Source organism: Bacteroidales bacterium (assembly GCA_026418905.1).
In the GTDB taxonomy this organism is placed as follows: Bacteria; Bacteroidota; Bacteroidia; order Bacteroidales; family DTU049; genus JAOAAK01.
This window is the reverse complement of record JAOAAK010000041.1, coordinates 1-57,671: the sequence shown is the minus strand read 5'-3', so window position 1 is coordinate 57,671 and position 57,671 is coordinate 1. Positions and strand designations below refer to the sequence as shown.

Here is a 57,671-nt window from a genome sequence, read left to right as displayed (position 1 = left end):
TTTTTTCATCAGAAAACAGAAAACTTATAACACAGCCCATAAATCTGAATAATCCTATTACTGTTCAGGTTTTGGGTATCTGTTCAGCTCTTGCCGTTACGGTTAAAATGAAACCTGCCCTTGTTATGGCCATAGCTGTGATAATCGTAGTTGCTTTTTCAAATTTAATTGTATCTCTAATACGAAAAACCATTCCTCCACGTATTCGAATCATTGTTCAGCTGATTGTTATTGCATTTCTAGTCATTCTAGTCGATCAAGTATTGAAAGCTTTTGTTTACGATGTAAGTAAGCAACTTTCCGTTTTTGTAGGCCTTATCATTACCAACTGCATTGTGATGGGAAGATTAGAAGCTTTTGCCATGGCCAACAAGCCATGGAAATCGTTTTTAGATGGATTGGGCAATGGTGCTGGATATGGAATCATTTTGGTAATTGTAAGTTTCTTTAGAGAGTTATTAGGATCAGGCAGCATATTTGGTTATTCTGTCATTCCCCCTGTTTTTTACGAAATTGGTTACGAAAACAACGGTTTGATGATTCTGCCACCCATGGCTCTAATTACCATTGGAATCATCATCTGGATACAAAGAAGTAAGTTCCGTCAATTAATTGATAAAAGTTAAATGCTATGGAACATCTCGCCAACATATTTGTGAGAAGCATTTTTATTGACAACATGATTTTTGCCTATTTTTTAGGCATGTGCTCATACTTGGCTGTTTCTAAAACTGTAAAAACCAGTGCAGGACTTGGAATTGCAGTGATATTTGTTTTAGTCATTACTGTACCACTTAATTTTCTTCTAAATAAATTTTTTCTTCTTCCTGGTGCTTTATCATGGATTAATCCTGGACTAAAAGAGATAGATTTAAGTTTTCTAAGTTTTATCATGTTTATTGCTACCATTGCTGCCATGGTACAACTAGTAGAAATGGTGATTGAAAAATTTTTCCCTGGTCTTTACAATGCGCTTGGAATCTTTCTACCACTTATTGCTGTAAATTGTGCTATTTTGGGGGCATCATTGTTTATGCAAGAAAGAGAACTCAAAACGTTAGGCGAAGCCATTTCTTTTGGCTTGGGATCTGGTATCGGCTGGTTTCTAGCGATTGTTGCTTTAGCTGCAATTCGCGAAAAAATGCAATACTCTAATGTTCCAGCACCTCTCAGAGGACTCGGTATTGCCTTCATAACAACCGGATTGATGGGAATTGCTTTCATGAGTTTTTTTGGAATAAAAATCTAATAGCTGTATGGAAATTCTCTTATCCGTATTCGGACAAACCATTATTGCTAGCATCCTGGTTTTTCTGTCTGTTATCATGCTTCTGGTTACACTATTGCTTTATGCTAAAAAGAAACTTACACCTCAAGGCAATGTTGTCATTTCCATTAATGAAGACCGTAAAGTAGAAGTACAGCCTGGAAATAGCTTATTATCAACTCTAAGTGAAAAAAACATTTTTCTACCTTCTGCATGCGGAGGTGGTGGAACATGCGGTACCTGCCGAGTTCAAGTGATAAGTGGGGGTGGAGAAATTCTACCTACCGAAGTTGGCTTTTTCAATAGAAAACAAATTTTGGATCACTGGCGACTTGCTTGCCAAGTCAAAGTACGACAGGATCTTTCCATCCAAGTTCCAGAGGAAATCTTTGGTATCAAAAAATGGGAATGTGAAGTTGTTTCTAATCGTAATGTCGCTACATTCATCAAGGAATTTGTACTTAAATTGCCAGAAGGTGAACGACTGAATTTCAAAAGTGGAGGATATATTCAAATTGAAGTTCCGCCACACATCACAATTGATTATAAAAAAGATATTGAAGTTGAAGAAGAATATCGAGATGAATGGGATCGGTACGGATTATGGGATCTGAAGGTAAAGATTACAGAACCCGTAGTAAGAGCCTATTCCATGGCAAATCATCCTGCCGAGAACGATATTATCATGCTTAATGTACGTATTGCAACACCTCCATGGGATAAAAAAACCAACTCTTTTATGAAGGTTCCTCCAGGCCTATGCTCAAGCTACATTTTTTCAAGAAAACCAGGAGATAAGGTTATTGTTTCTGGACCATATGGTGAATTTCATATCAAAGAAACTCAACATGAAATGATGTTTATCGGTGGTGGAGCCGGCATGGCACCTATGCGATCCCATATTTTTGATTTGTTTCTTACTCGACGAACAAACCGTAAGGCTACTTTTTGGTATGGTGGACGATCCAAACGTGAATTGTTCTATCTTGAAGATTTTCAGCGTATCGAAAAAGAATTTCCCAATTTTAAATTTTATGTCGCTTTATCCGAACCCAAACCCGAAGACAATTGGGATGGCCTTACTGGTTTTATTCATCAAGTAGCCTATGATAATTACTTGAAGTTTCACCCAGAGCCCGAAGAAATAGAATACTATCTTTGCGGGCCTCCAGCTATGTTACAAGCTGTACTTCGAATGTTGGACGATTTAGGTGTTCCACAGGAAAACATAGCCTTTGATGATTTCGGTAGTTAATTAAAAAGTTTTTAAAAAAATTTTGTAAAACAAAAAATATTTGTACTTTTGCAAGCCAATTTAAGGGGTATTTTTTAAAAATCTAAGCATGGATACGCTCAAGTATAAAACAAAATTTGTCAATAAGCACACTGTCCAGAAAAGATGGCTAGTAGTGGACGCTGAAAATCAACCACTGGGTCGTTTGGCTTCAATGGTTGCCTTCTTATTACGAGGTAAACATAAACCATCATATTCTCCTCATGTAGATTGTGGAGATAATGTTATTGTCATCAACGCAGAAAAAGTCAAAATAACGGGGTCAAAACTTCTACAAAAGGAACTTGTTTACTATACAGGTTACCCTGGGGGACAAAGATTTAATAAAATTAACCATTTATTAAAAACAAAACCTACTTTCGTAGTGGAACATGCTGTCAGGGGAATGCTCCCAAAAAACAGATTGGGAAGAAGAATATTCAAGAACCTCCATGTTTACATTGGCCCGGAACATAAACATCAAGCCCAACAGCCCATCGTAATCAATCTTAATGAAATTAAATAATGACTATGTCAGAAGAAATCGTAACCACAGGAAGAAGAAAAACAGCAGTAGCACGAGTTCGCTTGAAAGAAGCCAAACCTGGGGAGGGTAAAATTATCGTCAACGGCAAAGACTACAAGGAATATTTTCCGGTACTGATCTATCAGCATGAAATCGAAAAACCTTTAAAGCTTACTGATTCGATTGATAAGTTTTACATTCGGGCTACTTTAGATGGTGGTGGTGTTAAAGGACAAGCAGAAGCACTACGTCTTGGTATTGCTCGCGCACTTGTTAGTTTCAATGAAGAATGGCACGAAGTATTGAAAAAAGAAGAACTTCTCAAACGCGATCCACGTATGGTAGAACGCAAAAAGCCCGGAAGACCCAAGGCTAGAAAGGAAAATCAGTTCTCCAAGCGATAATAAGTTTAAACTTAATTCAATAATAATGAGTAAAGTTACTTTAGAACAATTAATAGAAGCAGGTTGTCATTTTGGTCATTTAAGGCGCAAGTGGAATCCCAAAATGGCTCCTTATATTTTTATGGAGCAAAATGGTGTTCACATCATTGACTTGAGAAAAACACTTGCTAAAATTGAGGAAAGTGGCGAAATTTTAAAAGCTCTCGCTCGTGCTGGGAAAAAAATACTTTTTGTTGGCACCAAAAAACAAGCCAAAGATATCATTGCAGAAGCTGCTAAGTCTGTGAGAATGCCATATGTTGTCGAAAGATGGCCTGGTGGATTGCTAACTAACTTTGTAACCATCAGAAAAACCATCAAAAGAATGCAAGCTATTGACAAAATGTTAAATGATCCTGCCTTTTTTAACATTTCTAAACGAGAACGACTTCAAATAACCAGAGAAAGAGCAAAATTAGAACGTGATTTTGGCTCTATTGCCGACATGACAAGGTTACCTTCTGCCGTTTTCATCGTAGATATTTTAAAAGAACATATTGCTGTTAAAGAAGCTCGAATTTTAGGACTAACTACTTTCGCAATTGTAGACACCAATTCTGATCCCACGATTGTCGACTACCCAATTCCCGCAAACGATGATGCAGGAAAATCCATCGAAATTATATTAAAAGCAGTTACTGAATATATTAAAGAAGGTCTACAAGAGCAAGCACTTACTTCCGAAGCAGACAAAGAAGAGCATGATAGCATGATGGATGAATCAACACCATTACAAATAGATAGAATGGACGAAGAAGAAGGGACCGCAACTTCGCGCAAAAGAAAACGCATAACAGCCAAGCCAGGTAAAGGAAATATACGAAAAATTAACATTGAACCAGCCGAATAAAAAAATTAATATGAACATTTCAGCTCAAGACGTTTACAAATTAAGGGAAAGAACCGGTGCAGGGGTCATGGATTGCAAGAATGCCCTCATCGAAGCCGAAGGAGATTTCGAGAAAGCTATCGAAATTCTTCGAAAAAAAGGACAAAAAATAGCTGCCAAACGTGCAGATAGAAGTGCAAATGAAGGTTACGTCGTTGCCGGAACAACAAGTGATCGGCAATTCGGAGCAATCCTCATGCTTAATTGCGAAACTGATTTCGTATCTCGTAATGAAGAATTTATAAAAGCTGCTCTAACCATTCTATCAATTTCCATTGAAAAAAAGCCAAAAAACATTGAAGAAGTTCTCTCCCTTTCTTATAAAGACAGTACAATCAGTGATTTAATTAATGATTTGCTTGGTAAAATTGGAGAAAAGATTGAATTGTCTCAATATGCTTGCATCGAAGCTCCTTTTGTTGGCTTCTACAATCATCACAATAATCGCGTTGGCGTTATTGTTGGTTTTAACAAAACCACTAATGATATTGAAGAAATCAGTGAAAACGTAGCTATGCAAATAGCTTCCATGCGACCTATTGCGGTTGATATACCTGATGTACCAGAAAATATCAAAAACAAAGAACTTGAGATAGCCCGTGAAGCTACGAGAAATGAAGGAAAGCCTGAAAACATGATAGAAAATATAGCTCTCGGCAAACTCAACAAATTTCTGAAGGAAAACACTTTACTTAACCAGGAATACATTATGGATAGTTCTTTGACCGTAGGGAAATATCTTTCTCAGAAAGATCCTGAATTAAAAGTAACTGGATTTGTCCGTTTAGCCCTGGGCGAATAAATTTACTCATGATTCGTGAAAAAGCGTCCTCTCAATCAAGTAAAGAGGGCGTTTTTTTATTTCCCTAAATACAAAACCTACGTAATTTCCAATGATACCCAATAAAATGAACTGAAATGCCGACACAAGGCTTAGCAGAACAACTATAGTAGTATATCCTGAGACAGGTTTATCAATAAAATACATCACAAGGGAATAAATTCCAACAATAGTAGCAAACAACGCCATAAGAAACCCCAACAAAATGCCAATTCTAAGAGGTTTCTCAGAAAACATGGAGAGCATTTCTAAAGATAGTAAGCCCAAACTTGTAAATGAATATTTACTTTTACCAGCTTTTCGCCAACCTGGTTCATAATCGAGTACGGCTTTTTTAAAACCTAACGATTGCAGTATGCCACGTAAAAGTCTGGTCCTCTCAACATATTGGCGAACAATTATATCTCTGATTCTTTTTTTTATAACAAAAAAATCGGAAATATATGGATCAAATCCATGTGGCAAAACAACTTTCAACAAGCAATAATATACTCGTGTAGCCAAAAGCCTTAATAAAGGATAAGTTTTTAAAGATGATTTCCTCATCAAAACTAACTCATAGCCTTCTTTAATTTTCTGAAACATATGAGGTATCATCGAAGGAGGATGCTGCAAGTCTCCATCCATGCAAAAAATATATTCGCCACGAGCAGCATTCAAACCAGCTACCATAGCTGCTTCATGTCCGAAATTTGCAGTTAAAAATATCACGTTAACCTTATCGCATTGCTGATGTAGTTCTTCTAATAATTGAGCTGTGCCATCAGTACTTCCATCGTCAACATAAATCAATTCGAAAGGCTCTTTAATTTTATTCAACACCTCGTACAAAACATCATGAAAACTAATAAGAACCTCGACTTCATTGTATAATGGAACTACTATACTTAACATATTGCTTTTCTCAAAATTATTATGTTTGAAAAAAAATTAAAATTATGAAAAAATACCGTTTCTTGATTCTTATTTTAAATTTGATATTTTTCATGGCCTGCCAGAAAGAAAAAGAAAGAAAACCTTGGATCAGTGATAAGATGCAACAAAATGTTATAAGTCAGTTGATGATGAAATATGGTGAGTCTGAAAAAGAAAGAATTCAGAAAGGTGTTCAACAAGTAGCTCGTTTTTGGACATCATCAGATGGAAATGAAAAAGATTTTGAACAGTTTTGTTTGGACAATTTTACCACAGGGAAAAATTTGGATACTCTCTTCGCCAGACTAAATTTCTACTTCGAAAATATATTTGGATACTACAATGCTCTGACCATTGAAAACAACAGATATCTCCACGAACCTCGAGGAGAACTTACCACTATTGATCAAATGTTTGCAGGTTATGACGTTACATCACATTTTAATGAGGATATGTTTAAAACCAAAATTGCTTTTGTAGTACTTCTTAACTTCTCCCATTATTCTTTAGAAGAAAAAAACAAGTTAGGTTTAGAATGGGATGCACGCAAGTGGGCGTTTGCACGGATGGCTGATTTATTTATCAGTCGTGTACCTGCTGAATTGCAACTTCAAGCATCTCAGGCAATCACTGAAGCTGAAAACTACATCTCGTCCTATAACATTTATATGGGAAAAATCCAGAACTCAAAGGGTAAGTTCTTATTTCCCAAAGACAAAATGCTCTTGTCCCACTGGGGACTTCGAGACGAAATTAAAGCTCTTTACGCTGACCAAGTTAATGGTTTAGAAAAACAAGAAATCATTTATCAGGTCATGCTTCATATTATTCGTCAAACCATACCAGAAAAAGTTATTAACGATTCAACCCATATCTGGCAACCTGAAAAAAATGTCATCATTGAAAACAACGAAGTTATTCAGCCTTCACCTGAGCCTAATAAAAGATACGAATGTCTCCTTCGAATATTTCATACTCAAAAGGCTTTAGATCCCTACTATACTTACTATCCTTCTGCCATTACGAGAAAATTTGACCATGAAATGGAAATGAATTGCGATGAGGTGGAAAAACTATTCGTGCAATTTATTTCACATCCGCTGATGAAAAAAATGGCTCAAATCATTGAAAAAAAACTGAATAGAAAACTTCGACCATTCGACATATGGTTCAATCAGTTTGTTGATAAAACCTCTCTTCCCGAAGACGAACTCGATAAGCTCACTCAAAAGCTTTATCCAAACAATTTGACATTCCAGAAAGACATACCTCGCATGTTGAAACAATTGGGTTTTCCTGATAAAGATGCTCAATTTATTGGCAATAAAATTGTTGTCGAACCAGCTCGTGGAAGCGGTCATGCATGGGGAGCCCAAATGAGGTCTGACGTTAGTCATCTACGAACTCGTATACCCTCAACGGGTATGCTATACAAAGGTTATAACATTGCTATCCATGAGTTAGGCCATAACGTCGAGCAAACCATTTCGCTTCATTATGTTCCTCATTACATCTTAGCTGGTGTACCTAATACAGCTTTTACCGAAGCTTTAGCATTTATGTTTCAACGACGAGATTTAATTCTCCTTGGCAAACCTATTTCTGCTTCCAGCGAAGCCGAAGTATTGCAACTAGCCTGGTCGCTTTATGAAATTATGGGGGTTAGCCTAGTAGATATACGTACTTGGAAATGGTTATACGAAAATCCCGAAGCTACAGCTGAAGAACTCAAAAATGCTGTTGTTAAAATCGCTATAGATGTGTGGAATCAATATTACGCACCAGTTTTTAACATTAAAGATCAACCTATATTAGCAATTTACAGCCACATGATTGCTGATCCTCTCTACCTTTCCGCCTATCCCATTGGACATATCATTGAATTCCAGCTAGAAAATGCTTTTAAAGGAAAGCCTTTTGCTAAAGAAATTATACGAGTCTTCTCACAAGGTAGGCTTACGCCCCAAGTATGGATGCTTCAAGCTACCGGTAAAAAAATATCCATCGATCCCCTTCTCGAGGCCATAGAAGAAGCTATTGAGCATTATCAATAAGCTATAAATCTAAAAGACTTCGAATGATGTAGCTGCTCATGAAAAGACCAAAAACCATGGGCATGTAGGAAATGGTTCCCACTATGGATTGTGGAGTTTGTGTGATGTCCTTAGATAATATACTCTGATTTCGAATAGGTTCTTTCGAATAAACAACTGGTATGCCTCTATAAATCCCTAGCTTATGCAATCTTTTCCGAAGATAATAACCAAGTCGGTCGTTAGAAGTTTCGGAAATATCACCTATTCGAACAGACATGGGATCTATTCTACCTCCGCTTCCTAAACTTGATATGACTTTGTATTTTCGCTGACATGTATGATACAATAAAAAAGTTTTAGGCGCAAGTGTATCGATGCAGTCAACCACAAAATCATAATGTTGATCAAGAATTTGAGGTATTTTTTCGTCTTTTAAAAACCACGTGTATGTCTGGACTTTGCATGAGGGGTTGATTTCTAGAATTCTTTGTTGCCAAGCTTTGACCTTCAGTACACCTATGTTTTTGGTGGTAGCAATGATTTGTCTATTTATATTGGACGAGTGAATAACATCGGCATCTACCAAAGTAAAATGCCCAATACCCGCTCGACAAAGTGATTCCACTACCATTCCACCTACCCCACCCAAACCTGCCACTAGCACGTGAACGTCATGCAATTTTTCCACACTTTCCCTACCCAACAATAAAAACGTACGTTCACACCAATCTTCCCAAAGCTCTTTCTGCATTATGATAAACTTTTTCAATAACAAAATCCAGAGAATAACCTGTAATTTTAGCATAAGTAAGATATACATCCTGGATCTTTTTCGAAGAATCGTCTGTTTCCATCAATACCCTATCGATGGGAATTTGCTTCCAGCCTAAGTTCTTAGCTCCTCTAAAACCAAAAGATACAAACATGTTAAATTTTTCGAATTGTTTAAAAAGTTCATAGTTTCCACCGAATCCATGCCAGATGTATATCAAATGGGGAAATTGTTTGATGCTGTTCATAAGCTCTACATAGGCTCTAACAACATGTAATATGACAGGCTTTTTGTGATATTGAGCATAAACAAGATGTTGATGAAAAACTTTCTGCTGATCTTCTATAGAAAAAGATGAACGAACCTTATCTAGTCCGCATTCACCAATGGCTACACACAAAGGATGAATAAACCATTTTTCATCTAAGTGTTCATTTAAATACCACGGATGAATGCCGATGCTAAAAAAATCAGAAGGTTCCACCGATGGTGTTTGATAATAGCTTATTATCCTAACTAGATCGTCTTCAGTATCTGTTTTTAAATGCGTATGAATATCTACAAATTTCATTTTCGCAAAATTAAATCATTCATTTTATCTGTCGATTTGGTAGAGTTTTATACTTTTGAAAAAAAATGATTTCTTTTTTTGTTCCAGGTCGTGGAAAATTTGACATCGAACATGTTGTCATGGATTACAACGGAACGTTAGCCAAAGATGGAAGAATGTATCCTGGCCTCAAAGAATTGTTATACCAATTATCAAAACTTGTATCGTTACATGTCATTACAGCTGATACTTTTGGATTAGCAGCATCAGAACTTCAAAATTGTCCGGTTAAGTTAGTCTTGTTATCAGATGAAGTGAATCAACAAGAACAAAAACTAAAATATATTCACGAACTTGGTGCAGATCATTGTGTGGCTATTGGAAATGGTGCCAATGATGTTCTTATGCTAAAAGAAGCCGAATTAAGTCTAGCTCTCGTTCAAGAAGAAGGGGTTTTCGTAGAAGCTATTCAAGTTGCTGATGTTATTTTCCGTAGCATCACGGAAGCTCTGAATGCATTGATAGAGCCACGACGTTTAATTGCTACTTTAAGAAAATAATTTTTAAAAAAAAATTATATTTGCAAATAAGTTGTAGGTATATGAAAAGAATTGTCCTCATATCAGTAATTATATTATTAGGAATTATATCATTCTTCATCTTTTCATGCAATAAAGAAGGAGAAACCAAAGCTGTGATTTACGTTAAGTATTTATCAGATACTACGAAAGTAGCTCCTTTCGCTCATGTTAGGCTCATAAAATACGACATCAACGTCGAAGGTGTCGCTGATGAAAAAGGAAAATTTGAACACGTTTTCGACCACGAAGCAATTCTTGATGTCCAGGCTTGGCTCGATTCGACCCAAACTTCAAATGGTATGCTTTACGGAGAAACTTCTATTCGCCTTGAAAAAGGTAAAACCGTTACCAAAAGCGTTTTTATTCACTAATTCATTTTTTCATCGACTCAACATAACAATCTCTGCAAAGAGGTTGATATATATCTTTTTCACCAAGCAAAATAGTTTTGTCGTTGGAAACTAAACGATAAGAATAATGGGCTGTGTTTCCGCAACCAACGCAAATGGCATGTAATTTAGTTACATACTCTGCAATCGCTAAGAGATAAGGCATCGGTCCAAATGGTTTTCCAAGATAATCCATGTCAAGACCTGCCACTATTACACGCGACCCTCGATTGGCTAGGTAATTACAGACTTCTATTAGGTAATCATCGAAGAATTGAGCTTCATCGATTCCTACTACATCATAACCATCCCCAAGAATCATGATATTACCAGCACTTTCCACTGGTGTGCTTGGAATGGATTGTTCATCATGCGAAACTATATTTGTCTCGTCGTATCGTGTATCAATAGCTGGTTTAAAAATAGCTACCGTTTGACGAGCAATTTTGGCTCGCTTGAGTCGTCGTATGAGTTCTTCCGTTTTCCCTGAAAACATCGAACCACAAATAACTTCAATCCATCCCTTCTTCTGATTAATAACCTTTTTCTCTAGCATAGGAAAAAGCTTTGGAAAAAATACTACTTTTGTACAAAAATACATAGTTCTATTATGCAGGATAAAATTATTCATGAAAACATGGTAGGTATACTGGAAAATATTACAGAAATTATCTCCCATCTCTCGCGCTCATCATTTCCATATCGACAGCTTGATATCGATTACCTTATGGAGCAAATCCGACATCTTTATGATGAGGTTCACCAATTAAACAAGTATAATCAACAATGGCTCAATCAGCAACTTTCGAATTTAGCCAATGACGAATCAGTTCAAAAGAATCAAATTAAGCAATCATTTACTTCGGACCAATCTATAAGCACAACAACACATGAACCCATTGCTCCTGAAATACAATCTAAGAATGTCGAATCGACTTCATTTTCAGCTACTCCAACTACAACGGTTATCCCTCAAAACGATATGGTTTTACCCCCTCAATCTATTTCAGAAGAAGGTACGAAAACTAAGGAATCTTCGCAAGAAGCACAGATCCTTGCTGAAAAATACCTTGGCAGATATAAAGCCATCAACGAACATTTAGCCAAACAAAGACAAACCACTGAAAGCAAAATTGACAGACCTATTAAAAACTTAAAAACCGAAATAAGTCTCAATGATAAATTTATGTTTATCCAATCCATTTTTAAAAACAACGTGGGAGAATACGAACGTTTCATAACTCATCTTGAAGATGCTCCTAATTTTGAACACGCCATGGAGTATGCCAAAAATTTTCTCGAGCAAAAAGTACCTAACCTGGAAGAAAGTGTAAGTTCACTTTTATTTAAATACATACAAAGAAGGTTCAAATGATGAGATTGATATTTGCTCTTTCTTTTTTGCTTTTTAGATTCATTTATTATTCACAGGATGTGACATACGCACAATGGGTAGTCAAAAAGCTTTGTTCTGACCCTATGCGTGGTCGCGGCTATACAAATGCAGAAATAGACAGTGCAGCTTATTTTATAGCTGGAGAATTCAAACGTTTTGACATACGTCCGTTGCACAAAGATTATTTTCAAAATGTAACTTACGAAGTTAACTTTTTTCCTAAGGCAAAACTTATTCTCAATAAACAAGACACCCTTATTCCAGCTCATGAATTTAATGTTTCAGCCCTTAGCTCAAATCAGAAAGGTACATTTAAAACATGGGTCTACAATCCCAAAGATACTATTTTCAAGCTACCACGAAGAGCTCGAAATCGTTTTGTCATTATACCAGCTTACCAATTAAACGACGAGAAAAAAAAGAAATTAAGAACTTCGTGGGGAAATCTTCTTCAACATTGCGAAGGCATTCTTGTCATGGACACTAATTATTTCATTGCTCATATTGTCCAGTATGAACCAAGTTTTGCTCACCCTCTCCTCCAGCTTTCCCCTACCATTGTAAAAAAATGGATAAACAATGAAAAAAAATTAAAATATGTTACCATTGATTTAGTCTCATCCAGGATAAATTACACAGCCAAAAACATTATGGGTTACGTTCAAGGCCGAGAGTTTGCCGATTCTTTAATCCTAATAGTTGCCCATTATGATCATCTTGGTAAACTTGACACAGCAGCCTATCCGGGAGCTAACGATAATGCAAGCGGTGTTGCCATGATGCTTGATATAGCAAGAACCATCAAAGAAAACATGTTTAGACCCAGATATTCTATGGGTTTTGTAGCCTTTGCTGGAGAAGAAGCCGGCCTAAAAGGAAGTATTAAATTTGTCCAGGATCCCCCAATACCACTTAGTCAAATTAAATTTGTCATCAACCTCGATATGGTTGGCACAGGTAGTCAGGGAATTGGCGTAGTAAACGGCACAACATTTTCAAACTATGCTAAAATCCTCACAGAATTGAACGAAAAATATCAATATGTTCCTAATATTCAGTTACGTGGTGAATCTTTTAACAGCGACCATGCTCCTTTTGCGAAAAAGGGGATACCCTCTTTTTTCATCTATACCATGGGAGGTGAACACCCTTTTTATCATCAAGTTCAAGACAAACCACCTTTGCCTTTCACTAAATACGAACAAGTTTTTAAGTTATTGATTGATTTTATTTATTCCCTTTAAGATGGCCAAGCTGAGTGTTGTACCTGTACCTATTGGTAATCTCAAGGATATCACTCTGAGAGCTATAGAAACTTTGCAAAATGCAAACCTTGTTGTTTGCGAAGATACACGACAAACAAGCAAACTTCTTAAACTTTTGCATCTTTCTCCTCCACCTATGATTTCCTATCATAAAGAAAATGAACATCGCCGCTTAGATCATCTCATTTCTATTATTAAAGAGAAAGAACATGTAGCTTTAGTGTCTGATGCTGGAACTCCTGGAATTAGTGATCCGGGATATCTCATCATCAAAGCCTGTATAGAAGAAAAAATTAATGTCGAAGTACTTCCTGGGCCGGTGGCCTTTATACCTGTTTTAGTAGGCAGTGGATTGCCCATCCAAAGATTTTACTTTGAGGGCTTTTTACCTCATAAAAAGGGGAGAAAACAAAGATTGTTATTCTTATCTCAATTGAAAAATACTACTATTGTATTTTACGAATCCCCGCATCGACTATTAAAATTATTGGAAGAAATTGCTCATATTTTCTGTGGCTCCACCCCCATTTGTGTAGGTAGAGAAGTCACCAAAAAGTATGAAGAATTTTTCAGAGGATCTGTTATGGATGCACTCAATTACTTTAAAGCTAAACAAATTCGTGGTGAAATTACCGTTGTGCTATATAATGAGTAAATATTATGAAAAAACAATGGCATTTTGACGTTGAAAACCTCCAATATTATCAAAAGCAAGGAAAGAACAAATGGTTTCTTCCACTTCTTATTGTTTTCATCGCTAGTTTGGGGTTTGGTTTTATATTTTTTATTGCAATCATTTCATTTTATGAAACTCCCAAACAAAGAAGTCTACTGAATCAGCTGGAAATATATGAAAATACACTTAATAGAACCAAAGAAAAATACCATCATTACGTTACCAAGCTCAAGCTTTTACAACAATACGATTCAATGGTTACAAAAGAAATTTTTGAAGAAAGCATATACGATACCATTTTATTAGCTTCGTGGACCTCATTTGCTGATTCTATGCAAAATGTGCAAAGCATGATTTCATTTACCCAAAACCGATTATCAAAAGTTGAAAACAGGCTATATATTGAATATGTTGCGAAATTGCTTGCAATATACATCCAAAAACATTACGATAAAATAGAAAAATTGCCTCTTCGAATACCTCTTCCCGAGGGAAAATATACACTTGTCAGTGGATATGGAAAACGTATACATCCTATTTTCAAAATGGTTCGCCAACATAACGGGGTAGATTTTGCAGCTAGAGCAGGTACACCTGTACTTGCCACAGCCGGCGGAATTGTTGTTCCACCACCTCAGAACATGATAGGATACGGAAATGTTGTTTGTATTGACCATGAAAATGGCTTCAAAACGATTTATGCTCAGCTCTTAGAAAGCAAAGTAAAGTTATACCAGAAAATTAAGCCCAATGAAGTAATTGGATTGGTTGGTAGTTCTGGAATATCATATGGACCTCATCTTCATTATGAAATATGGTATCATGATAAGCCCATTGATCCCATGGATGTGATGATGGCAATTCCTCCTGTCCATTACTTCCAAATGTTTACAAAAGCCAAACAATTAAATCAAAGTTTATCATGAATGAAAGAACATCTCGCTTAAATCTTCTCACTGCCACAAATTTTGTCATAGCTAACATGATTGGTACAGGTGTATTCACTTCTCTGGGGTTTCAACTAAATGTATTTAGCAATCCAGTAACCATCCTTTTGCTTTGGCTAATTGGAGGGATCCTTGCCCTTTTCGGAGCTTTTGCCTATGCGGAGCTAGGGACTTTATTTCCACGCAGTGGTGGTGAATACAATTTTCTTCGTCAAATATACCATCCTTCACTTGGCTTTTTAGCTGGATGGACTTCCATAACTATAGGTTTTGCTGCCCCTGTTGGACTTGCGTGTATTGCTTTTGGAAAATATCTGTACCAGATCTTCCCTTATCTTACTCCAACATGGTATGCATTGATTATTCTTGCGATCATTACATTGGCTCATTCGCGTACCATTAATTTAAGTAGTGGTTTTCAAAATGGCTTTACATTATTTAAAATCTTTTTCATTGTATTTTTCATTCTAGCAGGATTATTGTTCTCTCCTTCCAATCAGGATTCTACCAATCCGATTACTTTAGACAATCTATTCAATGATATTTTTTCTGCCGGCTTCTTTGTTAGCCTTATATACGTATCTTATGCTTATAGTGGATGGAATGCTTCAGCTTATTTTGTAAACGATCTGAAAAATCCTCGTTCTCAGCTTCCACGCTCGCTCGTGCTAGGAACTGGTTTTGTCATGCTGCTCTATTTGCTATTGAACTATACTTTCATGCAAGTAGCACCTTTAGAAAAATTGAAAGGCGAGGTAGAAATAGGTTTCATTGCAGCTGAATACATTTTCAATCCAAATATCAGCAAATTAATGGCTCTTATTATTTCTCTTTTACTTATTTCCTCTATAAGCTCCATGGTTTTTACTGGGCCACGCGTCTTACAAGTCATGGGTGAAGATATATTTCTTTTCAAAAAACTTGCTTATAAAACCCAAAAGGGAATACCACTATATGCATTGCTTTTTCAATCTCTTATCAGTGCCATCCTTATTCTTCTGACCAATTTTGAAAATCTTCTTACTTTTACGGGATTTACTTTAAATATATTTACTTTTCTATCCGTAATGGGGATTTTTATTGTCCGATATAAGAAGCTAAAATTTCCATCGGCCGTAAGAACAATCGGTCATCCTTTGACTACTTTATTTTTTATGTTGTTTAACGCTGCCATGGCTGTTTTTTTGATTGTTGAGCGACCTACTGAATCTTTAGCAGGACTGGGGCTTCTTCTTGTTGGTGGATTGATATACATCATTGATCAAAAAATATCAAAATCATGAAAAATATTTTCATTGTCATTTTTGCTATTTTAATGTCTGCCTGTGGTTCCGAAACAAAAGTAGACAACAATAACAAGGACACATCAAAAACACTGACGAGTTCTCCTCAAAGAGATACACTTGTATGGCAGTCTACTTATTATGATGACATATCGCGATTTATAGCTGGCTTGCCTGTGAGCGATACAAGCCAATTTTTTCAGCTAACTCAGACTCATGAGTGGAAATCTTATGCACAGCAAACTGACTCAGCATGGAAACAATTTGAAAAAGAAAAAATAAAAGTTATCCGAAGCTGGGTTTCTACTCATTTGGATACACTCCTTATAAAAACAGATACAGTTTTCTATCCATTCAGCGGACCTGATTTCTCCTACATGTATGCTTTTTTCCCAGATGCCCGCTGTTACATTATGGTCGCACTTGAACCCATTGGCAAAATACCTGACATTCAAAAAATCGGTCGTCAACTTAATTCTTTTTTTTCAACACTCCATCAAGCTATATACGATAACTTAAACCTGAGCTTCTTCATTACAAAGAAAATGAAATATCAAGTAAATAATGAACAAATTCAGGGCACTCTTCCTCTTCTTCTTTTCTTTATGGCACGACATCATCTTCGAATCTTACAGATTAAATCATTTGAATTGAACGAAAATGGACAAATAGTATATCATAACGACACCAGTTTTCATCCTCGACACAAATTTTCACACGGAGTGGAAATTACATTTTACAATGAAAAAATCTATCGGATTCAAAAACTTAGTTATTTGAGTTACAGTATACGCAATGATGGTTTTCAAGCATTTCCTAACGGTGAAAAATTCTTGTCTCGCTTAAAAAATGTTTCTACTTTCATTAAATCCAGTTCATATTGCCCACATGAAGATAAATATAGCAAAATCAGAAATATCATCTTGTCTGCTAGTAAAAATATCGTACAAGATGATAGCGGTGTTCCTTTGAAATTTTTGAAGAATGATCTTTGGAATTTGAGCTTTTTTGGAAAGTACACCCAGACCATTCCTGTTTTTGCTGCGTATCACCAACCTGAACTTGTCACCATTACTGCTCAAAATGAGGAACTTCGATTTCGTTTTGGTTATAACCCAAAATCTCTTATTTTTGTTGCAATAAAAAAATAACATGATTTTGAAAAAGTTTTCTATTCTTTTGTTTCTTATTCCTTCTATAATATTTTCTCAAGTTGATTCTCTCGCAGATGACTTTTCAGATGTTCTAGATACAATTGAATATCAAGGTGAGAAAATTGTTTTATATAAAAACAATAGCTGGACTTTTTTATCCTCCATCGATCAGTTAAAAAGAGATGAACTTTTTTGTGACACTTCTATGATATTTAAAGAATGCTGGAACACTAATATGACTTTTACTTATGGCTCTTCAGGTACTATTAATGATAGTATCGTTATACCTTTGATAGATTCTGTCAGAAAATTTGTTTTGCCTCATTATGGTTCAATCAATTCAGGTTTTGGGTGGCGTGGACGTCGTGAGCACAAAGCTATTGATATTAATTTGGATGTTGGTACGCCAGTGAGGGCCGCTTTCGATGGGAAAGTCAGATATGCCCAATACAACAAGGGTGGTTATGGAAAACTAATCATCATTAGGCATTTTAATGGTCTTGAGACTTATTATGCTCACCTTTCAAAAATTTATGTCAAACCCAATCAAATTGTAAAAGCTGGTCAAATCATAGGAGCTGGTGGCAATACGGGTGCTAGCTGGACGGGTGCTCATCTCCATTTTGAGGTGCGCTGGAAAGACCATGCTTTTGATCCACTCAAAATCATAGATTTCGAAAACCAAAAGCTTAAGAGTGATACCCTAGTATTGAAACCTTCAGACTTTAAAGTTGTACAAGATCACAAAGCTTACGCAAGAAATCTTGTCAACGGCGACAAACCCATGCCCAGATACGGAGGTGTGACTACGCCAACTCAAACCAATCCTAATAAAGCTTCACCATCTAACGACAAACTATACCAGTCAGTAAAACCAGGTACATACCATATGGTTCAAAAAGGTGAATCTCTCTGGTCTATAGCTAATAAATATGGTACAACAGTAGAAAATTTATGCAAACTCAACAATATCCAGCCTAATTCAGTCATTCAAATTGGTCAGAAAATTAGAATTAAATAATTTTTTACTAGTATTTTTCATCTATTTTTTTCCTTGCCTGAAAGAAGGAAAAAGTCAGTATGTCTACAAACCTGATGATACATCGTATCTTGCAAATCTCATTTTTGTTCAGTATTGTGATTCCTTTCCAGAAATATATGAGGAACCTGAGAAATTTCAATTGCAAATCATTTTCGTCAGGATTAATCGAGATTCACTTCAAAAACCACATTTTTCCAGGCATACTTTAGGCGTAAATCGTTACCACTATTTTTATCCTGCTAGTCTTATCAAGTTGCCTGTCATACTCTTATCTCTTGAAAAGTTACAGACGCTTAAAAAATACGGTGTAAACAAATATACTTGCCTGAAAATAGGTAAGGTTAGCTCATGTCAGACAAAACTTACAGATGATTCCACATCATTAGATGGATGCCCAACCATAGCTGATTTTATTCGAAAAATACTTCTTGTTTCCGATAATATATCATATAATCGTTTGTATGAATTCCTTGGACAACAATACATTCACCAACAACTTCGAAAAAAAGGATACAAAGACGTTTATATTCTAAAACGTTTTTCTTCTGCCTGCTCTGTCGAAGAAAATCGCTTGACTAATCCATTTTGGTTTTATAACAAACACAACCAAATTCTATATTATCAACCTCCTCAGACCAATACTCAAATATTGTACGTTCCGTACAACATTCAAACCCAAATTGGTAAAGGTTACCTAAAAGGCAAAGTTCTTGAAGAGAAACCTTTCGATTTTCGTTATTCATCTTTCCTGCCTTTAGAAGATGCTCTAGAAATGATTCAATCCATTTTTTTCCCCGAGTCACTACCACCTCGTAAAAGATGGAACATATCAGAAGAAGACAGAGCTTTTTTAATCCGATATCTTGCCATGTATCCTCGTCAATCTAAATACAAAATATACAAAAATTACGAGAAATACGAAGACAGTTATAAAAAATATTTTTGCATTGGCGATTCTAAAGATACCATCCAAGATAATGGATTAAAAATTTTTAACATAGTCGGACTCAGTTATGGTTTTGTGATGGATGTAGCATACATCGTTCATCTTGAAAAAAAGATTGAATTTTTGGTGGCTGCTGTTATTTATACCAATGCAAACGATATTCTTAATGATGATCAATACGAATACCATCAGATTGCATTTCCTTTCTTTGGAAAATTAGGTCGAATACTACTTCAAGAAGAAGAAAAACGAATCAAAAACGTTCTCCCTAATTTTTCGGAACTTGAGAAAATATTGCAAGACACTGTACAATCACATAATTAGTTTTTAAATATTTTAGATGAAGAGGCTTTTTTTTAAGACAGAAATGTTTTTTAAAAGGTGTTTATCTTAAATATTCTTGCTACCTTTGTAGAGAGAAGTTAATTGAAACATCATGAGTGAAAAGACATTATTTGACGCCACACAGAATTTAGCACTGCTATCTGAAACAGACAAATCTAATGGTTATACAGCTCAAAACATTCAAGTGCTTGAAGGGCTAGAAGCTGTGCGGAAGAGACCTGCCATGTATATTGGCGATATAGGACAAAAAGGCTTACATCACCTCGTATATGAAGTTGTCGACAATTCCATCGATGAAGCATTGGCAGGTTATTGTACTGAAATTGAAGTAATTATTCATGAAGACAATGCCATAACTGTCAAAGATAATGGTCGAGGAATACCTGTAGACTGGCACGAAAAGGAGCAAAAATCAGCACTTGAAGTGGTAATGACTGTTCTTCACGCTGGAGGCAAGTTCGATAAAGGTTCTTACAAAGTTTCAGGTGGTTTACACGGCGTTGGAGTATCGTGCGTAAATGCTCTTTCCTCGAAACTCATCGCTACAGTTCATCGAGATGGGAAAATCTACCAACAAATCTACGAACGCGGTAAACCAATTACCGAAGTAAATGTGATTGGTGAAACTGATCAAACTGGTACCATCATTTTTTTTAAGCCTGATCATCATATTTTCCACACAACCACTTATAGCTATGAAATTTTGGCAGGACGATTGCGGGAGCTTTCATATTTGAACAAAGGTATTCGCCTCATACTTACCGATCTACGAAAAGATGAAGATGGTAACATTACTCGTGAAGAATTTTACTCTGAAAGAGGATTGTTAGACTTTATCGAATATCTGGACATCAATCGTGAACCCCTCATAGAAAAACCCATATATTTTGAAGGTGAAAAAAATGGAATTATTTACGAAATAGCATTACAATACAACACATCTTTTTCCGAGAACGTACATACTTTTGTTAATAATATCAATACCATTGAGGGAGGTACTCACCTGGCAGGTTTTCGAAGAGGTCTCACACGAACTCTTAAAGCTTATGCTGAACGTAACGGCATGTTAGCAAAACTTAAATTTGATATTAACGGTGATGATTTTCGTGAAGGCTTAACAGCAATCATATCAGTAAAAGTTCCGGAACCACAATTTGAAGGACAAACTAAAACCAAACTGGGGAACAATGAAGTTATGGGAATTATCGACACAGTCGTGTCAGAACATTTAAATTATTACCTCGAAGAAAACCCTAAAGATGCAAAAAATATAGTCAATAAAGTCATCTTGGCTGCTACTGCTCGTCATGCTGCCCGCAAAGCTCGAGAATTGGTTCAACGTAAAGGTGCACTTTCCAATACTGGACTTCCGGGAAAATTGGCTGACTGTGTTGAAAAAGATCCTCGCCTGTGCGAAATTTTTCTCGTTGAGGGTGATAGTGCAGGTGGAACCGCTAAACAAGGTCGTAACAGACAATTTCAAGCCGTTCTTCCACTCCGTGGGAAAATTCTTAACGTAGAAAAAGCAATGGCTCATAAAATATTCGACTCTGAAGAAATTAAAAATATTTTCACAGCACTCGGAGTAACGATAGGAACAGAAGAAGACTCTAAAGAACTTAATCTATCGAAATTACGTTATCACAAGGTCATCATCATGACAGATGCTGATGTGGACGGAAGTCACATCACAACTCTTCTATTGACCTTTTTCTTTCGTTACATGAAACCACTCATAGAAAACGAACATCTTTACATTGCAACACCTCCACTTTATCTGATTAAGAAAGGAAATTTTTCACAATACGCATGGAGCGATGAAGAAAGAGACCAAATTCTAACCAAACTAAAAAACGAAGGCGGGGACAAAGGAATCACAGTCCAACGTTACAAAGGTCTTGGAGAAATGAATGCTGAACAACTATGGGAAACCACCATGAATCCAGAAACACGAATTCTCCGTTTAGTCACGATTGAAAATGCTGCCGAAGCTGATCGAATATTTTCTATGCTCATGGGCGATGATGTGCCTCCTCGACGCGAGTTCATAGAAAAACATGCTAAATATGCGAGAATAGATGCTTAATATTTGCCAATTTCTTTTTCGATAAAAGTTCTCATAGCCATCAAAGCTTTTTTTCGATGGCTAATATTGTTTTTCTCTTCCATAGTCATTTCAGCAAAAGTTCTATCGTAACCTTCGGGTACAAAAACACTGTCGTAGCCAAATCCACCCTTTCCTCTTCTTTCCCGAATAATCTGCCCGTATACCTCACCTTTAAAAAAATATGAATTGCCTCTCCAAATGAAACAAATGACCGTTACGAAACGAGCTTTTCTGTTTTCAATTCCTTCCAGTCGTCGTAGTAATTTAGAAATGTTCTTGTCTGAATTACCTTCTTCACCTGCATAACAAGAAGACCATACTCCAGGTTCGTTGTTTAAAGCCATTACTTCTAGACCACTATCATCAGCAAAGCAATCTAATCCCACAAGTTGATAGATAGTCTGAGCTTTGATCATAGCATTTTGATCAAAAGTATCTCCGGTTTCCTCTATGGGTACTTCGAGACCTATGTCTTTTAAAGACAATACTTCAATTTGACAGTCTTTAAGAATTTCCCAAGCTTCCTCCAATTTATGGAAATTATTGGTTACAAAAATTAGTTTCATGTGTCTGGATATATCATTTCACCTGAAAATAAAACAAATTTTCGATTTTCATCATACATGACAGCAAATTGCCCTGGTGCCACACCTTGTTGAGGTTCTTCGGTTTCTATCAGAATGTAGTGACCTTTTTTGATCACCTTTGCCTTCGAAAAATTTGGAGTATGTCTAATTTTCACAAATCCATGAATGTAATTGTGTTCATTAATTTCAACGGGGAATAAAGGATGAATGTCCCGAACATAGATAATTCTTTTCATGATGCTTTCTGGTTGATACCCTCTCGAAATGTATACCACATTTTGATAGGCATCCTTTTTTACGACAAACCATGGTCCTCCCGGCAGACCAAGTCCTTTTCGCTGACCAATGGTATAAAACCAATGACCCTGATGTTGACCTATTTTTTTGCCTGTTTCGTACTCTACAAATTCTCCTTCCCAAGTTCCAAGGAAACTTTTAATTAATTCAGTATATTGATTTCGGGCTATGAAACAAATTCCACTACTTCCTTTACGATTGGCATTTGGAAATCCAAGATCTTTTGCTAATGCTCGAACTTCTTCTTTCGTAATGTGAGCAAGAGGAAAATGTAGATGTTGTAATTGTTCCAAAGAAAGAGAGGAAAGAAAATATGTTTGATCTTTTATTTTATCTTTTGCAGTGTGAAGATATCCGACCCCTTGCCATCTCTGAATGTGAGCGTAATGACCAGTAGCAACAAGAGAGTAATTCTTACCATATTTTTCAACAAAAATTCCAAATTTGATGAGCTGATTGCACAATACGTCCGGATTAGGAGTTTTTCCCATTTTAAGACTTTCTAAATGATAGTGCATAATCATTTCCCAATATTCATCATGTAAGGAAACTATTTCGAAAGGGAGTTGGAACTTTTTTGCTATCCACCTACACATTTCAACATCTTCTTCCATCTTACAGTCGAACTCCTTAATTCCTTTATCAGGACCGATAGCTATATAGAATAAATGAGGCTTATATCCACGTTGTACCATCAAATAACAGGCAACGCTACTATCAACACCTCCAGAAACTAACAAAGCAACATCCATCGAATAAATATAAGTGCAAATTTAAAATAGTTTCATGCTTTAATAGAGAATCAAGCATCGATCCTGATCAATCGTTAATCGACCATTGAGCGCATGAGTTACCATCATTTTAAGAAACTCTGCTTCAAAAGGATATTGTTTTAAAATAGACAAAGGAAAAGCACAGTTGGAAAAAGAAATTTCACATTGACTTTCATGAAGTTTAACATTGATCTGAAATTCTTTATCGTTATGGTATTTTTCTGCCATGTTATAGAGGCAATTAATGGCTAAACCCAAGGGGATAGCTTTGTCGATATTTATCTGAAAATTCGTTTGATTATTATCTTTTACCAAATGAAAGTTGGTCATTTGGCTAGTAAGTGCCAAAAGATCAATAAATTGATGAATGGGAATATTCAACTGAAAATCTTTGAAATAAAACTCAGTGTAAGCAATAGCCATGATAAATATTTTCTTTTTGAGCAAATCGAAATAATCTTGTGGCATCGAAGTAGATTTGAAATAACGGTCGTAATGATTCAACAAAGAAAGAATAATTTGAAAAATATTTTTTAACCTATGATGTAATTCAAGGATTAATCTTTCTTTTTCTTGCAATGTTTTTTCAAGCAAGATAGATTGATGCATTCGTTCTGTAACATCTCGCCCAAGAATAAATATTTCTTGCTGATTATCTTTATCTGGCAATGGTGTAAGGGATAATTCAACCCATCGTTTTTCATTTCGAAGATTAGTCATTTCAAGAGTTAACACGAGATTCTGATGGGAATGAATAAGTAGTTTTTTCATACGCTCAACATCCCCGAAAGAGAAAAAAGCATGAATAGATTGCTTGTTTACTTGCGAAAGCGATAAACCACTCCATTGAACAAATACCTCATTAGCTGAAACAATTTCCCATTTTTCGTTCAAAAGCAAAACGAAATCTTTGGTTTTATTAAAGAGTTCGTTAAATCGCGTTTGCAAAGTAGCTTGTTCTTTCTTGATATGCTGATAATCCGTAAGGTCTTCCACAAGAAGTAACACAGTAGGCACATCAAAACCTGTAAAATAAAAAGGTTTAATTTGTACGCGTGCGTAAAGTTCTTTACCCCAATAACTTCGATAATTGATCTCCGCTGTCATCGTTTGCCCTGTCTGATGAACACGCTCAATGGCTTTCTTGAGTTCAGTTGTTCTTTCGGGAGTTACTTTAAATATATTCAACTGTTTACTCATTTCCTTAGAAGGAGATCCTAACATTTTAACAAGTGTTTCGTTGATTTCAATTACCTGACCGTCCAAGCCAAGCAAACAAAGCCCAACAGGTACTTCCTCAAAAATAGTTCTAAATTTTTGCTGGGCTTCATGAAGTTCGCGTTTATTTAACTCTTCAGATGTTACATTTCTCAAAGATCCAACAATGATCTTTTTTCCATCACTATTTTGAATGACCTTAGAATTCACAGAAACATAAAAAATTTCTCCTTCATTACTTTTCAGTTCTAAAAGATAATTTTGTACAGAACCTTGTACGGATAGAAGTTGTAAATATTTTTCACGTTCCAGGGGATCATTATAGAATTCTAGCATATTCTTACCTATCAATTCTTCTCGAGGTTTTCCTATCACTTTGCCAACCGAAGGACTTAGTTCGATGATATTTCCATCCCAATCAACCTCAAAATAAACATCCTGCATGTAGTAAAAAATTCTCTGATACCTTTCTTCAATGGCTGCAATGGATTTTTTGATATTTTCAGATTCATCGGATGGAAGAAAATACATTAAGTAAGATGATACCTGATGAGGAGTTTTAAAATGTGGTTTTATGTAACCATAAACCATATTTCTAAGATGAGTATTTTTAAGATTTTTTAGATGATATGTAGAAAAGAAAAAATGTTTTCCATTTTTTAAATTTTCTACGTCCAATAAAGTTAAACCCAATATGTCAAGCGTTTTTGAATCAAATAAATCAACTTGACCCAAAAAAATTTCGATTGCAACCTGATTTCCAACTATCCATTTACCATTTTCATCGAACAATACGATACATTGCTTATTTTGATTTAACAATAATTCAAGATCGTGATAAACATGAGTCAAGTACAAGTATCTTTGAAAAAAAAGAAATAAAGCATTAAGGAATTTCAAAAAAGAATTCAACCTGTGTATCTCCAGTGCATTTAGAATTCTGGGAACGAATATGACCAACGTGCCAAGAATATTTTTTTCATCCACAAAGCCAAACCCATACATATAAGACAGAGAAATTTCCTTAAGCAAATGGTCTATTTCTGGACGATATAAATTCAAAAGAACTTGCCTCAAATCGTGAAGAAAAATCAATTCGTTTTTTTTGATTTGTTCTTTTACATCACTATTTAATAAAAAGCTTAAGTCTATAAAATCGGAAAATATTTGCTTGCTTAACAGCTCTACCAGCTCCTGAGTACCAGATAAAGCTAATAAACGAAGGCGATCGTCCAATATACACTCTGAAAATGATACTAGACACTTATCAACAGGCAGACTGTCATGAACCTGTTCCGTTAACCAGTGAACAAAACCTTGATACGAGTTAATATAATATAAGGACTTCCAATCTACACGAGACCCAGGGTAGTTGAAAAGAAGGGGAACAATTTGCTCATTAAAATATTTTTCTCTCTCACTTTCATCTGTCTCAGACAACCAGCTTTGAAAAATCTCACGTACTTTTTTCATGCCAAATTTTAAAAACGTAAAAATAAATCATTTAGAATTTTATTATTATTTTGCAAATGAATCTCTAAACAAATGAAAAAATTTTCATTGCTTTTTGTTGCATTCACATTTTTACTGCTTAGTCAGAGAATTAGTTTAAATGATGCTTACTCTATCGGATTTTACTTTGGAAAGGAAAAATTACAGAGACAAGTGATATTTGATTCCTTACATATTAAGACTTACGTTTTTGAAAATGATACGGTTTTATATATTCTTTATTTAGAACCTGAAGGCTTTGTGGTGGTTCCTGCATGGATTGTTTCTGTTCCTGTCCTTGCCTATAGTAACAAGGGAAAGCTTGTTTCTCAAGAACCTCATCAGGCTTTTTCTCTATGGTTGAATAGTTACGCCAGGCAAGTTAAACATGCTATCCAAAACAAAATTACACCCAGTGAAAAAAGCATCAAACTTTATCAAGACTACCTCAAAGGCCATATACCCAAATTGAAATCACAAGTAGGACCTTTACTTCATACTACATGGGATCAAGGTACATATTACAACATGTATTGTCCTATTGACCCAGCTGGTCCCGATAACAGATGCGTAACAGGATGTGTAGCTACAGCGATTGGTCAGCTTTTTAACTATTTTCGGTGGCCCGTGCGAGGTACAGGGGCTTACACAAGCGAAGACACTACTTATGGAGTACTTTTTGTAGATTTTTCTCAACATACCTACCAATACAATGAAATGCCTACTTTTTTATCGCGCGAGAACAAAGAGGTTGCCAAATTACTTTACCATATTGGTGTATCGGTTGATATGCATTATGGGCCACATGGGAGTGGCATGACCAATCACAAAGCCGCTTATATCATGCGTGAATTCTTTTCATATAATTCTCAAACACAATACTTATTTAGGGATACTTTTCAAGGAAATTGGATTAATGTAATTCTTGATCATTTAAACCAAAAGTTACCTCTTTATTATGCTGGTTGGAGTGATACTACCTATACCTCTGGACATGCATTTGTTGTTGATGGTTACCAGGATAGTACTTATTTTCATATTAACTGGGGCTGGGGTGGATTGTTTGATGGCTACTTCTACCTTGATCAACTCACCCCAGGTGGAGCTAATTTTAATCTCTCACAGGAAGTTATTGTAAACATGATTCCTGTTGGTAATTATCCACCCTATTGCCAAGGAATAGATACGTTAAAATCTGTGACCGGTACCATTGACGATGGGTCAGGTCCTTTGTATCCCTATAAATCTCATACCCATTGTAGTTGGCTTATACTTCCTGAAGATAGTGTCACAGGTTTTCACCTGGATTTTATAGAATTTAATGTAGATTCTGGTGGGGTTCTGAAAATCTTTGCTGGCGATAATCCATCTGCCCCGCTTGTTGGAGCATTCACAGGACATTTCAACTCTTTTCATCTTCACGTACCCAATACATCTCGTTTGCTATTAACTTTTACTTCTTCAAATGATAGTAGTGATGGTTTTTTAATTGAGTACCGTGCAACAACTCTATCCTATTGCAGTGGTATTGTTACTTTGAATCAACCCACGGACACTTTTTCTGACGGTAGTGGCTCATATCCTTATCAGGGAAACACACTGTGCAGATGGAAAATTCAAACTTACCAGCCCACATGGCTTAAGTTCTTGACTTTCGAAGTAGATCCAACTGATTATGTACGAATTTTCGATAATTCCTCCGGACACCTTGTCGACCTTTCTGGCTTCAGTTTGCCTGATCCCATATTTTCGCTTAGTGGAGACCTTTCTGTTATTTTTAAAACTTCACCCACTTATAGGGCAAATGGTTTTGTAGCTTATTACCACCCTTCAGCTGCTTATATTAAAGATCTTCCCCAGGAGTTATTTGCTTATCCTAATCCTGTTCAAGATAAACTTTTTTTGACGGGAATTGAGGAAAAAACTCATGTTCGGATTTTTTCAATAGATAGCAAACTAGTCTCGGAACATTTGATTTCAAAAGAAAATCCTGTTATTTATGTTCATGATTTAAGGGAAGGAGTATATATTGTGAATTTAAGATTTCGTAATGAAAACCAGAATTTTTTTATCATAAAAAAGTAATAAAATGGAACTGGATCTCAACAACATTATTATGGTTGGTGAAAGAGTCCTTGTTAAATTAAAAAAGGAAGAAGAACAGACCATTGGCGGACTTTACCTACCACCAGGATATCAATTAAAAGAACCTATCTTGAGTGGATGGATCATTAAAGTTGGACCTGGCTATCCTATTCCAATTCCTCGTGAGAATGATGAGCCATGGAAAAATCAGCAAAATGAACCTCAATACATTCCTCTGCAAGCAAAAGTAGGGGATTTTGTATTATTTTTACAAAAAAATGCCATCGAAGTTATTATTAACAATGAAAAATATTATATCGTTCCCCACAACAGCATTTTACTTATACATCGCGTTGAATTTTAAACTCATTTATGATGGTAATTGATGATCTTGATTTAATTAAAATGTCTCAACAAGTGAGAAGGGACATTCTCAGGATGATATACCATGCCAAATCTGGACATCCAGGAGGTGCATTAGGATGTGCTGATTTCATGGTAACACTTTATTTTAGCAAAATATTAAAACATTCCCCAGAAACATTCACTCTTGACGGAATTGGAGAAGATGTTTTTATTCTTTCCAACGGACATTTAAGTGCTCTATGGTATAGTGTATTAGCACGTTGTGGTTACTTTCCATTAGAAGAACTATCTACTTTCAGAAAAATAAATTCTCGCCTCCAAGGCCATCCTACAAATGCTGAAGGGCTTCCTGGTATTCGAATTTCCACTGGTTCTCTCGGACAGGGATTATCCGTTGCTATTGGTTTTGCACTTGGCAAAAAGCTTCACAATGACCCATATCATGTTTTTTGCTTAATGGGTGATGGCGAGATACAAGAAGGTCAAATCTGGGAAGCAGCCATGTTCGCCGGAGCCAAAAATGTTGATAATTTAATAGCCATTGTCGATTGGAACAACAAGCAAATAGATGGTCCAGTTTCTGAAGTCTTAAACCTTGGAAATCTTCATCAAAAGTGGCAAGCATTTGGTTTCGAGGTTCTCGAAATGGATGGCCATAACCACCAAGAAATTTATAATACCCTTCTCCAAGCAAAAAGATTAAGTTATAAAGGCAAACCTATCGTGATTCTCATGCACACCATTATGGGAAAAGGCGTTTCATTTATGGAAAATAACCACAAATGGCATGGAAGTCCTCCCAATGAGGAACAATTTAATCAAGCTATTCGGGAAATTCCGGAAACTTATGGAGATTTTTAAAAAATTTTTTCTAATATTTTCTATTGTCATACTTACCTCATCAGAAATTAAATCCCAGGGCATTCCACCCAAAATTAAACCAAAGCTTACACGAATACTTTTTTTATTTGATGCTAGTCAATCCATGTATGGCAAATGGCAAAGCGACATTAAAATTAATGTTGCTAAAAACATTATGTTCGAACTTCTTGATAGCCTCAGAAATGCCAAAAATGTTGAGTTTGCTTTACGTGTGTATGGCCATACCAAAACATTTCCACCACAGGACTGCGACGATAGTCGACTTGAGATACCTTTTGCCCCAAACAACATTGATAAAATCAAAAACCGAATCCGATCACTAGTACCCAGCGGGACAACACCTATAGCACTTTCACTTCAACTTGCTGCCAATGACTTTCCTCCGTGCGAAGATTGCCGTAATATTATTATTCTTATCACCGATGGAATCGAAGAATGTAGAGGCGATCCATGTGCTGTTTCTAAAGAACTACAAGAAAAAGGTATTATTCTAAAACCTTTCATCATTGGAATCGGTCAGAATTTTTCTGAAGCTTTCAATTGTGTGGGTATGTATTTTGATGGCTCAACCGAAGAAGAATTCAGAAGAGTTATACATGTTGTTATTTCTCAAGCTTTGAATCCTACAACATGCCAGATAAATTTGCTAGACGTATACCAGCAACCTTCAGAAACCAATGTACCCATTACTTTATTTGATAAAGTTAGCAATCTTCCTCGCTATCACTTTATCCATACATTAAACGCAAGAGGAGTACCCGATACACTTTATATTGACCCTATTCCTAAATACTATATTAAAGTTCACACCTTACCCCCTGTCTTCATAGATTCACTTGTCTTGAGACCTGGCTATCACACCACCGTGGGTACTTTTGCAGGTCAGGGAACTCTTGTTGTAAAAACTAAAGGCAAATTAAGCCAAGGTAATACTCCTATTCCCATCATGGTTTATCAGTCTGGAAGTTGCCAGCTTCTCAATACCCAGTGGTTTAAGCAGCCGGTCAAATACCTTGTAGGGAAATACGATATTCGTATCAATACTATTCCTCCTATAGAACTAAAAGATGTTGAAATCAATCAAAATACGACTACAACCATTGAAATTGAAGAACCGGGATACGTCATTTTTCAGTTTCCCTCTGATGGCTACGGATTTCTACTCTGGCGGAAAAGTAGAAATGAAATAGAACGCGTTCATGTTTTCCCTGAGAATTCAATCCAAGAAATTCTTTATCTCATGCCAGGGGAATACATTGCAGTTTTTAGAGCAAAGTATCAAACTAAAGCTCAAGCTAGTATAGAAAAAAAATTTAAAATTGAATCGGGGCAAACCCTAAGAATCAATATGTCCATGTATTAAATTCTTTTCATATGAAGTACTACAAAAGTCGTCAGATGAAAGACACGCGATCAGGTTTTGGAGATGCATTGCTTGAACTTGGCAAGAATAATTCACGCGTGGTTGCCTTATGTGCAGATCTTACAAGTTCACTGAAAATGGATATTTTTGCCAGAGAATTCCCCCATCGTTTCTTCCAGGTTGGAATTGCGGAAGCCAACATGATGGGAATAGCAGCAGGCCTTGCATCTTCTGGATTTATTCCTTTTGTTGGAACTTTTGCTGTTTTTGCTACAGGTAGAGTTTACGATCAGATAAGACAAAGTATTGCTTACAGTCAAAAAAATGTTAAGATTTGCGCTTCACATGCTGGCCTTACTGTGGGCGAAGATGGAGCCACACATCAAATGATGGAAGATCTCGCCTTGATGCGATCTCTACCCAATATGACTGTGATCAATCCTTGTGATTACAGTCAAACTTATAAGGCAACTCTTGCTATAGCTGAATGGGAGGGCCCTGTATATTTGCGATTTGGTCGCCCATCTGTGCCAGATTTCACTTGGGATCTTCCATTTGAACTGGGCAAAGCATTAGTGCTTCAAGAAGGTCTAGACGTTTCTATTTTCGCCACAGGTCATATGGTATGGGAAGCATTAGAGGCTGCTAGAATTCTTTTTGAGCAATATAACATTTCTGCAGAAGTTATTAACATACATACGTTGAAACCTCTCGATGAAAACCAAATAATTTATTCTTTGCAAAAAACAGGTTGTGCAGTCACTGCAGAAGAACATCTTAAGGCCGGAGGTCTTGGTGAATTAATAGCCGGTATTGCCACCCTTTATCATCCAGTCCCCATAGAGATGGTATGCATGCAAGATCAATTCGGGGAAAGTGGAACGCCAACAGAACTGATGAATAAATATCAACTTAATTATCAAAGTATTATCCAGAAAACACTGCAAGTTATCAAACGTAAATAACCCTCCCATGGCCCATCCTACAGACAGTGAAATTCTAGCCCTACTCAAAAGTGATGCTACACGTGAACGTGGATTTACTTATCTAGTCAATAAATACAAAGAAAATATTTATTGGGTAGTTCGTCGAATCGTTTTCGACCATGATGATGCTAATGACATTGTCCAAAATACTTTTATCAAAATATGGAAATACATCCCCTTCTTCAAAGAGGATTCTCGAATTTTTACTTGGATGTATCGCATAGCCATTAATGAAGCTCTGAGTTTCTTAAAAAACAAAAAAGCCCATCTCAAGATTTCCCTTGAAGAAATGATCGAACAAACTGGTGATAGTTTTAAAGCAGACTCATACTTTTCAGGTTCAAAAATTCAACAAAAACTCTGGCATGAAATTCAAAAGCTACCAGAAAAACAAAAAATCGTTTTTATTCTCAAATACTTTAATAATCTTAGCTACGATCAAATTTCACAAATTCTGAAAACTAACATCTCAACTCTTAAAGTAACCTATCATATTGTGGTCAAAAAAATTTTGGAAAATTTAGCTAAAAATGATTAAACTTTTTTAATGTTCAATAGTCAAATTTATCGGTATGAGAAAAAATAAGTTATCTGATTTATTGATTAATAAGGATGAAGAAAAATTGAGGCAACTAACAGGCGATGAAAATCCATTTAAAGTTCCTGATAATTATTTTAATCAATTAGGTGTTGAAATTATTTCCAAAGTAAAAAACATTCCACTCATAACACCATGGTCACAAATTATAAAAATCGGTCTCATTACTTTGGGTGGAATAGCAATAGTAACCTCTGTATGGTATTTTATACATCTTTTTTCAGTTCAAAACTCCCCAAGCCAACAATCTTTAATTGATTCTACAGCCATTACTTCGAAAACATATCCGGTCGTAGCCATCAACGATGCAAACACCAATCCTGTTTTACTCATTGGCATGAACGAAGAAACCACAAAAAAAGCTCATGTTGTCATCAATCCTCAAGCAAAGCCCGATAAAATTTACCAAACAATTCAAAAACTTCCCTTGGAAGAAGAAACAAAAGAATATATCATCAAACAATATGAAGGACAAATATCGTCCTCCACTTCTTATTCAACTGTGAAATCTCCAACTTATATTTATGTAACCGATGCAGAAGATGCCACACCCATCAACGAAACCACCTCCACCGAAAATGATTATGTTCAAGACTATTCCATCTTTGAGATGGTTCCTCAAGATACCTGCATTGAATCACCCGTGAGATTAAATGCTTATAGTCCTGGTGCTACTTCTTATAAATGGAGTACGGGTGAAACAAATTCTACCATTCTCATCAAAGAAAGTGGAACTTATCGAGTCACTGTGTCTCTCAGTAATGGAAATGCCCAAATCAAAAGTATTCGTGTAAAATTCATTCCAAAACCCAAGCTAAGTAGTTCAAATCTAATTAACGGTTGTCTTAGCGAAGGTGTACAGCTTTCTGCGCAACAGAACTCAGACGATTATACGTACGAATGGCCTCAATTTCAAAGCAAAGAATCTTCTGTAGTTACAAAAGTTCCCGGTTGGTATTATGTTTATGTTAAAGGATGCAAAACTTACATCGACAGCTTTTATGTTAAGCTTCGTCATTGTGATGTCTATATACCCAAAGCTTTTACTCCTAATGGAGATGGAATCAATGATTACTTTATCATAGGCAACCTAGAAAAATATCCTGGCACCGAATTGCGCGTGTATAACCGTTATAACGGCCTAGTCTATTCTAGCAAAGACTACAGGAATGATTGGAATGGCGAAAATTGTGAGGATGGAAGCTATCTTTACATTTTGCGTTTCCCTGATGGAATAATTGAAGAAGGAGTGGTTACTATTCATCGGAAGTAAGCCTGCGGTACAATAATACCCTCACCCTCCAATCTCACGAAGCACCAGCTGTAAGCTGGTGTTTTTTTATGAAAGTTAACATCCTGGCGAATGCATAAATTGTTTTACTTTAATAGTGAGTAACATAACATCTTCTTATCATATAAGACTCATTGATCAATTAACTTAAAAATCATCGATCATGTTTCCTGCTAAGTCAAACAGGGTTTACTACCAATCTCACAGTAAAAATTATACAAATAGAATAAATGTTTAACAGGTAATACGCTCAAAAAAATAACAATAATCTCTTATCCAAAAATTGAAGTCGGAAGTAGAGAGAAAGAATTTTTTTCAAATTCCTAATCTTTAACAGTTGCCTCATCATGCTCAATTAGTAGAAATTCAAAGTACTTTACATACTTTGAATATATTTTTCTATAACAAAGAAATATTTTTTCACTTTTCAGCAATATTAGACCATAAATAGATTTTGTAATTAAATTGCTTTATAAAGCATGACCAGACTTTATCATGAATAAAAAATAATTAGATTTAAAAAAATTTTTTAAATTTGAAAAAAATGTATCCTCTTGTCGCAATTCTTTTATGTGCTATAAGTGTTACTCTCTGCAAGAGAGGAAATATGGAAACAAAAACTAACAAAAGCACAAAAGAAGAAACCATAACAGGAATTATCACTACTCAAAGTGCAAATAGCATGAAAGAGAAGGTATACTATTTCCTCACGACCGATGAAACCTTCATCATCGAAGACGTGATAAATATTAAATGTGCTGATCCTTTGAGTTGTTTCGAAGATCATCTGGTTGAGGCGAAAGTAATCATAAAAGGCACTATTTCAGAACATAAAAAACAAGCAGACAAAGAAAACTACAGAAAAATTATCATAACAAAACTTAAAGAAATTGGAATACCTGATTCTCTTTTTATTTCAGATGGTAGTTCAAATACCTTTGTCTTTACATCTCATATGTTTCAATATAAACCAGTCGAAGCTTCTATGAGTTCTTCTGGATATTACAGTGGTGGCGAGCCAGTAGAAAAAGCCATCGACAAACTTACCTTTCAAATGCTAACTGTCAAAGCTTATTCTTTCATGCAAAAAACATCTCTTCACCTAACTCAACGACTCAAAGGTTGCATAACGATTACCATTGTTTTTAAAAATCATACTGAAACATGTTTTTTGAAATCTTCTCAAAGTTTAGAGGAATTCTTAAATGAACTGCATTCCTTAAAAAAATAATTGTTAGAAAACGACCCTCACATAAGCAAGGGTCGTTGTACTTCATTATTATATGCGTGAAACATCCTTATCGCCTCTACCCGAAAGATTCACCAGGATAGTTTTGTCGGCGTTTTTAAAAAGCTTAATGACCAATGCAAGTGCATGGCTTGACTCTATTGCTGGAGTAATACCTTCAAGTTTAGAAAGAAGTTTAAAAGCTTCTATTGCTTCAGCATCAGTGATCGAAAAATAAACAACACGTCCCGTATCCTTCAGATATGCATGTTGAGGGCTGATTCCTGGATAGTCTAAGCCAGCAGCAATAGAATAAGATGGTACGGGATTATTATTTTCGTCTACGAGGCAATAAGAATAAAAGCCCTGAAAAACGATGGGTTTTCCATAAGTAAGCGTAGCTGCTGTTTTTCCTGAAATATCAAGTCCACCTCCTTCAGCACCATAGAGAGAAACTCTCTCATCGTCTAGGAAAGCAGAAAATATTCCAATGGCGTTACTACCCCCGCCTGCCGATGCAACCACGGCATCTGGTAGTTTTCCTATCTTTGATAAAATTTGTTCTCTTGCTTCTTGACCAATAACGCTTTGGAAAAAACCTACCATTTTGGGATACGGATGTGGTCCTACCTGGGAACCAAGCACATAGAATGCTTCTGGATGTTCAAAATAATATTCAATGGCTGCATCGACTGCATCTTTTAATCCCTGATATCCTCGATCAACACGTATGACCTCGGTTCCAAGAAGTTCCATTCGTTTCACATTTAAGCTTTGCCGTTCATAATCGATCGATCCCATGAAGATTTTACACGGAATACCCAGCAATGCAGCCACTGTTGCAGTAGCAACTCCATGTTGACCAGCTCCAGTCTCGGCTACCAACTCTTTCGCATTCATTCTTTTTGCTAGTAATCCTTGTCCTAGCGTATTATTAATCTTATGTGAACCCGTATGATTCAAGTCTTCTCTTTTGAGAAAAATCCTCGAACCAACATATTCAGAAAGACGACGAGCATAATAGATCGGACTAGGTCGACCAGCATATGTGGTTAGATAATACTCCAATTCACTTAAAAATTCTTCATCTCTTGAAAATCGCTCAAATACTTCAGCCAGCTTATCTAACCGACTTTGCAATACCTCCGGAACATACGAACCACCGTATTCTCCGTATCTTCCATCGTATTTTAACATTTTTTCATTTGGACGGACTAACAAATTGTCAATTTTTGTGTTCATATTATTTATTTATTTTTTGGTTTAACATCAATAGAAATAAATTTTTTGGAATTTGATTATATCTATTGCGATGGGGGATCTTTGTTTATGTTTCTATGTTTATTCATACTTTGAATTTTTATAAAAAAAAACCGCAGGGGTTCCTGCGGTTAAAAAAATATATCGTGGACAGGCTACCCCCTACCAGAACAACTTCAAACGCCACCAGAAGAAAAACTTACATAATTTTTTCATCCTGATATAATTTCTAATTTTCTCTGCAAAAGTAAATAAAATTTTAATTATGATAACTCTTTAATGTGTTTGATGATATTTTTTTTACGCAAAGAATGATCGATTTATAATTTAACTACGGTAGACGTAAAATACAATGATGGACCTTGAATTACGACAAAGTAGATTCCTTTTTTCCAGCCGTTGGAAGAAATTTGTAAGGATGATTCTTCATTGATAATGAGGTTCTTTTGTTCATAAACAATTTTCCCGTGTATATCGTAAATAGATAAGGTCGATGGATACAAAATAGGATATTGTGTTTCGATGGTTAGTTGATCTGTAAATGGTGATGAAATAAATAGGGTCGTAGATGGATTTTCATTAATGACTGAAAGAGTGGTGGAATAAGAGTACTTCCCATCCTTGTCAACTTGCTTAATTCGATAAAAACTCATTCCTGGCGAAAGGTTTGGGTCAGTAAAAGAATATTCCTTAATTTGATTACTAAATCCTGCTGCGGGAACTTTTCCGATGGGAGAAAAATTTATGCCATCGAGGCTTTTCTCTGGAATGAAAAAATCACTATTTAATTCGCTTTGCGTTTCCCATTCAAGCACCACATCATGGTCTACCACATTTACTTTGAAAAAGGACCATTCTACTGGCAAAGGATTCACCAATAGAAAACTGATTTTTGCGTAGCATGCATCCGACGGATTGGCAAGAGTTCCCGGGTCAGCATCATACGGAATACACATAACACGGAAATGTTCTCCATTCATGTTACCAAAATTAATAGTTACCGTCGTCGTCCCCTGTCCAGAAACAATACAGGGATCTGTACCGTTGGGGCAGGAAGCTTCAATAACCACAGGTGGATCACGATCGATAGCCCGGATCATCCATTTGTAATACGTTGCTCCTAAAGTAGGAGTAATGGTATAAGTATAATTTGTATTAGGTGCTGGATTGGTCTCTCCAGTAATAGTTCCACCGCTTCGAGAACTAATATTGCAATCTCGACACATAACCTTAATGTGATCTACGCCTACCATAGGACTGGTACAAGTGGTCGTTCCTCTTGAAAATCTTAACTTTATGTTAGCACTCGAAGGAAGGGCATATGCAGCAAAATGCCAAAGCCCATCAGGAAAATAATAATTGACAGGTAATTCAACCCATGTATATCCCTGGCCGCTAGAAACATGAACTGCTGGTGCCCACAATCTGTAATCTTCATCAAAAGTATAATCATAATTTCCAGAACAAGGATACTTAGCTATATACGCAAACTTCAATTCTGGGGCAGGACAAGCTGAAGTATTTAATTCCCTTGTAATGATCTGAGACCTTGATGAAGCATTACAAAACTCAAATCCTGTATAAAAAGCAGCATAGTAATCTGCCCAAACTCCACTGTGATTACCTGTACCACCAGAACCATTGTTAAAAAGGTAAGTATATGCATCAGAAGCTGATCTATAAGAACGATACGGTACTTGAACACCAGTGGTTGCATAATCAGTCCAATTGACAGGACCATACCATCTGTTTGTAGTAAAGTTTTCAGTGTAAGTGGTTGCTCCTGATATATTAGGAACAGGACTGCTCGTGGGGCCATTGTCGTCAATGACAATGTCATCCACGGTTATAAAATTTGTTCCACTAGCATTCGGACAATAAAAAACCACTGCCATGTTCTGGCCTCCTGAAATGAAACTCTCAAGATTAAGGATAAAATTTGAACATCCACTTGTTCCAGGAGTGATGGTTCCCCATCTAACCCAACCATTGTTTTGAGGTGTCATGGTACTGAAACTACAAGCTCCAGTAATTAAATAGTAAATATCAATGCTTCCAGCTGAAGCATTAGCACGTTTAGCATTAAATGTCAACCTCACACCTCTTCCTTGTGGCACATTGAAAGTATTAGTCACAAAATAAGCGTTGGTCGATGAAGTGTAATAAGCATAATTTCCACCGGTACAGGCATATGTTAATCCACTATTTCTTGTCCAACCTGAAGTGGTATAAAAATTTGACGGAATGTTTGTGAAATCCTGTTGCCATAAAATGGCCGACTGAATCATCATATAAAACATGCATAAGCACAAAGAAAAAAATACCTTTAACATGTGAACAATATTTAGTACAAATTTAACAATAACTTAAAGGATAACAAGGAAACAACGGTTAACAATTAGTTAACACTGAAAATTGTATTAAGTAAAAAACCTTTGGAATCTTACTTTATGACAATCAGATAATAATTCTTTTTTCCTCTCTGCAGGATTAGATAACGTCCTTTTATGGCATCTTTCATAGAAACAACACTTTCTTCGTAGACTTTCTGTTTGTTGAGGGAAAAGCCATGCTCTTTTAAAAGTCTTCTTGCTTCGGAACGTGAGGAGACAGCTTTCGCGACATCTACAATGAAATCTACCATGGTCAAACCTTGTGAAAGCCTCTCTTTGGAAATTTCTTGCTTTGGCACTCCTTCAAAAACAGAAAGAAACATTTGCTCATCCATTTTTTGAAGAGCTTCAAAAGTACCTTTACCAAATAAAATTTCAGAAGCTTCCACAACCTGATTGTAAGCAGCCTCACCATGAATAAACGTAGTCATTTCTTTAGCAAGATGTTTTTGCAAGATACGCAAATGTGGAGTATTACTATGTTCAGTAATCAAGTCATCCAGGTATTTTTTTTCTTTAAATGAAAAAATATAAAGATATTTTTTTGCTTCATCATCAGAAAGGTTTATCCAAAACTGATAAAATTGATAAGGAGATGTCTTTTGAGGATCCAACCATATGTTTCCCTGTTCGGTTTTGCCAAATTTTGTGCCATCTGGTTTGACCAGTAGAGGGCAAGTTATTCCATATGCTTCCCCTCCTAGCTTTCTTCTGATTAATTCTATACCGGTTGTAATATTTCCCCACTGATCGCTACCCCCCATCTGTAGCTTACAATTGTATTTCTCAAAGAGGTAAAGAAAATCATATCCCTGTACGAGTTGATAGGTAAATTCAGTAAATGAAATGCCTTCCTCGCTATCAAGACGCTTTCTTACACTATCTTTCGCCATCATATAGTTAACCGTAAGATGCTTACCTATATCACGTATGAAATGAAGAAATGTATAGTCCTTCATCCAATCGTAATTGTTAAGTAAAATGGCAGAGTTTGGTATAGACGAAGAAAAATCCAAAAGCTTAGAAAGTTGTATTTGTAAGCATTCTTGATTGTGACGAAGTGTTTTTTCGTCGAGCAAAACTCTTTCTTTGCTTTTACCAGATGGATCACCAATCATTCCTGTTGCTCCACCAACAATTAGAATTGGCCTATGACCGTAGTTTTGAAAATGCTTAAGCATAATAATAGATACGAGATGACCAATGTGAAGAGAGTCTGCTGTTGGATCAATACCTACGTAAGCTGTGGCTCTAGAACTATTAACATATTCTTCTACTCCTGGAGTTTTATCGTGAATCAATCCACGCCAATTAAGTTCGTCAATAAAATTCATATCATTCCTTTTTTAAAACAAATAATTGTTGGTCCTTGTCCACCAAAGAAAAACCCAATTTTTTGAGGTATCGGGCATGGGAAGGATGGTAATAACGCGCTAATATAGTATGTACATCCAGCATATTAAAAATATCCTCGTCATGAAAAATAAGCTTGCCAGGTTTCATATTACGATGAGTAGGAGCTACGTAATCAATAACCACTTCAGCTTTACCACCCTCCAACTTTTGAAAAGCTGTAAGACCAATCACAGCTGTTCCCTTAGCAATCAAAAAGATAATATGCTCATTTTCCAGTGCTTCAAAGTAAGGAAAAAATTTCTTTATATCGTTGATATAAACTTCAATAAAACGTTGCAGCATAGGGGAATTAGGTTGTGCAGGCAATATGGCATATCTTCCTCCCAGGCGGTAAGCTTGAAAAATAAAATACGTATTTACACCTCCATTGAAAAGATTTAACAAAACCACTGGATATGAATCGATCAAAAAGCCATATACTACGAAAAGAACATTACCAAGAAGCAGATACCACCTCAGTTTCAGGATTGAGGTCATAAAAAGTGATATGGCCACAAACAACGAAGCTAAATATCCAATAACTTCATAAATAAAAAACTGGGTTTGACTTTCCGATAAATCTATCATAGGATGTTACATTTTTTCGGGCATGTAAATTCCCAACAAGGAACCAATATGGTTTAATGTTTCTCCTGTTTGAGAAGCAAGAAATAAGCGAAAATACCTTTTGGCGGTCTGTCCCTCCCGAATAACTGGCACTTCCTGATAAAACGAATTAAAGGCCGAAGCAAGCTCATACAAATAATTAGCAAGTAAAGATGGATTTAAACTTTGAGCAGCTTCTAAAATAACATCATCTTTTTTCAGTAAAGCAAGCGAAAGCTTCCTTTCAATCTCATGCATAGTTTCCAAATTCTCAATAAGATTCAACGAGGGTTCTTCTTGTGCACGTGACAATAAGGAACGAATTCGTGCATGGGTATACTGCAGAAAAGGTCCTGTATTTCCATTAAAATCGATATTTTCTTTGGGATCAAATATAATGTTTTTAGCTGGGTCGACTTTCAATATAAAATATCTCAACGCTGCCTGCCCTACTTGTTCGTAAAGAAACTCTTTTTGTGAGGGATCCAATTCATGAGCTCTGCCAACATTTTCTGAAATTTCAGCAGCAATTTGATGCAATTGATCAAGCAAATCGTCAGCATCAACGACCTTACCTTCTCTCGACTTCATTTTACCTTCGGGTAATTCGACCATGCCATAACTGTAATGACATAAACGATCAGCCCAATCAAATCCCATTTTTTTTAAGACAGCTTTGAGGACTTTGAAGTGATACTCTTGTTCATTGCCAACCACGTACAACATTTGATCGGGTTGATACTGTTCAAAACGACTCACTGCCACCCCTACATCTTGAGTAATGTAGACCGATGTGCCATCGCTTCGTAAAAGAACTTTTTGATCAAGCCCTTCAGAGCTAAGATCAACCATAATGGCTCCAGTCTCGTCCTTGTAAAAACCCTGAGACTTCTTTTCAAGAGCACTCAAGATAATCTGTCTTCCCATTTCGTACCATTCCGATTCGAATTGAATCAGATCAAAATGTATATTCGTACGTCGATAAGTTTGATTAAAACCTTCCAAAGCATAATTACGAAGCTTATTCCAAATCTCTAACACATCAGCATCGTGATTTTCCCAACGACGGAGCATGTCCAAAGCTTCTTGCATCAAAGGAGCTTGAGCGATACTTTTTTCATCCAACCCATACTCTACCATTTCTTTTTTTAATTGTTGTTCGAACAAAACATAATACTTACCAATCCAATGATCAGGCTTCATTCCTACAGTTTCGGGTGTTTCTCCATTTCCCCATTTTTGATAGGCCAACATTGCTTTACAAATATGTATTCCTCTGTCGTTGATAAGATTGATACGAACTACATCATGACCCACACTTTGCAAAATTCTAGCAATTGAATCTCCCAGAAAATGATTGCGCAAATGTCCTAGATGGAGCGGTTTGTTGGTATTGGGCGAACTATATTCTATTAAAATCTTTTTTGGTTTAGCTACTACAGAAAAAGTGTTATTCATCCGAATAAGTTCTCTCAGTAAAAATCGATCTTTAAGTCTGATGTTCAAAAACCCCTTAATGATATGATGGTTTTCAATAAAGCTATCATTATTTTGCAAATATTCAGCTACCTCATGAGCTAATTGTTCGGGATTAACTTTTAGCATCTTAGCCAAAGGAAAAAAAAGAATCGTGATATCTCCTGTAAAATGTTCAGGTGTTTCCTCAAGCTGGATCTGATCAATAGACAATTCAAGACCTTTTAGTACTTTAATTGCTCTAACAACTGAATGTCGAATAGTAGAAAACATGATTTTTTACAAAGATACAATATCACTTCCATATCACTGCTACATCGTAGTCCATTAAACAAATTCAATAGTGAGAGGATTGTCAATGAACATTAAACGGCAAAAAACCTGGATGAGAGTGCTCACATCTTGCTGGCAATATTTTGCTATTCTGTCAAGATCTCGTTCTTCATAATAAACACGCCTTACCTGGCTTCCATCCATATCGTCTTTTGAGCTAGAAACACCCAACACCGTTGCCAAAAGGTCCAACGACGTAAAATGCTTGTAATCACCAAATTTCCAGAGCTCCATCGTATCGATAAACGTTGTTTCCCATGACTTCTTGCCCTGAACATTAAGCAGTGGAGGTATGGGTATGTGATGAATAATCATTCGCCTGCACAAAAAAGGAAAATCGAATTCCTTACCATTGTGCGCACAAAGAAACTGAATCTGACTAAATCGGTTTATGATATCGGCAATTTCCTGAAGCAAAGCCCTTTCATCGGTATTAACAAAACTTCGAATTCGAGCCACGTTTTGCTCATTCACATAACCCATAGCTACACAAACAATCTTCCCGAACTCTGCATATATTCCTGCCCGTTCGTAAATATCAGATGGGGTTTCGTTCTCGTTTCTTCTGATAAACAAAACCTTTCTATCCCAATGAAAACGTATTCGATCAGGTAATTCCTCGTAGGAGGGAAACTCCGGAACTGTTTCAATATCAAGAAACAATATCTTTTGTAACATTTTAAATTTTTGCTAAGATATTTTATTTCTTGTTTTTTTAGATGGTTGTAGAAAAATTATTAATTTCACAGCTATGATGAAACAAATTTTTTTGGGGCTTTTATTAATTTTTTTTCTTCTTGGATGTCATTCACCAACTGATAATTTATCTATCGAACCATTTATAGAATTTCGAAATTTTGAGCTTTTCAAAAGCAAGGATGGTAAAGATTCCTTGGCATTTTTAAGTATACTTGTTAAAGATGGGGATGGCGACCTGGGCCTTTCTGAATCGGATACCTTACATCCTTTCAATCCTGGCAGTCAGTATTACTACAATTTTTACGTGATCATACACGAGAAAATAAATGGAGCTTGGCAACCTTTATTGGAGGGATATAACGGACGTTTTCCAATTCTTCGTGAAGGTTTACCTAAAAAACCTATTGAAGCTATAATCACCATGGAAATGGATGTAAGTTATTGGAAGCTTTTCCTCCAGAGTTATACTATCCGAATGGATATTTTTATTTTTGATCGTGCCCTACATCAAAGTAACATCGTGTCTTCCGGTGAATATCATCTCGCTTTATGATCAAAGAAATTCTTGTTTTTCCTTTCTCAGACTTCCTCAAACACGAAGAAATCACGAGGGACAAAAAGTGGGCAGAATTGAGACTTGATGTTCATCAATACCAGTGGATTGAATATGTTCATCTATTGTTTTTGCCTATACAATGGATAGTCTCATTTAGATCTTACCAGCAATTGGATATGTTTGAACAATTTCTTTCTCTGCGGCCTACCATGATTGATTTACCTTTTGAATTAGCAACAGATGAATATATTCTAAAATGTCAATCTCATGGTATACGTTGTATGATTTCTTATCATTCGAATCAAACCATCGAGGAAGCGAAAGGTTTCGAAACCCTCAAAAAAATGCGCTCCTTGAAAGCTGACCTATATAAAATGGTTTTCACGGCTAAATCATGGGAAGATAATGAGGCCATAAAAAAACTTTACGATGAAGAATCGGCTCTGGTTGCATTTAATATGGGAAGGTTGGGCAAAGAAAGTCGAATCTATGCAGCTTTTAATGGTGAAAGAATGATTTATTTGGCACCCGATGGAATGACACCTTTAGCAGAGGGACAATTATACTGGTCAGAATGGCAAAAAATTAAAGAGACTTTTCATGTTTAAGGTTCATCCTTTTTATCTGCAAGGTATTATTGACGTCCCAGCTTCTAAAAGTTTCATGCAACGTGCTCTCATTTGTGCTGCCTTTTGCAAAAGCAAAAGTGTTCTCCATCATCCTATTTATTCAGACGACACATTGCATCTGATTCATGCTCTTCAACTGCTTGGTGCTGAAATGAACATACATCCGGATCTGATCGAAATATGCGGACAAAATTTTCTACGAAAACTCCCTCCCCTATTGAACAGTGGAGAATCTGGCTTTAATGCTCGCGTTTTAAGCATGATTGCATCTCTGACTGAAAAACCTACCTTGGCTATCACCGGGGAAAAAACCCTGCTTCAAAGACCCATGAATTCATTACATGAAAGTTTAAAAGCTGCTGGTATCGCATTTAAAGTTACAGGAAAAAATTTACCCATATGGATTCTTGGAAAACCAACAAATTTTTCATTTGAACTTGAAGAAATAGACACATCGCAAATTCTGAGTGGGATGATGCTTGCATTTCCCTCATTGAATGAAAATAATAGCTTTAAGATTCACGTAAAAAAAATTCCCAGTATACCATACGTACATTTAACAAAGCAAATTCTTGAATTATTTGGCGTAAATGTGGAAGTAGATGAAAAAAATTCGCTGATTCAAATTCCGTGTTCTCAAACTTATCAACCAGTTCAATTGCTTTTGGAAGGTGATTGGTCGCATGCTGCCTTATGGCTTTCTGCAGCTGCTATTAACGGAAATATCTCTATAAGAGGACTTAACGAAAGTTCAGCACAAGGAGATCGAGTTATTCTCAACCTTTTTAGTCGGATTCACATCCCCTGGCAAAAAGGTCAAAACGAAATAAGCTTGAGCTCAACAGAATTTTACGCTTTTGAATTCGATCTCACACATTACCCAGATCTAGCACCAGCTGTAGTTCTTTTAGCTTTAGCAGCCCGTGGAAAATCTGTTATCCATGGTTGCGAAAGACTTACAAACAAAGAATCTAATCGGCTCCAATCGATTTTATCAATTTTACAGCAAATTAATGCTCATTTTGAATATAAATCACATACTTTACACATTACAGGAAGGAACTTTATTTTTCCTCATTATCTTGAAGTACCACCTGATCATCGCATGGTTATGTTCGCTATACTTCTTGGAGTTCTTGCCGATAAATCATACACTGTTCCTCATCTACCTTCTATCAATAAGTCGTATCCTACTTTCATAAATGATGTAGTAAAGGTATGTCGTTTTTTACAAAAAACTTCGTAAAGCCTCCTCAAGGGTAGGATATTTGAACTCAAATCCTGCCTCGAGCATTCTAGTTGGGTACACGGGTTTTCCTTCTAAAACAAGCTTGGCTCTTTCCCCCATCATCAACCTTACCAAAAATGCCGGTACAGGTGGTATGATAACTCTGGTTGATTGAATTTGTCGCAAAGTTCTCATAAAGTCTTTTTGCGTAAGAGGATTTGGAGAAACAGCATTGAACACTCCTTCTAAATCTTGTCTTTCTACAAGAAATCGGTACATTCGTATCGTGTCAACGACATGAATCCATGAAAACCAAGCTAAAGGATTTCCGACTGAATTAGCCAACCAGAATCGATTAAGTTTTAGAAAAGGTTTCAAAAATCCTCCAGACGGATGCAAAACAAGTCCCATACGTAGAGCAGCCACTCGTAAACCTTTTTCCTGAAAACGAAAGGCAGCTGCTTCCCAGTCTACACAAAGTCGCGAAAAAAAAGACTTTCCTGCAGGAGAATTCTCCTCCAATTTTACAACCGAACTCGTATGATCATAATATCCAATACCAGAAGCAGTTAGAAGAACTTTAAGTTCTGTCTTCTTATGCACCATCCGAAAAAGTTGATCTAGTGGTTTAATTCTACTATCTCGCAGCAATTGTTTTTGTTTCCTCGTCCATTTTTTCTTAGCTACATTGATACCCGATAAATGAATAATAGCAAAGCATTGATTAAACTCTGATTCCGATAAAAGATTTGCCCTGTTCTGCAAACTTCTCACGGGAAATCCTTTCCATTCACTAATAGGCTGAGAGCTTAATATGATAAAATCAAAATCATTTTTCAATTCATCCAATAAGAAATTGCCAATAAATCCTCTCCCTCCGGTGAGTAAAATGGTCTTTTTTTTACTCATATTTCGAAATCGTTTTAACAATATTTTCCAACAATTGTTCTATTTTTTTATGTAAGGTTGCCATGCTCTTACTGTAATCATTGATCATCAGGGTAAAAGCATAACTTACCTGGTTGGAAGACGAAAAATAACCAGCCAAACATCTCACACCAGACATCGTACCCGTTTTAGCGCGAATGTTATTTTCAAGCGATGATGAAACAAAATAGTTTTTTAACGTTCCAGTTCTTCCACCTATGGGAAGTGACTCATAAAAAAAAGGAAACCATTTTTTCTCACTGACGGCCACTAGAAAATCTGTCATTTCGAGAGGTGTTATTTGGCTCGTTCTAGATAATCCGCTACCATCTGTTATTTTGCCTGTCCACCTAATTTTCAAAGTGTCTTTTATAAAAATCAGCAAATATTTTATACCAGAATCATATGACCCATTATCAAGAGCATGCTTTCCTAAAGTTTTCAATAAAGTTTCAGATAGCACGTTGTTGCTATATAGGTTCGTCAGTTCGACAATTTTATATATGGGTAAACTTTTTACTTGAAATAAAAAAACGGTATCTTGCCAATGACGGTAGTGATAAAAACCCTTATGCTTTGAACCAAAACGAATTCCTTTGTTTTTCAGTAATTCCTGAATAGAATAAGCTGCATGCAAGGCTGGATCGGGCGACGATGCACGTACGACAAACGTATCGCGATAAGGGGGAAGGGTCCCCTCGATTTTTCTATTCCATTCGAAAGGATATCCAAATACCTTACACCGATCGCCTGATCCCGGTTTACCACTTATAACACTTACACTCCAATTCAGACCAGGCAAGGAAGGTAAAGTTTGCCACAAGACAGCTTTTTCGCCAGGTTTACCGGTTTTGAAAAACAAGTAAATCTGACCATTATTCCACACCAACGAAGCCGTTCCAGCTCCAAAATAATTCCCAACATCATCCGTAGCATAACCTGAGGGAACAATGATAGAATCGAACCACGAAGCCAAACCGATTACGCCCCCTGTAATGGAATCTATTCCCATTTTTTTTAAACAAATAACCAAACTATCAGCCCATAACATCGTATCGACCCCTTTCATCCCCAGAGTTGGATCACCTTGGCCAATTACAATTAAATCTCCTCTCCATACGTTCCCTTCTTCTTTATTCCCTTGTAAATAGAAAAGGGTACGAAAGACATAGGACTCCCCCAATGTGTGTAATGCAGCCGAAGTAGTAAGTAATTTAACTATTGAAGCAGGAACAAAATAATCGTTAGCATGAAACGAAACAAAAGTTTTTTTATCTGATAACCGTTTTATGACCAATCCCCATTTTGCAGGTGCTACTTCCCTATTAAACTGTTCTAGAAAATAAGGTATACTATCAAGTAATTGCCCATGCAGATAAATGCCTAAAAGTAACAGAATATAAGAAAATTTCAACTTCACTTTTGTTTATTTTGAAAAAATACATGATTTCTTTCTTTTTCAAGAAGAAAATGATATAATTCTTCAAGATTCGTAGGAAATTCTTTATCTTCTACAATGATGTGAGGAACAATGTTTTTAAAAGGATATGATTTATAGTTGAAAAAAGCCGTGTCGACAGTTTGTTTGATATAGATACTGCTCACCGTTATTCGGATCCGACTATTAGGGAGTTTAAAACTTACAGGATTGCCATAGGAACCATCTCGGGTACAAGCAGCTGGAGTACCTAAAAAAATCGTATTAGGTCGCATATATAGATTATTGAGCACTACACCTGTGGCTGATGCACAAAGTGAATTCATCAAAACATACAACTTGCCTGTGTAAACGAAAAAATTAGGTTTAACAGATTTTACGGGAAAATTTTTATAAGTAGAAACAAGATTTTTACTCCACAGGTGACGTTGAGCTTTTCCAGACAATCTACCAATAAAACGCGTAATTTCAGGTTGAAGGAACGAGTTTTTGATCAAGACCCATTGAATGACCAAGTTGTTACGAAGGGTGACATAATCAATATATCTTCTTTCAGAGGGGATAAGGTATTCTAAGAGTTGCCTTGCAAAATCTAAAAGTCCTCCACTATTATTTCGCAAATCCAAAATCAGCACATCAGTTTTGTTTTTTTTCAAATAATGAAAAACATCACGTAAAAAAATTCTATAACTCTTTAGTTCAGAGGGTAAGAATGAAGAAATTTTCAGATAACCCAATCGCTCCTCATCTAAATAGAAAAAAGAAAAATTGGGATCATTTGATTTGTCCGATTTTGCATTATTAGAAGTTTCATCTTTCTTTTGACATGACAATAAAACAAGTGTATCAATGAGTTGAGAGGTATCATTTTTCAAAACAATTAAGTTACTATCCAGACAGGGAAAAAGAAATGGATATAGGGAGCGAAAATAATAAGCAGCCAATTTTTTTTGCACTAATGAATCGTCTCCATCTATATTTACGAATTTAATAAGAATAGCCATGATACTATCAGCATCTTTTCCATTGATAGAAATTACCTCTTGTCTTATAAGTTTGTCTTTTTCTGAGTGGGTAATGTCTTTTATCAACAACTTCCCCTTCTCATAGCTTAAACTCAAAGGAAGATATTTTCCATTATTTTTTATATAATCGTTGTCTTCTTCAGTAAGAAACACCGCCGTATGAATATCATTTACATGATGAACAACTTTCAGAAGTTCTAAGAAAAATTCATATTGGTAGGCACCCGATGTTCTATATTTTTCATCAATGATCTTTATCAATGAATCAATTTTTTGCATTTGAGCTACCGATTGTATATTAATGTGCCCCTTTTCAAGCAAAATCCTGAAAAACCATAAATCCTCACGGATTTCATCTCCTGAAAGCTTCCGTAACTCCTGAGAATGGGAAATAATAACGGAACAAACAATAAAACAGTAAAATAAAAGTCTTTTCATATACGCAAAAATAAAGTTTTTGTACACAACATGAGAAAGATCTTGTTTAAGGACTTATGATATTTTTGCGAAAAAAATGGAAGTATTTATTGAACTGCTTATTCAAAGTCTCATGATTACACTGGTAGTTCTGATGCTCATGTTGTTGATTGAATATGTCAACGTTTTGAGCAAAGGAAAATGGCTTGAAAAGTTTTCTCAGCGAAAAATGCTTCAACTCATCATAGCCGTTTTTTTTGGCCTTCTTCCAGGTTGTGCAGGAAGTTACCTGTGGGTGACACTCTATACACATGGTACCGTAAATTTCGGTTCTATCCTTGCTAATTTCATAGCTACAACAGGTGATGAATCTTATGTTATGTTAAGTCTTTTTCCCGAAAAAGCCCTATTGTTGCTTGCTGGCCTTTTCGTTTTAGCTACCGTAGTAGGATGGATTACCAACGTTTTGTATTCCAAAAACTTTCAAATCAACACTCACTTTGAATTGCATGAAAACGATGTTTTTCACGAGCAGGGTTTTATAAAATGTTGTATTACTAATCTTAGGCAGCCTTCATTTGAAAGAATTTTTATCCTTTTCATACTTCTCCTTCTTTCTGTAGCATTGTTGTTTTTACCAGATCACAGTCATCAGGTCGATTCAAACGTTAGTTATTTACAAGTAGAAGGATATATTAAAAAGCTATTAGGTGGACTTGCTTTATTGACGTTTTTTCTCAGCATGGGTGTCAACGATCACTTTCTTTTAGAACATGTTTGGAAACATGTTTTCAAAAAACATTTTTTTCGTTTGCTGCTATGGGTTTTTGCCACCATGTTAGTTCTCTATTTTCTTTACCAAGCAATTGATATTGAAAGATGGATTAATAATAACCTTTACATTGTTCTGATCCTTGCCGTTTTAATAGGAATCATACCAGAATCAGGTCCTCACATGATTTTTGTCACTCTCTTTGCCAATAACATTATTCCATTTCCTATCTTAATGGCAAACTCCATTGTTCAGGAAGGACATGCCGGACTACCACTCCTTGCAGAGTCTGCAAGATCATTCATGATGATCAAATTGATTAAAGTCATTTTAGCTTTAACATACGGTTTTATCAGCCTCAGCTTATTGTGAGTTGTGAGTTATTTGCTCAAGCTGCTAACAGATCATATATTTAAATTATTATTTAAAACGAATTTAATAAACTCGTATTTTTGTAAAAATTTAACATTATGAAAAAATGGTGGTTGTTTCTTTTGATGCTGGTGTTTCCTTTTCTTTCGAAAGCCAGCGAAGCTAATTTAGTTGTTCCTGATGGAATTAAAGAGGAAACACTTTTGTACTGGGGATTTGGAATTGTTTTGCTGGGATTACTTTTTGGATTATTTCAATTTTTGCGTGTTAAAAAATTTCCGGCACATCGATCGATGCTTGAGGTAGCTGAAGTTATTTACCAAACGGGTAAAACATATCTTATTCGTCAAGGTAGGTTTTTACTGATTTTGTTTCTTTTTATTGGTGCAGCCGTAGCATTTTATTTTGGATACTTGACCGAAACCAGTTTTGGTATCGGGGGAGTGCTTATGATTCTAGCATGGACCGTCGTGGGAATGTTGGGATCTTATTCTGTGGCATGGTTTGGTATTAGAATGAACACACTTTCAAATAGCCGAATGGCATTTGCTTCTCTTGAAAGAAAACCAATTAAACTTCTTAACATTCCTCTTAATGCTGGTATGAGCATTGGAGTCATGCTCATCAGCATAGAATTAGCTATTATGCTCATTATTCTGCTATTGGTACCTGGAGAATATGCGGGAGCAAGTTTTATTGGCTTCGCTATTGGCGAGTCGTTAGGTGCTAGTGCGTTGAGAATTGCTGGTGGAATTTTTACCAAAATTGCTGATATAGGATCAGACTTGATGAAAGTAATTTTTAAGATAGAAGAAGATGATCCTCGCAACCCCGGTACTATAGCCGACTGTGTCGGAGATAATGCTGGCGACAGTGTCGGACCTACTGCTGATGGTTTCGAAACTTACGGAGTAACGGGCGTAGCACTTATCTCGTTCATACTTTTAGGTGTCTACGATCCAGTTATTCAAGTAAAACTGCTTATGTGGATTTTTGTTATGCGTGCTTTAATGATTCTTACATCTATTGCATCTTATGGTATTAACAACCTCATCAGTAGAGCCATTTACCATAACAAGGACCAGTTTGATTTCGAAAAGCCATTAACTCATCTTGTTTGGCTAACTTCCATTCTATCTATTGTTATCACATATATATCTAGCTATTTTATTCTTAAAGATCTTGGGAACAACCTTTGGATCATTTTAAGTACCATCATCTCTGCTGGAACGTTGGGTGCAGCTCTTATTCCTGAATTTACAAAAATCTTTACGAGCCCAAATTCCGCTCATGTTAATGAAGTGGTTGAGTCATCCAAACGTGGGGGTGCTTCGTTAAATATTCTTTCTGGTTTTGTAGCAGGGAACTTTAGTGCTTTTTGGCAAGGAATTGTTTTCATAGTTTTAATGGTTATAGCATATTTTGCTAGTACTTATGGTTTGGAACAATACATGGTTTATCCACCTATTTTCGCTTTTGGTTTGGTTGCCTTCGGAATGCTTGGAATGGGTCCCGTTACTATTGCCGTCGACAGCTATGGTCCTGTAACCGACAATGCTCAGTCCATTTACGAACTATCCCTTATTGAAGACATTCCTAACGTCAAAGAAGAAATAGAAAAAGAATTTCATTTTACCCCCGATTTTGAACTTTCCAAACACTACCTTGAGGCTAATGACGGAACGGGCAACACGTTCAAAGCAACGGCTAAGCCAGTTCTTATAGGTACCGCTGTGGTGGGTGCAACAACCATGATTTTCTCCCTCATCTTGTTGGTGGAAAAAGCATTAGGAGTTGAACCAGCTTCATTACTCAGCATACTTAACCCCTATACCATTTTTGGCTTTGTACTTGGTGGTGCAGTGATTTATTGGTTTACAGCTGCTTCTACTCAAGCCGTAACAACAGGTGCAGGACGTACTGTTCAGTACATCAAGAAAAACATCAATCTCGATCCCAACGCAGAAAAAAAAGCCAGTGCAGAAAAGTCAAGTCAAGTGGTAGCTATTTGTACGAAATACGCTCAATCAGGAATGTTTAACATCTTCATTGGAATTTTCTCTTTCGCATTGGGTGTAGCTTTCCTTTCTTCACCTGGTGAAAATAACCATATTGAAGCTGTTTCTATGTTTATAAGTTACTTGATATCAATTGCTATTTTCGGATTATTCCAAGCAGTTTTTATGGCCAATGCAGGTGGAGCATGGGACAACGCTAAAAAAATTGTCGAAGTGGAGCTCAAAGCTAAGGGGACTGATCTACATGCTGCTACTGTTGTAGGGGATACTGTAGGTGATCCTTTTAAAGATACTTCATCCGTTTCATTAAACCCAATTATTAAATTCACCACGCTGTTTGGAGTGCTTGCCATGGAGATCGCCATCAGTCCAGCATTTCTACCTTATTCTCACATCATCGGAGCTATTTTTATTGCCATTGCTCTTTTCTTCGTCCTCCGCACTTTCTTTGCTATGAGAATTAAAGGAGTGGAATAAACTTAATAAATCACTAAAAATTATACAGGCAGCCAAATGGTTGCCTGTTTTTTTTTTTCATTAACACTTGGAAAAATTTGATAAAGAAAATTTTCGGAATTCTAAGACTAAAAATTGTTAGTAACTTCATTACAACAAAAAGTCTATTTTTAGTTAAACATCCGCAAAAAAATCATGGTTTACTGCCCCTAGGTATGAGAATAAACATAATATTAAGATTCGAATAAAAATTAAATTTTGTTAGCTATTTATAAAAATTTTTTAAAAAGAAACATTATCTTTGATAAAAAAATGAAGGCAAGCATTTCTTTATGGATTTCCTTTTTTATTTTGCTTATATCATGTGCTAATAAAACTGATTCCACAAATACAACTGAGGAAACTCGAGACGTTGTCGTTTCAAATCAAAATAATTCCCAACATGAAGAACATGGCTTAGGAATCTTTAAACCTGACCGTAAATTCATTAAAGAGGGATCTTTACTTTTTGAGACAAAGAATATAACTGAAGCAAAAAATTACATAGAAGAACAAGTTAGAGCTCACCAGGGATTTATTTCCAAGGAATTTGCACGAGATTTTGCAAATGAAAAAGAATATACGATGGAAGTTCGCATACCTTGCGATAAGTTTGATGACTTTGTCAAAAAACTCGACCCTATTATTTTCGTTTTAAAAAACAAGGATATTCAAGTGTATGAAGTAACAAAAGAATACGTCGATTTGGAAACAAGACTAAAAACAAAACAGGAAATCAAAAAACATTATGAAGAACTTTTAAAACACGCTAGAAATATTAGTGAAATTATGCAAATTCAGCAAAAAATTGATAGTTTACAACTTGATATCGAAAGTCTTCAAGGAAGACTTTCGCACTTACAAAATCAAGTGCAGTATTCAACACTTTCAATCACTTTTTACGAACCCAAGATGAAAAAAACTTTCTTCTGGAAAAGAGCAAAAGAAAATTTCCTCGAAGGATGGCACATTCTCATCTGGATAGTGCAAGCTATTATTACTCTATGGCCTATATGGCTAATTACCATCATTATAATATTAATTTACAATTATTCTAAAAAGAAAAAAAGATCTCTTTCCTCATCTGATAATTTACCTGACAAAAACCAGTAAGATCACACATTGACCTATTGTCATTTATATAAAGCAATAACTTATTCATTAAAAATTGGCCGTAAGCACTAAAGAAGGCAACTTTCTGAAATGTAATATTACGTGAATAAAGAGACTTTGCTTCTGATGGTCATCAGAGCTTTTCTTGGACCAGTTGCTCAATTTCTTGTGCAATGCGAAGAGCTTCTTGCAATAATCCATCAGCTTCTTTTCGAACGGTTTCAGCCCAAGATTTATCTTCAATATTAGCAAGGTTAATAAGAACATTATAGTAAGCTCCTTTCACGCCAGCCAAAGCTGCTAATGAGCCAACACCTGCATCAGACAGAGAATTAGGATTACCAGTTTCCACCATGGCCTTACAAAGCTGAAAAACTTCTAAAGACTTTTTCATCGTACGCAATGGAACCGATGTAGCGTAACGCATAGCTTCTTGAATAGCTTTTTGACGCTCTTGTTTTTCCTCATCCGTGTCTTTAGGTAAACCATACGCATCCATCACCCTATTGAAAGCTTTGGTATCTTCATCCACCAGAAATAATAATTCATTGAGTATGTTTTGTCCTTTTTCAGCCCAATCACTGAACTCTTCCCATCGATCGTCCCATCCTGGTTTGTGGGAACTTAGATTGGCAACCATTGTGCCAAGAGCAGCACCAAGAGCTCCCATAAGTGCAGATACAGAACCACCTCCTGGAGCTGGCGACTCACTGGCTGTTTCGTGAACAAATTGCTTGCATGTTAAATCAATAAGCTTTTTTTCTTTCTTCTTTTCTTCAATGATATACTCAATGACTTTTTCTCGAGGATTGAAAGGCTTGATGTCGGAAAGTCCCATGCTGCGAATAGCGATTTTTACGAGCTCATCCTCAGCTACTCCAACAGACCGTTTTTGCATGCGGAGATAATGTTTTCCTGCATCGATGAGAACACGTTTGGGAACTAGACCAACGATTTCAGCACCAGTTACTCTCACACCACGTTCAGCCGCTTTACGACAAACTTCATCAAAAGCTACGTGAACAGGAGTCACGGAAATATTGGTTATGTTCATGCTTACTTGTGCTATGCCATACTCTTCTATGTACCAGCCAATAGCTTTTGTAGCCTTGAGAGTACCAGGAATCATAACAGGTTCACCTTTTTCATCACGCACAATTTTACCTGTAATTGGATTTCCTTCACGGAGTGGACGACCTTTTTCGCGAACGTCAAAAGCTATAGCATTGGCACGACGAACACTAGTGGTATTAAGATTAAAATTAATAGCAACCAAAAAATCACGAGCTCCTACAGCAATAGCCCCTGTTTGAGGATTAAATTTTGCAGGACCAAAATCGTGTTTCCATGCAGGATCAGCAAGTTTTTGAGGCAAACCCTCATACTCGCCAGCACGAACATTGGCTAAATTCTTTCTTTCAGGATAGAATGCTGCTTCTTCATAACAATAAACAGGTATTTCCAACTCTTCTCCTATTCGTTTTGCAAGTCGCCTAGCATATTCTACTACTTCTTCCATGGTAATGTTAGACAACGGTACTAGAGGAAGAACATCTGTAGCCCCAAAACGGGGATGAGCTCCTTTGTGTTGGCTCATGTCAATAACCTCAGATGCTTTTTTTACAGCTAAAAAAGCAGCTTCGAGTACTTCTTCGGGAGTACCAACAAAAGTTACAACTGTTCTATTGGTCGACTCACCAGGGTCCACATCCAGCAACCAAACACCTTTAACCGATTCAATGACATCGGTTATGGCTTTAATTTTGGTCTTATCACGACCTTCGCTAAAATTTGGAACACATTCTATGAGTTTTTCCATATTTATTATTCGTTTAAATTCCATGGAAATCCATTTACGAAAACCTTTTCGATGTTACTTACTCCATAGTAGTAAGGTATGAAAGCCAGAGATGGAAGAGGTTTTGATAAAATAAAATTGGCTGTTTTACCAAGAGCAAAAGATCCCACTTTATCTTGTAAGCCCATCGCACAAGCACCATTGATGGTCATGGCTACCAGAGCTTCCTCAGGAAGCAATCGCCCATAAATACAGGCTAGGGTCCATATGAACTGCATGTTGCCAGAGGGGCAACTGCCCGGATTGAAGTCCGACGCTAAAGCAAGTGGTAGTCCTACATCCACCATTTTCCGCATAGGTGCATAAGGTAAACGTAAAAAGAAAGAAGTTCCAGGTAAAGCAGTAGGAATTGTAGCAGAGTTAGCCAGTAAATCAATTTCTTCATTGGTTAAATGTTCTAAATGATCAACACTCACAGCTCCATACTTAACAGCCACTCTTACACCACCTGTGATACCTAGCTCATTAGCATGGATCTTGGGTCGCAAACCCCATTTAATAGCTGTTTCGAAAATTTTTTCCGTTTGTTCCGGTGTAAAAAAACCTTCATCACAAAAAACGTCTACAAAATCAGCCAAATTTTCTTCAGCCACAGCAGGCAACATCTCCTGTACAATCAGATCAACATATGCATCTCGTTTATTCTGATATTCTTCGGGAAATGCATGAGCTCCAAGAAATGTTGAACGAACGGGGATAGGTAATGTTTCTTTAAGGCTACGAATAACCCTCAATATTTTTAACTCAGATGAAGTCGTTAGACCATAACCACTTTTTATTTCAATGGCAGTAGTTCCCAAACTAATCAATTGTCTTATCCTTTGTAGAGCTAGTTCATAAAGTTCTTCTTCTGATGCCTTATGTAAGGCACGTGCAGAATTTAAAATCCCACCGCCTCGTCTTGCAATTTCAGCATAACTTAAACCTTTGATCTTATCCACAAACTCACTTTCTCGTGTTTTAGCAAAAACCACATGTGTGTGTGAATCACAAAAACCAGGAAAAACATGACGATTACGAGCATCCAAAACGATATCGCAATGACTTTCTTTGACATCCATTACGGACATATGTCCAAAACCCTTAACAACTCCGTTTTCTGCGAACAAAAAAGCATTTTCTATACGTGGTGGATTAGAAAACATCTCCCGCACGTAAGGATAAACTTTATTATTCCCTTCTTCGGAAAGCCAAAGAACATCGATATTCTTTAAAAGAATTTTCACTTTCTTTTTTGCAAATCTACGCAAAAAACGTGTTTAAAGATGAATTTACTGACATCATATGTACATTAAAAAATCAAGCTAACATTTATTAATTGACCAATCACCACAAAAAAGTTATTTTTGAAAAAAAAATGAAATCTTTAGCTTTTACTTTATTGCTCAGTTTATCTGGTTTATTGTTTAGCAATCCCATCGACTCTGCATTAGCTCGTAAGATAGCTCATCATTTTTTTAGATACAAATGGGGTTTATCCAACCAACTTTCATATTATCCCCTCAATTCAAATGGTCTAATACATCTTTTTTATGATAATACTAACATGATTCTTATTGCTGGTGACGACGCCGTCCAACCTATTCTTGGATATTCTTCTTTTTTCAGCAAAGACGAAGAAAAAATTCCATTTGCCTTTAAAAATCTTATCAAGTATTACGAAGAGCAAATAAGCCACATCCAAAAGATGGGAATAGAGCCAACTTTTGAAATCAAACAATTATGGCAAGACTGGCTTAATGGTACATACCAATCACCTAATAAATCTTCTGTTCCCCCCCTTCTTCATTGTTTGTGGGATCAAGGAAAATATTATAATTCACTTTGTCCATACCTGTCTCTTATACACATCT

52 protein-coding genes (1 of these 52 running past the window's edge) are annotated in these 57,671 nt (G+C 36.2%); 34 read left to right on the top strand and 18 right to left on the bottom strand.

The window, feature by feature from the left end; all coding sequences use genetic code 11:
- The 7 genes from N2Z72_08210 to tsf form a co-directional block, all read left to right on the top strand.
- Positions 1–626 carry the 3' portion of an NADH:ubiquinone reductase (Na(+)-transporting) subunit D gene (locus N2Z72_08210; protein ID MCX7697657.1) on the top strand. It extends 16 nt beyond the left edge of the window, so 626 of the gene's 642 nt are visible here — the last part of the coding sequence; its start codon lies off the left edge, out of view; it ends in the stop codon at positions 624–626.
- A gap of 5 nt (positions 627–631) precedes the next feature.
- A complete protein-coding gene (nqrE, locus tag N2Z72_08205) occupies positions 632–1,249 on the top strand; it encodes an NADH:ubiquinone reductase (Na(+)-transporting) subunit E (protein MCX7697656.1) in 618 nt (205 codons plus the stop codon).
- A 7-nt stretch (positions 1,250–1,256) separates the two neighbouring features.
- Entirely contained in the window at positions 1,257–2,522 is a 1,266-nt protein-coding gene (gene nqrF, locus N2Z72_08200; protein ID MCX7697655.1) for an NADH:ubiquinone reductase (Na(+)-transporting) subunit F, read from the top strand.
- 88 nt (positions 2,523–2,610) lie between these two features.
- Positions 2,611–3,066: a 50S ribosomal protein L13 gene (rplM, locus tag N2Z72_08195; protein ID MCX7697654.1), complete on the top strand. Its 456-nt coding sequence runs from the start codon at positions 2,611–2,613 to the stop codon at positions 3,064–3,066.
- A 5-nt stretch (positions 3,067–3,071) separates the two neighbouring features.
- Complete coding sequence (rpsI, locus tag N2Z72_08190; protein MCX7697653.1) at positions 3,072–3,470, top strand: 30S ribosomal protein S9; 399 nt, start codon at positions 3,072–3,074, stop codon at positions 3,468–3,470.
- A 25-nt stretch (positions 3,471–3,495) separates the two neighbouring features.
- Positions 3,496–4,359 (top strand): 30S ribosomal protein S2, encoded by an 864-nt coding sequence (rpsB, locus tag N2Z72_08185; protein MCX7697652.1) that lies wholly within the window; start codon positions 3,496–3,498, stop codon positions 4,357–4,359.
- 10 nt (positions 4,360–4,369) lie between these two features.
- Positions 4,370–5,200 (top strand): translation elongation factor Ts, encoded by an 831-nt coding sequence (gene tsf, locus N2Z72_08180; protein MCX7697651.1) that lies wholly within the window; start codon positions 4,370–4,372, stop codon positions 5,198–5,200.
- A 6-nt stretch (positions 5,201–5,206) separates the two neighbouring features.
- Here tsf and N2Z72_08175 read toward each other — a convergent pair whose 3' ends face one another.
- Positions 5,207–6,133: a glycosyltransferase family 2 protein gene (locus N2Z72_08175; protein ID MCX7697650.1), complete on the bottom strand. Its 927-nt coding sequence runs from the start codon at positions 6,131–6,133 to the stop codon at positions 5,207–5,209.
- A gap of 44 nt (positions 6,134–6,177) precedes the next feature.
- On the opposite strand from N2Z72_08175, the gene N2Z72_08170 reads away from it, so the two are divergent.
- Positions 6,178–8,208 (top strand): hypothetical protein, encoded by a 2,031-nt coding sequence (locus N2Z72_08170; protein ID MCX7697649.1) that lies wholly within the window; start codon positions 6,178–6,180, stop codon positions 8,206–8,208.
- 1 nt (position 8,209) lies between these two features.
- On the opposite strand, the gene N2Z72_08165 is transcribed toward N2Z72_08170, so the two are convergent.
- Together N2Z72_08165 and N2Z72_08160 are read right to left on the bottom strand one after the other, a co-directional pair.
- Positions 8,210–8,941 carry a tRNA threonylcarbamoyladenosine dehydratase gene (locus N2Z72_08165; GenBank protein MCX7697648.1) on the bottom strand — a complete coding sequence of 244 codons (732 nt, stop codon included), beginning with the start codon at positions 8,939–8,941 and terminating at the stop codon, positions 8,210–8,212.
- On the bottom strand, positions 8,910–9,533 hold the full coding sequence (locus tag N2Z72_08160) for a TatD family hydrolase (GenBank protein ID MCX7697647.1): 624 nt from the start codon (positions 9,531–9,533) through the stop codon (positions 8,910–8,912). Before N2Z72_08160 ends, N2Z72_08165 begins: the two co-directional genes overlap by 32 nt.
- Positions 9,534–9,598: 65 nt before the next feature.
- Here N2Z72_08160 and N2Z72_08155 point away from each other — a divergent pair, with 65 nt between their 5' ends.
- On the top strand, positions 9,599–10,072 hold the full coding sequence (locus tag N2Z72_08155) for a hypothetical protein (protein MCX7697646.1): 474 nt from the start codon (positions 9,599–9,601) through the stop codon (positions 10,070–10,072).
- A gap of 41 nt (positions 10,073–10,113) precedes the next feature.
- Positions 10,114–10,464, top strand: a complete 351-nt coding sequence (locus tag N2Z72_08150) for a hypothetical protein (protein MCX7697645.1) — start codon at positions 10,114–10,116, stop codon at positions 10,462–10,464.
- Between the two features lies 1 nt (position 10,465).
- Here the strand turns inward: N2Z72_08150 and N2Z72_08145 are convergent, their stop codons facing one another.
- Entirely contained in the window at positions 10,466–11,038 is a 573-nt protein-coding gene (locus N2Z72_08145; protein MCX7697644.1) for a thymidine kinase, read from the bottom strand.
- Between the two features lie 54 nt (positions 11,039–11,092).
- On the opposite strand from N2Z72_08145, the gene N2Z72_08140 reads away from it, so the two are divergent.
- The 9 genes from N2Z72_08140 to gyrB all read left to right on the top strand — a co-directional run bounded on the left by N2Z72_08140 (position 11,093) and on the right by gyrB (position 21,622).
- Positions 11,093–11,857, top strand: coding sequence for a hypothetical protein (locus N2Z72_08140; GenBank protein ID MCX7697643.1), 765 nt, complete (start codon positions 11,093–11,095; stop codon positions 11,855–11,857).
- Positions 11,854–13,122, top strand: coding sequence for a M28 family peptidase (locus tag N2Z72_08135; GenBank protein ID MCX7697642.1), 1,269 nt, complete (start codon positions 11,854–11,856; stop codon positions 13,120–13,122). The genes N2Z72_08140 and N2Z72_08135 overlap by 4 nt, the downstream gene beginning before the upstream one ends.
- Positions 13,100–13,798 carry a 16S rRNA (cytidine(1402)-2'-O)-methyltransferase gene (gene rsmI / locus N2Z72_08130; protein MCX7697641.1) on the top strand — a complete coding sequence of 233 codons (699 nt, stop codon included), beginning with the start codon at positions 13,100–13,102 and terminating at the stop codon, positions 13,796–13,798. Before N2Z72_08135 ends, rsmI begins: the two co-directional genes overlap by 23 nt.
- A 5-nt stretch (positions 13,799–13,803) precedes the next feature.
- Positions 13,804–14,745, top strand: coding sequence for a M23 family metallopeptidase (locus N2Z72_08125; GenBank protein ID MCX7697640.1), 942 nt, complete (start codon positions 13,804–13,806; stop codon positions 14,743–14,745).
- Complete coding sequence (locus tag N2Z72_08120; GenBank protein ID MCX7697639.1) at positions 14,742–16,049, top strand: amino acid permease; 1,308 nt, start codon at positions 14,742–14,744, stop codon at positions 16,047–16,049. Before N2Z72_08125 ends, N2Z72_08120 begins: the two co-directional genes overlap by 4 nt.
- Positions 16,046–17,200, top strand: a complete 1,155-nt coding sequence (locus N2Z72_08115; GenBank protein ID MCX7697638.1) for a hypothetical protein — start codon at positions 16,046–16,048, stop codon at positions 17,198–17,200. Before N2Z72_08120 ends, N2Z72_08115 begins: the two co-directional genes overlap by 4 nt.
- A gap of 1 nt (position 17,201) precedes the next feature.
- A complete protein-coding gene (locus N2Z72_08110; protein MCX7697637.1) occupies positions 17,202–18,224 on the top strand; it encodes a peptidoglycan DD-metalloendopeptidase family protein in 1,023 nt (340 codons plus the stop codon).
- Positions 18,199–19,515 carry a class A beta-lactamase-related serine hydrolase gene (locus tag N2Z72_08105; GenBank protein MCX7697636.1) on the top strand — a complete coding sequence of 439 codons (1,317 nt, stop codon included), beginning with the start codon at positions 18,199–18,201 and terminating at the stop codon, positions 19,513–19,515. The genes N2Z72_08110 and N2Z72_08105 overlap by 26 nt, the downstream gene beginning before the upstream one ends.
- A gap of 112 nt (positions 19,516–19,627) precedes the next feature.
- Positions 19,628–21,622, top strand: coding sequence for a DNA topoisomerase (ATP-hydrolyzing) subunit B (gene gyrB / locus N2Z72_08100; protein ID MCX7697635.1), 1,995 nt, complete (start codon positions 19,628–19,630; stop codon positions 21,620–21,622).
- Here gyrB and rdgB read toward each other — a convergent pair.
- Genes rdgB through N2Z72_08085 form a run of 3 tightly spaced genes read right to left on the bottom strand, consistent with a single transcriptional unit; the run spans position 21,619 to position 25,991 of the window.
- Positions 21,619–22,209, bottom strand: a complete 591-nt coding sequence (gene rdgB / locus N2Z72_08095) for an RdgB/HAM1 family non-canonical purine NTP pyrophosphatase (GenBank protein MCX7697634.1) — start codon at positions 22,207–22,209, stop codon at positions 21,619–21,621. The two genes, gyrB and rdgB, sit on opposite strands and share 4 nt — an antisense overlap.
- Positions 22,206–23,279: a tRNA 2-thiouridine(34) synthase MnmA gene (gene mnmA / locus N2Z72_08090; GenBank protein ID MCX7697633.1), complete on the bottom strand. Its 1,074-nt coding sequence runs from the start codon at positions 23,277–23,279 to the stop codon at positions 22,206–22,208. The genes rdgB and mnmA overlap by 4 nt, the downstream gene beginning before the upstream one ends.
- A 39-nt stretch (positions 23,280–23,318) precedes the next feature.
- Positions 23,319–25,991: a PAS domain S-box protein gene (locus N2Z72_08085; protein MCX7697632.1), complete on the bottom strand. Its 2,673-nt coding sequence runs from the start codon at positions 25,989–25,991 to the stop codon at positions 23,319–23,321.
- A gap of 72 nt (positions 25,992–26,063) precedes the next feature.
- Between N2Z72_08085 and N2Z72_08080 the strand changes: the two genes are divergently transcribed.
- The 8 genes from N2Z72_08080 (at position 26,064) to N2Z72_08045 (ending at position 34,811) form a co-directional block, all read left to right on the top strand.
- Positions 26,064–28,094 (top strand): C10 family peptidase, encoded by a 2,031-nt coding sequence (locus N2Z72_08080; GenBank protein ID MCX7697631.1) that lies wholly within the window; start codon positions 26,064–26,066, stop codon positions 28,092–28,094.
- Between the two features lie 4 nt (positions 28,095–28,098).
- A complete protein-coding gene (locus N2Z72_08075) occupies positions 28,099–28,458 on the top strand; it encodes a co-chaperone GroES family protein (GenBank protein MCX7697630.1) in 360 nt (119 codons plus the stop codon).
- 8 nt (positions 28,459–28,466) lie between these two features.
- The gene (locus N2Z72_08070) at positions 28,467–29,321 is read left to right on the top strand and encodes a transketolase (protein MCX7697629.1); all 855 of its coding nucleotides are present in this window, start codon (positions 28,467–28,469) and stop codon (positions 29,319–29,321) included.
- Positions 29,308–30,705 (top strand): VWA domain-containing protein, encoded by a 1,398-nt coding sequence (locus N2Z72_08065; GenBank protein ID MCX7697628.1) that lies wholly within the window; start codon positions 29,308–29,310, stop codon positions 30,703–30,705. Before N2Z72_08070 ends, N2Z72_08065 begins: the two co-directional genes overlap by 14 nt.
- 11 nt (positions 30,706–30,716) lie before the next feature.
- Positions 30,717–31,670, top strand: coding sequence for a transketolase family protein (locus N2Z72_08060; protein ID MCX7697627.1), 954 nt, complete (start codon positions 30,717–30,719; stop codon positions 31,668–31,670).
- A 7-nt stretch (positions 31,671–31,677) separates the two neighbouring features.
- Positions 31,678–32,229: an RNA polymerase sigma factor gene (locus N2Z72_08055; GenBank protein MCX7697626.1), complete on the top strand. Its 552-nt coding sequence runs from the start codon at positions 31,678–31,680 to the stop codon at positions 32,227–32,229.
- 34 nt (positions 32,230–32,263) lie between these two features.
- The gene (locus N2Z72_08050) at positions 32,264–33,562 is read left to right on the top strand and encodes a gliding motility-associated C-terminal domain-containing protein (GenBank protein MCX7697625.1); all 1,299 of its coding nucleotides are present in this window, start codon (positions 32,264–32,266) and stop codon (positions 33,560–33,562) included.
- Between the two features lie 562 nt (positions 33,563–34,124).
- A complete protein-coding gene (locus tag N2Z72_08045) occupies positions 34,125–34,811 on the top strand; it encodes a hypothetical protein (protein ID MCX7697624.1) in 687 nt (228 codons plus the stop codon).
- A 48-nt stretch (positions 34,812–34,859) separates the two neighbouring features.
- Here the strand turns inward: N2Z72_08045 and trpB are convergent, their stop codons facing one another.
- The 6 genes from trpB to N2Z72_08015 form a co-directional block, all read right to left on the bottom strand.
- On the bottom strand, positions 34,860–36,050 hold the full coding sequence (trpB, locus tag N2Z72_08040) for a tryptophan synthase subunit beta (protein MCX7697623.1): 1,191 nt from the start codon (positions 36,048–36,050) through the stop codon (positions 34,860–34,862).
- Positions 36,051–36,388: 338 nt separating this feature from the next.
- On the bottom strand, positions 36,389–38,401 hold the full coding sequence (locus tag N2Z72_08035; protein ID MCX7697622.1) for a T9SS type A sorting domain-containing protein: 2,013 nt from the start codon (positions 38,399–38,401) through the stop codon (positions 36,389–36,391).
- 110 nt (positions 38,402–38,511) lie between these two features.
- Positions 38,512–39,795 carry a tyrosine--tRNA ligase gene (gene tyrS, locus N2Z72_08030; protein ID MCX7697621.1) on the bottom strand — a complete coding sequence of 428 codons (1,284 nt, stop codon included), beginning with the start codon at positions 39,793–39,795 and terminating at the stop codon, positions 38,512–38,514.
- Between the two features lies 1 nt (position 39,796).
- On the bottom strand, positions 39,797–40,444 hold the full coding sequence (locus N2Z72_08025; GenBank protein MCX7697620.1) for a hypothetical protein: 648 nt from the start codon (positions 40,442–40,444) through the stop codon (positions 39,797–39,799).
- Between the two features lie 6 nt (positions 40,445–40,450).
- Complete coding sequence (argS, locus tag N2Z72_08020; GenBank protein ID MCX7697619.1) at positions 40,451–42,211, bottom strand: arginine--tRNA ligase; 1,761 nt, start codon at positions 42,209–42,211, stop codon at positions 40,451–40,453.
- A 54-nt stretch (positions 42,212–42,265) separates the two neighbouring features.
- Positions 42,266–42,949: a 3'-5' exonuclease gene (locus tag N2Z72_08015; GenBank protein MCX7697618.1), complete on the bottom strand. Its 684-nt coding sequence runs from the start codon at positions 42,947–42,949 to the stop codon at positions 42,266–42,268.
- A 91-nt stretch (positions 42,950–43,040) separates the two neighbouring features.
- Between N2Z72_08015 and N2Z72_08010 the strand changes: the two genes are divergently transcribed.
- The 3 genes from N2Z72_08010 to N2Z72_08000 are packed head-to-tail and all read left to right on the top strand — an operon-like array spanning position 43,041 to position 45,401.
- Positions 43,041–43,523 (top strand): hypothetical protein, encoded by a 483-nt coding sequence (locus N2Z72_08010; protein ID MCX7697617.1) that lies wholly within the window; start codon positions 43,041–43,043, stop codon positions 43,521–43,523.
- Positions 43,520–44,134, top strand: a complete 615-nt coding sequence (locus N2Z72_08005; protein MCX7697616.1) for a type I 3-dehydroquinate dehydratase — start codon at positions 43,520–43,522, stop codon at positions 44,132–44,134. Before N2Z72_08010 ends, N2Z72_08005 begins: the two co-directional genes overlap by 4 nt.
- Positions 44,127–45,401, top strand: coding sequence for a hypothetical protein (locus tag N2Z72_08000; protein MCX7697615.1), 1,275 nt, complete (start codon positions 44,127–44,129; stop codon positions 45,399–45,401). Before N2Z72_08005 ends, N2Z72_08000 begins: the two co-directional genes overlap by 8 nt.
- On the opposite strand, the gene N2Z72_07995 is transcribed toward N2Z72_08000, so the two are convergent.
- The 3 genes from N2Z72_07995 to N2Z72_07985 are packed head-to-tail and all read right to left on the bottom strand — an operon-like array spanning position 45,384 to position 49,211.
- Positions 45,384–46,292: a TIGR01777 family oxidoreductase gene (locus tag N2Z72_07995; protein MCX7697614.1), complete on the bottom strand. Its 909-nt coding sequence runs from the start codon at positions 46,290–46,292 to the stop codon at positions 45,384–45,386. The two genes, N2Z72_08000 and N2Z72_07995, sit on opposite strands and share 18 nt — an antisense overlap.
- Positions 46,285–47,730, bottom strand: a complete 1,446-nt coding sequence (dacB, locus tag N2Z72_07990) for a D-alanyl-D-alanine carboxypeptidase/D-alanyl-D-alanine-endopeptidase (GenBank protein MCX7697613.1) — start codon at positions 47,728–47,730, stop codon at positions 46,285–46,287. The genes N2Z72_07995 and dacB overlap by 8 nt, the downstream gene beginning before the upstream one ends.
- Positions 47,727–49,211, bottom strand: coding sequence for a S41 family peptidase (locus N2Z72_07985; GenBank protein MCX7697612.1), 1,485 nt, complete (start codon positions 49,209–49,211; stop codon positions 47,727–47,729). The genes dacB and N2Z72_07985 overlap by 4 nt, the downstream gene beginning before the upstream one ends.
- Positions 49,212–49,287: 76 nt before the next feature.
- Here N2Z72_07985 and N2Z72_07980 point away from each other — a divergent pair, with 76 nt between their 5' ends.
- The 3 genes from N2Z72_07980 to N2Z72_07970 all read left to right on the top strand — a co-directional run bounded on the left by N2Z72_07980 (position 49,288) and on the right by N2Z72_07970 (position 53,960).
- Positions 49,288–50,334, top strand: a complete 1,047-nt coding sequence (locus tag N2Z72_07980) for a putative manganese transporter (GenBank protein ID MCX7697611.1) — start codon at positions 49,288–49,290, stop codon at positions 50,332–50,334.
- A 98-nt stretch (positions 50,335–50,432) separates the two neighbouring features.
- Positions 50,433–52,829, top strand: coding sequence for a sodium-translocating pyrophosphatase (locus tag N2Z72_07975; protein ID MCX7697610.1), 2,397 nt, complete (start codon positions 50,433–50,435; stop codon positions 52,827–52,829).
- 291 nt (positions 52,830–53,120) lie between these two features.
- Positions 53,121–53,960: a DUF4349 domain-containing protein gene (locus tag N2Z72_07970; protein ID MCX7697609.1), complete on the top strand. Its 840-nt coding sequence runs from the start codon at positions 53,121–53,123 to the stop codon at positions 53,958–53,960.
- A gap of 133 nt (positions 53,961–54,093) precedes the next feature.
- Here N2Z72_07970 and ftcD read toward each other — a convergent pair whose 3' ends face one another.
- Together ftcD and hutI are read right to left on the bottom strand one after the other, a co-directional pair.
- The gene (gene ftcD, locus N2Z72_07965; protein ID MCX7697608.1) at positions 54,094–55,779 is read right to left on the bottom strand and encodes a glutamate formimidoyltransferase; all 1,686 of its coding nucleotides are present in this window, start codon (positions 55,777–55,779) and stop codon (positions 54,094–54,096) included.
- A 5-nt stretch (positions 55,780–55,784) separates the two neighbouring features.
- Entirely contained in the window at positions 55,785–57,044 is a 1,260-nt protein-coding gene (gene hutI / locus N2Z72_07960) for an imidazolonepropionase (protein ID MCX7697607.1), read from the bottom strand.
- 131 nt (positions 57,045–57,175) lie between these two features.
- On the opposite strand from hutI, the gene N2Z72_07955 reads away from it, so the two are divergent.
- On the top strand, positions 57,176–57,671 hold a 496-nt coding region (locus tag N2Z72_07955), incomplete at its 3' end, for a Spi family protease inhibitor (protein MCX7697606.1).

Coding starts and splice junctions, on each gene's coding strand:
- nqrE (MCX7697656.1), top strand. CDS start 632: ATGGAACATCTCGCCAACATATTTGTGAGAAGCATTTTTATTGACAAC.
- nqrF (MCX7697655.1), top strand. CDS start 1,257: ATGGAAATTCTCTTATCCGTATTCGGACAAACCATTATTGCTAGCATC.
- rplM (MCX7697654.1), top strand. CDS start 2,611: ATGGATACGCTCAAGTATAAAACAAAATTTGTCAATAAGCACACTGTC.
- rpsI (MCX7697653.1), top strand. CDS start 3,072: ATGTCAGAAGAAATCGTAACCACAGGAAGAAGAAAAACAGCAGTAGCA.
- rpsB (MCX7697652.1), top strand. CDS start 3,496: ATGAGTAAAGTTACTTTAGAACAATTAATAGAAGCAGGTTGTCATTTT.
- tsf (MCX7697651.1), top strand. CDS start 4,370: ATGAACATTTCAGCTCAAGACGTTTACAAATTAAGGGAAAGAACCGGT.
- N2Z72_08175 (MCX7697650.1), bottom strand. CDS start 6,133: ATGTTAAGTATAGTAGTTCCATTATACAATGAAGTCGAGGTTCTTATT.
- N2Z72_08170 (MCX7697649.1), top strand. CDS start 6,178: ATGAAAAAATACCGTTTCTTGATTCTTATTTTAAATTTGATATTTTTC.
- N2Z72_08165 (MCX7697648.1), bottom strand. CDS start 8,941: ATGCAGAAAGAGCTTTGGGAAGATTGGTGTGAACGTACGTTTTTATTG.
- N2Z72_08160 (MCX7697647.1), bottom strand. CDS start 9,533: ATGAAATTTGTAGATATTCATACGCATTTAAAAACAGATACTGAAGAC.
- N2Z72_08155 (MCX7697646.1), top strand. CDS start 9,599: ATGATTTCTTTTTTTGTTCCAGGTCGTGGAAAATTTGACATCGAACAT.
- N2Z72_08150 (MCX7697645.1), top strand. CDS start 10,114: ATGAAAAGAATTGTCCTCATATCAGTAATTATATTATTAGGAATTATA.
- N2Z72_08145 (MCX7697644.1), bottom strand. CDS start 11,038: ATGCTAGAGAAAAAGGTTATTAATCAGAAGAAGGGATGGATTGAAGTT.
- N2Z72_08140 (MCX7697643.1), top strand. CDS start 11,093: ATGCAGGATAAAATTATTCATGAAAACATGGTAGGTATACTGGAAAAT.
- N2Z72_08135 (MCX7697642.1), top strand. CDS start 11,854: ATGATGAGATTGATATTTGCTCTTTCTTTTTTGCTTTTTAGATTCATT.
- N2Z72_08125 (MCX7697640.1), top strand. CDS start 13,804: ATGAAAAAACAATGGCATTTTGACGTTGAAAACCTCCAATATTATCAA.
- N2Z72_08120 (MCX7697639.1), top strand. CDS start 14,742: ATGAATGAAAGAACATCTCGCTTAAATCTTCTCACTGCCACAAATTTT.
- N2Z72_08115 (MCX7697638.1), top strand. CDS start 16,046: ATGAAAAATATTTTCATTGTCATTTTTGCTATTTTAATGTCTGCCTGT.
- N2Z72_08110 (MCX7697637.1), top strand. CDS start 17,202: ATGATTTTGAAAAAGTTTTCTATTCTTTTGTTTCTTATTCCTTCTATA.
- gyrB (MCX7697635.1), top strand. CDS start 19,628: ATGAGTGAAAAGACATTATTTGACGCCACACAGAATTTAGCACTGCTA.
- rdgB (MCX7697634.1), bottom strand. CDS start 22,209: ATGAAACTAATTTTTGTAACCAATAATTTCCATAAATTGGAGGAAGCT.
- mnmA (MCX7697633.1), bottom strand. CDS start 23,279: ATGGATGTTGCTTTGTTAGTTTCTGGAGGTGTTGATAGTAGCGTTGCC.
- N2Z72_08085 (MCX7697632.1), bottom strand. CDS start 25,991: ATGAAAAAAGTACGTGAGATTTTTCAAAGCTGGTTGTCTGAGACAGAT.
- N2Z72_08080 (MCX7697631.1), top strand. CDS start 26,064: ATGAAAAAATTTTCATTGCTTTTTGTTGCATTCACATTTTTACTGCTT.
- N2Z72_08075 (MCX7697630.1), top strand. CDS start 28,099: ATGGAACTGGATCTCAACAACATTATTATGGTTGGTGAAAGAGTCCTT.
- N2Z72_08070 (MCX7697629.1), top strand. CDS start 28,467: ATGATGGTAATTGATGATCTTGATTTAATTAAAATGTCTCAACAAGTG.
- N2Z72_08065 (MCX7697628.1), top strand. CDS start 29,308: ATGGAGATTTTTAAAAAATTTTTTCTAATATTTTCTATTGTCATACTT.
- N2Z72_08060 (MCX7697627.1), top strand. CDS start 30,717: ATGAAGTACTACAAAAGTCGTCAGATGAAAGACACGCGATCAGGTTTT.
- N2Z72_08055 (MCX7697626.1), top strand. CDS start 31,678: ATGGCCCATCCTACAGACAGTGAAATTCTAGCCCTACTCAAAAGTGAT.
- N2Z72_08050 (MCX7697625.1), top strand. CDS start 32,264: ATGAGAAAAAATAAGTTATCTGATTTATTGATTAATAAGGATGAAGAA.
- N2Z72_08045 (MCX7697624.1), top strand. CDS start 34,125: ATGTATCCTCTTGTCGCAATTCTTTTATGTGCTATAAGTGTTACTCTC.
- trpB (MCX7697623.1), bottom strand. CDS start 36,050: ATGAACACAAAAATTGACAATTTGTTAGTCCGTCCAAATGAAAAAATG.
- N2Z72_08035 (MCX7697622.1), bottom strand. CDS start 38,401: ATGTTAAAGGTATTTTTTTCTTTGTGCTTATGCATGTTTTATATGATG.
- tyrS (MCX7697621.1), bottom strand. CDS start 39,795: ATGAATTTTATTGACGAACTTAATTGGCGTGGATTGATTCACGATAAA.
- N2Z72_08025 (MCX7697620.1), bottom strand. CDS start 40,444: ATGATAGATTTATCGGAAAGTCAAACCCAGTTTTTTATTTATGAAGTT.
- argS (MCX7697619.1), bottom strand. CDS start 42,211: ATGTTTTCTACTATTCGACATTCAGTTGTTAGAGCAATTAAAGTACTA.
- N2Z72_08015 (MCX7697618.1), bottom strand. CDS start 42,949: ATGTTACAAAAGATATTGTTTCTTGATATTGAAACAGTTCCGGAGTTT.
- N2Z72_08005 (MCX7697616.1), top strand. CDS start 43,520: ATGATCAAAGAAATTCTTGTTTTTCCTTTCTCAGACTTCCTCAAACAC.
- N2Z72_08000 (MCX7697615.1), top strand. CDS start 44,127: ATGTTTAAGGTTCATCCTTTTTATCTGCAAGGTATTATTGACGTCCCA.
- N2Z72_07995 (MCX7697614.1), bottom strand. CDS start 46,292: ATGAGTAAAAAAAAGACCATTTTACTCACCGGAGGGAGAGGATTTATT.
- N2Z72_07985 (MCX7697612.1), bottom strand. CDS start 49,211: ATGAAAAGACTTTTATTTTACTGTTTTATTGTTTGTTCCGTTATTATT.
- N2Z72_07980 (MCX7697611.1), top strand. CDS start 49,288: ATGGAAGTATTTATTGAACTGCTTATTCAAAGTCTCATGATTACACTG.
- N2Z72_07975 (MCX7697610.1), top strand. CDS start 50,433: ATGAAAAAATGGTGGTTGTTTCTTTTGATGCTGGTGTTTCCTTTTCTT.
- N2Z72_07970 (MCX7697609.1), top strand. CDS start 53,121: ATGAAGGCAAGCATTTCTTTATGGATTTCCTTTTTTATTTTGCTTATA.
- ftcD (MCX7697608.1), bottom strand. CDS start 55,779: ATGGAAAAACTCATAGAATGTGTTCCAAATTTTAGCGAAGGTCGTGAT.